The 57,671-nt window shown below is 42.3% G+C and carries 51 protein-coding genes and 3 tRNA genes; 14 read left to right on the forward strand and 40 right to left on the reverse strand.

The window, feature by feature from the left end; translation table 11 throughout:
- Positions 1-452, reverse strand: a 452-nt coding sequence (locus tag ENH88_RS18275; protein WP_304184445.1) for a riboflavin synthase, incomplete at its 3' end; no start/stop codon positions are given.
- Positions 453-614: 162 nt separating this feature from the next.
- Between ENH88_RS18275 and ENH88_RS18280 the strand changes: the two genes are divergently transcribed.
- From ENH88_RS18280 to ENH88_RS18320, 9 genes are all read left to right on the forward strand, one after another.
- Positions 615-1,970 (forward strand): MATE family efflux transporter, encoded by a 1,356-nt coding sequence (locus ENH88_RS18280; RefSeq protein WP_304184447.1) that lies wholly within the window; start codon positions 615-617, stop codon positions 1,968-1,970.
- The gene (locus tag ENH88_RS18285; protein WP_304184449.1) at positions 1,948-3,015 is read left to right on the forward strand and encodes a DUF3080 family protein; all 1,068 of its coding nucleotides are present in this window, start codon (positions 1,948-1,950) and stop codon (positions 3,013-3,015) included. Before ENH88_RS18280 ends, ENH88_RS18285 begins: the two co-directional genes overlap by 23 nt.
- 111 nt (positions 3,016-3,126) lie before the next feature.
- Positions 3,127-3,203, forward strand: a tRNA-Val gene (locus ENH88_RS18290).
- A 248-nt stretch (positions 3,204-3,451) separates the two neighbouring features.
- Positions 3,452-3,528, forward strand: a tRNA-Val gene (locus ENH88_RS18295).
- Positions 3,529-3,651: 123 nt separating this feature from the next.
- Positions 3,652-3,728, forward strand: a tRNA-Val gene (locus ENH88_RS18300).
- Between the two features lie 668 nt (positions 3,729-4,396).
- Positions 4,397-6,967, forward strand: coding sequence for a nitrite reductase large subunit NirB (gene nirB, locus ENH88_RS18305; protein ID WP_304184451.1), 2,571 nt, complete (start codon positions 4,397-4,399; stop codon positions 6,965-6,967).
- Complete coding sequence (nirD, locus tag ENH88_RS18310; protein ID WP_304184453.1) at positions 6,954-7,310, forward strand: nitrite reductase small subunit NirD; 357 nt, start codon at positions 6,954-6,956, stop codon at positions 7,308-7,310. Before nirB ends, nirD begins: the two co-directional genes overlap by 14 nt.
- A gap of 14 nt (positions 7,311-7,324) precedes the next feature.
- A complete protein-coding gene (gene cobA / locus ENH88_RS18315; protein WP_304184455.1) occupies positions 7,325-8,188 on the forward strand; it encodes a uroporphyrinogen-III C-methyltransferase in 864 nt (287 codons plus the stop codon).
- Positions 8,189-8,471: 283 nt separating this feature from the next.
- Positions 8,472-9,743 carry a nitrate- and nitrite sensing domain-containing protein gene (locus ENH88_RS18320; protein ID WP_304184457.1) on the forward strand — a complete coding sequence of 424 codons (1,272 nt, stop codon included), beginning with the start codon at positions 8,472-8,474 and terminating at the stop codon, positions 9,741-9,743.
- A gap of 167 nt (positions 9,744-9,910) precedes the next feature.
- Here ENH88_RS18320 and ENH88_RS18325 read toward each other — a convergent pair whose 3' ends face one another.
- The 15 genes from ENH88_RS18325 to modA all read right to left on the reverse strand — a co-directional run bounded on the left by ENH88_RS18325 (position 9,911) and on the right by modA (position 24,863).
- Positions 9,911-10,252, reverse strand: coding sequence for a PDZ domain-containing protein (locus tag ENH88_RS18325; protein ID WP_084448197.1), 342 nt, complete (start codon positions 10,250-10,252; stop codon positions 9,911-9,913).
- A gap of 116 nt (positions 10,253-10,368) precedes the next feature.
- Entirely contained in the window at positions 10,369-10,917 is a 549-nt protein-coding gene (locus tag ENH88_RS18330) for a hypothetical protein (protein ID WP_304184469.1), read from the reverse strand.
- Positions 10,918-11,189: 272 nt separating this feature from the next.
- On the reverse strand, positions 11,190-11,651 hold the full coding sequence (gene moaE, locus ENH88_RS18335; RefSeq protein ID WP_304184471.1) for a molybdopterin synthase catalytic subunit MoaE: 462 nt from the start codon (positions 11,649-11,651) through the stop codon (positions 11,190-11,192).
- On the reverse strand, positions 11,651-11,923 hold the full coding sequence (moaD, locus tag ENH88_RS18340; protein WP_304184473.1) for a molybdopterin converting factor subunit 1: 273 nt from the start codon (positions 11,921-11,923) through the stop codon (positions 11,651-11,653). The genes moaE and moaD overlap by 1 nt, the downstream gene beginning before the upstream one ends.
- Entirely contained in the window at positions 11,901-12,371 is a 471-nt protein-coding gene (gene moaC, locus ENH88_RS18345; RefSeq protein WP_304184475.1) for a cyclic pyranopterin monophosphate synthase MoaC, read from the reverse strand. Before moaC ends, moaD begins: the two co-directional genes overlap by 23 nt.
- 2 nt (positions 12,372-12,373) lie before the next feature.
- Positions 12,374-12,907 carry a molybdenum cofactor biosynthesis protein B gene (moaB, locus tag ENH88_RS18350; protein ID WP_304184477.1) on the reverse strand — a complete coding sequence of 178 codons (534 nt, stop codon included), beginning with the start codon at positions 12,905-12,907 and terminating at the stop codon, positions 12,374-12,376.
- The gene (gene mobA, locus ENH88_RS18355; protein ID WP_304184479.1) at positions 12,900-13,508 is read right to left on the reverse strand and encodes a molybdenum cofactor guanylyltransferase; all 609 of its coding nucleotides are present in this window, start codon (positions 13,506-13,508) and stop codon (positions 12,900-12,902) included. The genes moaB and mobA overlap by 8 nt, the downstream gene beginning before the upstream one ends.
- A gap of 4 nt (positions 13,509-13,512) precedes the next feature.
- Positions 13,513-14,496, reverse strand: a complete 984-nt coding sequence (gene moaA, locus ENH88_RS18360; protein ID WP_304184481.1) for a GTP 3',8-cyclase MoaA — start codon at positions 14,494-14,496, stop codon at positions 13,513-13,515.
- Between the two features lie 48 nt (positions 14,497-14,544).
- Positions 14,545-17,241 carry a nitrate reductase gene (locus tag ENH88_RS18365; protein WP_304184482.1) on the reverse strand — a complete coding sequence of 899 codons (2,697 nt, stop codon included), beginning with the start codon at positions 17,239-17,241 and terminating at the stop codon, positions 14,545-14,547.
- Positions 17,242-17,250: 9 nt separating this feature from the next.
- Positions 17,251-18,774, reverse strand: coding sequence for an FAD-dependent oxidoreductase (locus ENH88_RS18370; RefSeq protein ID WP_304184484.1), 1,524 nt, complete (start codon positions 18,772-18,774; stop codon positions 17,251-17,253).
- 165 nt (positions 18,775-18,939) lie between these two features.
- Complete coding sequence (locus tag ENH88_RS18375) at positions 18,940-20,712, reverse strand: bifunctional protein-serine/threonine kinase/phosphatase (RefSeq protein WP_304184485.1); 1,773 nt, start codon at positions 20,710-20,712, stop codon at positions 18,940-18,942.
- Between the two features lie 10 nt (positions 20,713-20,722).
- The gene (locus ENH88_RS18380) at positions 20,723-22,192 is read right to left on the reverse strand and encodes a NarK family nitrate/nitrite MFS transporter (RefSeq protein ID WP_304184487.1); all 1,470 of its coding nucleotides are present in this window, start codon (positions 22,190-22,192) and stop codon (positions 20,723-20,725) included.
- 223 nt (positions 22,193-22,415) lie between these two features.
- On the reverse strand, positions 22,416-23,441 hold the full coding sequence (locus tag ENH88_RS18385; protein WP_304184488.1) for an ATP-binding cassette domain-containing protein: 1,026 nt from the start codon (positions 23,439-23,441) through the stop codon (positions 22,416-22,418).
- Positions 23,428-24,120: a molybdate ABC transporter permease subunit gene (gene modB, locus ENH88_RS18390; protein WP_304184489.1), complete on the reverse strand. Its 693-nt coding sequence runs from the start codon at positions 24,118-24,120 to the stop codon at positions 23,428-23,430. Before modB ends, ENH88_RS18385 begins: the two co-directional genes overlap by 14 nt.
- On the reverse strand, positions 24,114-24,863 hold the full coding sequence (modA, locus tag ENH88_RS18395) for a molybdate ABC transporter substrate-binding protein (RefSeq protein ID WP_304184490.1): 750 nt from the start codon (positions 24,861-24,863) through the stop codon (positions 24,114-24,116). Before modA ends, modB begins: the two co-directional genes overlap by 7 nt.
- Before the next feature lie 47 nt (positions 24,864-24,910).
- Between modA and glp the strand changes: the two genes are divergently transcribed.
- A complete protein-coding gene (gene glp, locus ENH88_RS18400) occupies positions 24,911-26,131 on the forward strand; it encodes a gephyrin-like molybdotransferase Glp (RefSeq protein WP_304184491.1) in 1,221 nt (406 codons plus the stop codon).
- Between the two features lie 166 nt (positions 26,132-26,297).
- Entirely contained in the window at positions 26,298-27,140 is an 843-nt protein-coding gene (locus tag ENH88_RS18405; RefSeq protein WP_304184492.1) for a substrate-binding periplasmic protein, read from the forward strand.
- A gap of 40 nt (positions 27,141-27,180) precedes the next feature.
- On the opposite strand, the gene ENH88_RS18410 is transcribed toward ENH88_RS18405, so the two are convergent.
- The 8 genes from ENH88_RS18410 to ENH88_RS18445 all read right to left on the reverse strand — a co-directional run bounded on the left by ENH88_RS18410 (position 27,181) and on the right by ENH88_RS18445 (position 40,417).
- Positions 27,181-29,052 (reverse strand): hypothetical protein, encoded by a 1,872-nt coding sequence (locus tag ENH88_RS18410; protein ID WP_304184494.1) that lies wholly within the window; start codon positions 29,050-29,052, stop codon positions 27,181-27,183.
- Between the two features lie 9 nt (positions 29,053-29,061).
- Positions 29,062-30,153, reverse strand: a complete 1,092-nt coding sequence (locus ENH88_RS18415) for a hypothetical protein (RefSeq protein ID WP_304184497.1) — start codon at positions 30,151-30,153, stop codon at positions 29,062-29,064.
- 57 nt (positions 30,154-30,210) lie between these two features.
- Positions 30,211-33,282 (reverse strand): hypothetical protein, encoded by a 3,072-nt coding sequence (locus ENH88_RS18420; RefSeq protein ID WP_304184498.1) that lies wholly within the window; start codon positions 33,280-33,282, stop codon positions 30,211-30,213.
- Between the two features lie 420 nt (positions 33,283-33,702).
- On the reverse strand, positions 33,703-34,878 hold the full coding sequence (prpF, locus tag ENH88_RS18425; RefSeq protein ID WP_304184500.1) for a 2-methylaconitate cis-trans isomerase PrpF: 1,176 nt from the start codon (positions 34,876-34,878) through the stop codon (positions 33,703-33,705).
- 9 nt (positions 34,879-34,887) lie between these two features.
- Positions 34,888-37,494 carry a Fe/S-dependent 2-methylisocitrate dehydratase AcnD gene (acnD, locus tag ENH88_RS18430; RefSeq protein ID WP_304184503.1) on the reverse strand — a complete coding sequence of 869 codons (2,607 nt, stop codon included), beginning with the start codon at positions 37,492-37,494 and terminating at the stop codon, positions 34,888-34,890.
- Positions 37,495-37,622: 128 nt separating this feature from the next.
- The gene (prpC, locus tag ENH88_RS18435) at positions 37,623-38,747 is read right to left on the reverse strand and encodes a bifunctional 2-methylcitrate synthase/citrate synthase (protein ID WP_304184504.1); all 1,125 of its coding nucleotides are present in this window, start codon (positions 38,745-38,747) and stop codon (positions 37,623-37,625) included.
- A 24-nt stretch (positions 38,748-38,771) separates the two neighbouring features.
- Positions 38,772-39,644: a methylisocitrate lyase gene (gene prpB, locus ENH88_RS18440; protein ID WP_064667053.1), complete on the reverse strand. Its 873-nt coding sequence runs from the start codon at positions 39,642-39,644 to the stop codon at positions 38,772-38,774.
- Positions 39,645-39,712: 68 nt separating this feature from the next.
- On the reverse strand, positions 39,713-40,417 hold the full coding sequence (locus ENH88_RS18445) for a GntR family transcriptional regulator (protein ID WP_304184505.1): 705 nt from the start codon (positions 40,415-40,417) through the stop codon (positions 39,713-39,715).
- Positions 40,418-40,683: 266 nt separating this feature from the next.
- Between ENH88_RS18445 and rsmF the strand changes: the two genes are divergently transcribed.
- Together rsmF and ENH88_RS18455 are read left to right on the forward strand one after the other, a co-directional pair.
- The gene (rsmF, locus tag ENH88_RS18450) at positions 40,684-42,120 is read left to right on the forward strand and encodes a 16S rRNA (cytosine(1407)-C(5))-methyltransferase RsmF (protein ID WP_304184506.1); all 1,437 of its coding nucleotides are present in this window, start codon (positions 40,684-40,686) and stop codon (positions 42,118-42,120) included.
- Positions 42,121-42,476: 356 nt separating this feature from the next.
- Positions 42,477-43,295 carry a polysaccharide deacetylase family protein gene (locus tag ENH88_RS18455; protein WP_304184508.1) on the forward strand — a complete coding sequence of 273 codons (819 nt, stop codon included), beginning with the start codon at positions 42,477-42,479 and terminating at the stop codon, positions 43,293-43,295.
- Between the two features lies 1 nt (position 43,296).
- Here ENH88_RS18455 and ENH88_RS18460 read toward each other — a convergent pair whose 3' ends face one another.
- The 14 genes from ENH88_RS18460 to yceD form a co-directional block, all read right to left on the reverse strand.
- Positions 43,297-45,150: a metallophosphatase gene (locus ENH88_RS18460; protein ID WP_304184510.1), complete on the reverse strand. Its 1,854-nt coding sequence runs from the start codon at positions 45,148-45,150 to the stop codon at positions 43,297-43,299.
- A 7-nt stretch (positions 45,151-45,157) separates the two neighbouring features.
- Positions 45,158-45,937 carry a TatD family hydrolase gene (locus ENH88_RS18465; protein ID WP_304184512.1) on the reverse strand — a complete coding sequence of 260 codons (780 nt, stop codon included), beginning with the start codon at positions 45,935-45,937 and terminating at the stop codon, positions 45,158-45,160.
- 11 nt (positions 45,938-45,948) lie between these two features.
- Positions 45,949-46,275: a PilZ domain-containing protein gene (locus ENH88_RS18470; protein WP_304184513.1), complete on the reverse strand. Its 327-nt coding sequence runs from the start codon at positions 46,273-46,275 to the stop codon at positions 45,949-45,951.
- 8 nt (positions 46,276-46,283) lie between these two features.
- On the reverse strand, positions 46,284-47,180 hold the full coding sequence (gene holB / locus ENH88_RS18475; protein WP_304184515.1) for a DNA polymerase III subunit delta': 897 nt from the start codon (positions 47,178-47,180) through the stop codon (positions 46,284-46,286).
- 1 nt (position 47,181) lies between these two features.
- Positions 47,182-47,811: a dTMP kinase gene (tmk, locus tag ENH88_RS18480; protein ID WP_304184517.1), complete on the reverse strand. Its 630-nt coding sequence runs from the start codon at positions 47,809-47,811 to the stop codon at positions 47,182-47,184.
- A 26-nt stretch (positions 47,812-47,837) separates the two neighbouring features.
- Positions 47,838-48,839: an endolytic transglycosylase MltG gene (mltG, locus tag ENH88_RS18485; RefSeq protein WP_304184520.1), complete on the reverse strand. Its 1,002-nt coding sequence runs from the start codon at positions 48,837-48,839 to the stop codon at positions 47,838-47,840.
- Positions 48,833-49,657: an aminodeoxychorismate lyase gene (pabC, locus tag ENH88_RS18490; protein WP_414704865.1), complete on the reverse strand. Its 825-nt coding sequence runs from the start codon at positions 49,655-49,657 to the stop codon at positions 48,833-48,835. The genes mltG and pabC overlap by 7 nt, the downstream gene beginning before the upstream one ends.
- Before the next feature lie 54 nt (positions 49,658-49,711).
- Positions 49,712-50,950: a beta-ketoacyl-ACP synthase II gene (gene fabF / locus ENH88_RS18495; RefSeq protein ID WP_064667064.1), complete on the reverse strand. Its 1,239-nt coding sequence runs from the start codon at positions 50,948-50,950 to the stop codon at positions 49,712-49,714.
- Between the two features lie 112 nt (positions 50,951-51,062).
- Entirely contained in the window at positions 51,063-51,299 is a 237-nt protein-coding gene (gene acpP / locus ENH88_RS18500; protein WP_016707440.1) for an acyl carrier protein, read from the reverse strand.
- A gap of 239 nt (positions 51,300-51,538) precedes the next feature.
- A complete protein-coding gene (gene fabG, locus ENH88_RS18505) occupies positions 51,539-52,285 on the reverse strand; it encodes a 3-oxoacyl-ACP reductase FabG (protein WP_192542095.1) in 747 nt (248 codons plus the stop codon).
- A 12-nt stretch (positions 52,286-52,297) separates the two neighbouring features.
- Positions 52,298-53,224 (reverse strand): ACP S-malonyltransferase, encoded by a 927-nt coding sequence (gene fabD, locus ENH88_RS18510; protein ID WP_304184539.1) that lies wholly within the window; start codon positions 53,222-53,224, stop codon positions 52,298-52,300.
- A gap of 59 nt (positions 53,225-53,283) precedes the next feature.
- Positions 53,284-54,327: a phosphate acyltransferase PlsX gene (gene plsX / locus ENH88_RS18515; protein WP_304184541.1), complete on the reverse strand. Its 1,044-nt coding sequence runs from the start codon at positions 54,325-54,327 to the stop codon at positions 53,284-53,286.
- Positions 54,328-54,339: 12 nt separating this feature from the next.
- Entirely contained in the window at positions 54,340-54,510 is a 171-nt protein-coding gene (gene rpmF, locus ENH88_RS18520) for a 50S ribosomal protein L32 (protein ID WP_002962381.1), read from the reverse strand.
- Positions 54,511-54,519: 9 nt separating this feature from the next.
- A complete protein-coding gene (gene yceD / locus ENH88_RS18525; protein ID WP_301562317.1) occupies positions 54,520-55,044 on the reverse strand; it encodes a 23S rRNA accumulation protein YceD in 525 nt (174 codons plus the stop codon).
- A 142-nt stretch (positions 55,045-55,186) separates the two neighbouring features.
- On the opposite strand from yceD, the gene ENH88_RS18530 reads away from it, so the two are divergent.
- On the forward strand, positions 55,187-55,789 hold the full coding sequence (locus tag ENH88_RS18530) for a Maf family protein (protein WP_304184557.1): 603 nt from the start codon (positions 55,187-55,189) through the stop codon (positions 55,787-55,789).
- Here ENH88_RS18530 and ENH88_RS18535 read toward each other — a convergent pair.
- Together ENH88_RS18535 and rluC are read right to left on the reverse strand one after the other, a co-directional pair.
- Positions 55,764-56,429 carry an HAD-IA family hydrolase gene (locus tag ENH88_RS18535; RefSeq protein ID WP_304184560.1) on the reverse strand — a complete coding sequence of 222 codons (666 nt, stop codon included), beginning with the start codon at positions 56,427-56,429 and terminating at the stop codon, positions 55,764-55,766. The genes ENH88_RS18530 and ENH88_RS18535 overlap by 26 nt on opposite strands.
- On the reverse strand, positions 56,426-57,385 hold the full coding sequence (gene rluC / locus ENH88_RS18540; RefSeq protein ID WP_304184561.1) for a 23S rRNA pseudouridine(955/2504/2580) synthase RluC: 960 nt from the start codon (positions 57,383-57,385) through the stop codon (positions 56,426-56,428). The genes ENH88_RS18535 and rluC overlap by 4 nt, the downstream gene beginning before the upstream one ends.
- Positions 57,386-57,671 lie beyond the last annotated feature (286 nt).

Genomic DNA, 57,671 nt, shown 5'->3' on the forward strand with positions numbered 1-57,671 from the left:
CTGGCTCCATTAACACTGACAAACCCTTTATACAGCACATACTTTTGCCATTTAGTTGGTAGGCTTAGTTGTATTTTACAATTACCGTCTGTGTGAATAATATTTTTGACCTGTGCGACGCAGTGAATATGACCAGAGACAATATGCCCACCTAGCTCAGTACCAAATGTCATCGAGCGCTCAAAGTTAACGGTGCTGCTAGGGATAAGCTTGCCTAAATTAGTCAATTGTAATGTTTCATCAATGACATCAAAATATACCTCAGCTAAAGCTTGCTCGGTTGTATGCTGAATTTTAACAACCGTTAAACAGCAACCATTTATGGCAATACTGGCACCTAACTCTAATTTAGCAATGTATTGTGGTGCGACTGCAAGCACTAAACGCATCACACTGTGTTGATAATTATTTGAAATCACCGTTGCTTGTGTTTGCACAATTCCTGTAAACATAACTTAAACTGCCTTCTAAAACATGGATGTATTTTTACGCTTTAGTCTAACCGATCTTACTCATTAAAACTGTAATGAATAGCTTTAACTCAGCGCTATAATTTTTTATTCTACGCTTTATCGATTACAATAGCGGCCTCTTCAGTTTACGTAGCAAGTGATATGACTTTTTGTAGTTGGGAAGCCAAACGGCTAGTTTCTCTGGCAATTCCCGTTTTTTTAGCACAAGTAACTCTCGTTTTAATGTCAGTGGTTGACACCATCATGGCCGGGCAAGTCAGTCCGACCGATTTAGCAGCACTGTCAATTGCAACAGGTGTTTGGAATCCAGCAATGCTTGCTCTGCAAGGTATCTTATTGGCCCTGACCGGCATTATCGCGCAATTTTCTGGCGCTAACGATAAAACCGGCATCAGTCATTATTTTCAACAAGGCTTGTATCTTGCGGGCGTATTAAGTGTGTTCGGCTTATCCATCGCCTACTTTGCCGACGTTATTATTTTAAAGCTTGATACCAGTCCTGCTATTGCCAATATGGCCTATGACTACATTCACTTTGTAAAGTGGGGGATCATTGGCTTTTTAGTGTTCAGTGTATATCGCAATATCACTGAAGGCATGGGGATGACCAAGCCGGCTTTTTATATCAGCTTAATTGGCTTAGCGGTCAATATCCCTGCAAATTACATATTTATTTATGGCAAGCTAGGTATGCCAGCACTAGGCGGTGCGGGCTGTGGGATTGCCACGGCTTTGGTTTTCAGCGCAATGGCTATTGCGCAAGTCATTTACTGCCAATTGAGTAAAAAAGTAGATGCCAAAACCCTGTTGGCCAACTTTAAAGCGCCGCAACTCAATACTATGTGGACCATTACTAAAATCGGCATTCCTATTTCTCTAGCGACTTTTTTTGAAGTCACTTTATTTGCCTGTATCCCATTATTTATTGCGCATTTAGGTGCCGTTGCAGTGGCCGGCCATCAGATTGCTGCCAGTGTTACAACCTTACTGTTTATGATGCCATTGAGCTTATCTATTGCGATCAGTATTCGGATTGGTAATTTATACGGCCAGCATCATTTTGAGCAATTAAAAAAAGCAATTTCAACAAGTTATATTCTTGCTATGATCATTGCGGCACTACTTGCGGCTATCACCTTCTTTGGTCGTGATATCATCAGCCAACTTTATACCGATGATGCTCAAGTCATCGCACTGGCAACATCCATTATGATCTTAGCGTGTATTTATCAACTCCCTGACGCTCTACAAGTAGCCGCCAACGGTATTTTAAGGGGTTTAAAACATACCGCTCCCATATCCTATATTACCTTTATATCTTACTGGTTAATTGGTTTTTCATTGGGGTTTGTTTTAGCACGTACCGATTGGATTGTGCCAGCGATGGGGCCGCATGGCTTTTGGGTTGGCATTATTGTTGGCTTAAGTGTCGCCGCTATTTTATTAATGCTTACTGTTGCAAATAGATTCAAACATGAGCCACTTAAAAACGCTTAAAAAACCCAACAGGCAAGGTAACCAAATCAAACGATTTGGTTACCTTTATAGTTTATTAACGTGTTTACTGTTAAGTGCCTGTAGCGATAAAGCAACGGATATTAATAAGCAGTATCAACAGCGACTCGCCACTGCACTAGACAAACCGCTGCCTGATACAGCAATACTCACTAATCTTAAACTATCAACTATTCGCAATACTGATGAGCCAGCAACGGCGCAGCAGTTAAGCATAGTGCAGCTCGCGCAACTATCTCATTGCAAGCTCAATACCCTTATTGCTGAGCATAATAGTCAACTGGGAAAAGTTGCCACTGCAGCCGGTCAACTAACTTATCAAATCCAGTTTATTCAACTGGCCCCCAGCTGCTTAGATAAATTAAGCCCTGAATCAAAAAGCTATCACGCAATAAAGCGGGAACTAGCCAACAAAAAACAGCAGCTATTAAAGCAGTTCAACCACTTACTTTATAATGATCCAGAGTTAAAACGTACTTGGCAACTCACCAGCTATGCACTTGATACAAACTTAGCTGGCCTTGTAGAAACAGAGCTTGCCCTGCAAAACTTGCTGACGTTAAAGCAGCAAATAATACAACAGCAATACGCACAAATAGACAGCCAAGCACTCTACCCGCTGCTATCGGTGCTACGCCAGTTTAACTTTAATCAAGCTTTGGTGAGCGCCGTGCGGCAACAAACATACTTTAATCACAGTACCAGTCGCTATTTAGCAAGCATTGAGCTCAATGAACTATGTAACCCACTAAAAAATAAACGCCAAGCGCAAATCGTCAGTAACGTCTTTAAAAAGTATTACTTAGCACAATTACAACCCTATCAAGCACAGCTATCAGGCGCTTTAGAGCGATTGATGCCATTATATCAACAGCTTTGGCTCGGCTCGACGACAAATCAGCCTGAGCTTGCCGCACTGCTGCAACATCAGCCCAATAACTTACTCACTGTATTCAAAGATTCAGCAAAAACGCACGTTACTTGGTGGCAAACGTTTTATAAAACGTGTGAAATCAGCCCAATATGAATAAAAAAACGGCAAACAAACCAAAAATGCATAAACGAGCTTGATTCACTCAGGCGCACGCTATATATTAGCGTCCGTTGTTAAGTAATTAACACAACTTAAATTTATGATACGACCGTAGCTCAGTTGGTTAGAGCATTACCTTGACATGGTAGGGGTCGGTGGTTCGAATCCACTCGGTCGTACCAAATTTAAGTAAAAAAATTAAATAAAAGTACCATCGAAGGAAAAAGCACTACCTACTCTTGATCACCCGGTCCAAAGGTCAGTAGTTCGAATCCACTCGGTCGTACCAAATTTAAGTAAAAAATTAAATAAAAGTACCATCGAAGGAAAAAGCACTACCTACTCTTGATCACCCGGTCCAAAGGTCAGTAGTTCTAATCCACTCGGTCGTACCAAATTTAAGCAAAAGTACACACTTCAAAAAAATTGTACGACTGTAGCTCAGTTGGTTAGAGCACTACCTTGACATGGTAGGGGTCGGTGGTTCGAATCCACTCAGTCGTACCAATCCTAGATATAAAACCTAAAGAAAGAACACTACCTACTCTTGATCACCCGGTCCAAAGGTCAGTAGTTCGAATCCACTCGGTCGTACCAAATTTAAGTAAAAGTACACTTCAAAAAAATTGTACGACTGTAGCTCAGTTGGTTAGAGCACTACCTTGACATGGTAGGGGTCGGTGGTTCGAATCCACTCAGTCGTACCAACCCTAAAGAAAAAGCACTACCTATTCTTGATCACCCGGTCCAAAGGTCAGTGGTTCGGATCCACTCGGTCGTACCAATCCTAAATATAAAACCTAAAGAAAAAGCACTACCTACTCTTGATCACCCGGTCCAAAGGTCGGTGGTTCGAATCCACTCAGTCGTACCAATCCTAAATATAAAACCTAAAGAAAAAGCACTACCTACTCTTGATCACCCGGTCCAAAGGTTGGTGGTTCGAACCCACTCTGTCGTACCAATCTTCAGCAATGAAACCTTCAATGAGTAAACTACAGCTCAATTGATCAGAGCACTACCTACTCTTGATCACCCGATGCCATTTTTAGTAATGCAAATCTTCACTCGTAGTTAATTATTACCAGTCGCTTTTATGTTGATGCTGAATTAGATCCAATAAAGCTGCACTGTTAATGTGCTTGCACTGCACCATCGTTAAACATTTAATAAAATTACCAGACTTCATAAAACACAATTACAAATAAAAACAATGAGATAAAAATATGGCAATGATATTGCTTAGCTAGGTATATAAAAATAAAACTGCTTTTGCAGTAATGGCAACGAAGCCCGCACACACTAACCGAACGGTTTACTGTGGCGGGCTTTTTTATTGCCAAAATTTAAACCGTCAGCATGAAGGAAAAAACAAATGCCACAGAAAATTCTCGTTATTGGCAATGGCATGGTGGGGCACCATTTTGTTGAACAAATGCGTGGTAGCGATGAGCATGCGCAGATCACGGTATTGTGTGGTGAAGCAAATCTTGCCTACGATCGGGTCTATTTATCAAGTGTGTTTAATGGTAAAACCGCTGCTGATCTAGCGTTAACGACTCATGAAAACTACCAAAAACTCAATATTACTGTGCATACAAGCCAGTGGGTTGAACATATTGACGCTACGCAAAAGCAGCTCACCACTGCTGATGGCACAATCTATGACTATGATAAATTAGTGTTAGCAACCGGCTCATACCCTTTCGTACCACCCATTAAAGGCAATGATCAATCTCACTGCTTAGTGTATCGCACCCTTGAAGACTTAGAAAAAATAAAAAAGTGTGCGGATGATAGTAAGGTAGGCGTTGTAATTGGTGGTGGTTTGCTGGGCTTAGAAGCGGCTAACGCATTAAAACAACTCGGTTTAAATACCCATGTTGTTGAGTTTGCGCCGCAGTTAATGGCGGTCCAACTTGATCAGCAAGGCGGAAAGCTACTCAGAAATAAAATCGAAAACTTAGGTGTTAGCGTGCACACAGGTAAAGCCACCAGTGAGATAGTTGCTGGTGAGCAGTGTCGTTACCGCTTAAATTTTGCTGATGGTAGCCACTTAGAGACCGATTTAGTGTTGTTCTCAGCAGGTATTCGCCCATACGATACCCTAGGGAATAAAGCGGGGCTTACTTTAGGTGAGCGCGGTGGAATCGTGATCAATAACGCATGCCAAACGTCTAATAAAGATATTTTTGCGATTGGTGAATGTGCATTATGGGATAAAAAATTATTTGGTTTAGTCGCCCCTGGCTACAATATGGCACGGGTTGCAGCAAGTCAGTTGTCAGGTGGCGACCTTCAATTTAACGGCGCCGATATGAGCACCAAGCTTAAGTTATTAGGTGTTGAAGTAGGATCTATTGGCGATGCGCATGGCACGACAGCCAATGCGAAGGAACTGATATATCAAGATCCAATTCGTGATTGCTATAAAAAAATCGTCCTCAACGAAAGCGGTGATAAGTTACTGGGCGCAGTGTTAGTGGGTGACACCAGCGACTATGACACGCTGCTCCAGTACATGCTCAATGATATGGCGCTGCCAGAACATCCTGAATGCCTGATTTTACCAGACAGCGCAGGCGCGCCAACGCTGTCAAGCAGTGCCCTACCCGATACAGCCACTATTTGTTCATGTCATAACGTCTGTAAAAATGACATTATCAGCGCTATCGATAATGGCGCAAACGAACTTGGCGCAGTAAAAACTTGCACTAAAGCCAGCACCGGTTGTGGCGGCTGTACCGCATTACTTAAATCAGTGGTAGATGCTGAACTTGCCGAGCGTGGCGTTGAAGTCAATAACCATCTATGTGAACACTTTGCTTATTCTCGTCAAGAACTATTACACCTTGTTAAAGTTGAAAAAATCAAAACATTCGCTGAGCTGCTTAGCAGTCATGGTGAAGGCCATGGTTGTGAGATATGTAAGCCGGCTGTGGGTTCAATTTTAGCTTCAACATGGAATGACTATATCCTGAGTGAGCAACATGTCAGCCTGCAAGATACCAATGACAACTACTTAGCTAATATGCAAAAAGATGGTTCATATTCCGTGGTACCGCGTATTGCCGGTGGCGAGGTGACCGCTGAGAAGCTGATTGTACTGGGTGAAGTAGCCAAAGAATTTAATCTATATTGTAAAGTGACTGGTGGCCAACGTATCGATTTATTTGGCGCACGTCTTGAGCAACTGCCTGTTATTTGGCAAAAGCTGATAGCCGCAGGGTTTGAAACCGGCCACGCTTATGGCAAATCATTACGTACCGTTAAGTCTTGTGTAGGTAGCACATGGTGTCGTTATGGCGTGCAAGACAGTGTTGCTCAAGCAATTGCTATTGAAGATCGATACAAAGGCTTGCGCTCGCCGCATAAAATAAAAATGGCCGTGTCAGGATGTACCCGTGAATGCGCTGAGGCGCAAAGTAAAGATATCGGCATCATTGCAACCGAAAGTGGTTGGAATCTTTATGTCTGTGGTAATGGTGGCATGCGTCCACGTCACGCAGACTTATTTGCAACCGATCTAGACACAACCACTTTAATCACCTATATCGACCGTATTTTAATGTTTTACGTTAATACCGCAGACAAGCTTCAGCGTACCTCGGTATGGCTTGAGAACCTCGAAGGCGGCTTAGAGTATCTACGCCAAGTCGTGATTGATGACAGCTTAGGAATTTGTGCTGAGCTTGAGCAGCAAATGGCGCATATCACTAGCACCTATGCATGTGAATGGCAGCGCACCATTGCAGATCCAAATGCAGTTAAACGCTTCCGTCAATTTGTGAATAGCCCAGATGCAGATGAAAACATTGTGTTTGTACAAGAGCGAAAGCAAATTCGCCCCGCAACTGAAGCTGAGAAAAGTGCACTTAAATACACGCAGCAACGCCCTATCGCAGTAACAGAAATTACACAGGAGCAAGAAGATGTCTTGGTATAAAATTGGTACATTAAATGATCTAGTTTTACATAGTGGTATCTGCGCACAAGTTAATAATCAACAAGTTGCCGTGTTTTATATTCCTAATGATAAGCAGTCTGTATTTGCTATCAGTAACTTTGACCCAATCGGCAAAGCCAATGTGTTAGCCAGAGGCATTGTTGGCTCACTACAAACGCGCTTAGTCGTTGCTTCACCCTTGTATAAACAGCATTTTTGCCTGACAACCGGTCAATGCTTAGAAGCAGAAACAATTCGGGTACCTGTCTATAAAACCAAAATAGAACACGATCAGGTTTTTATTAGTAGCCAGCCTGTGTTAACGGCCAGTGCAATCAGCTAAAAAGTGAGATAACTATGAGCGTATTTTCATACTTTTCAAGCATCGAGAATAACTGGCTTGATAACATTTTTACTCGATACAGTAGCGGCCAGAATAGCAGAAATAACACCGGGCAAGTGTATTTGATCGGCGCAGGCCCAGGCGACCCTGAACTTATTACCGTCAAAGCACAACGTATATTAAATAGCGCAGATGTGGTTTTATATGATTGGCTGGTGGCCGATGAACTCATTACCTCACTACCAGCCAGCTGTAAGCGCGTATTTGTCGGTAAGCGCGCTGGTAAACACTCAATGACGCAGCCGCAAATTTGCCAACAACTCGTTAAGTTTGCTCAACAAGGTTTAACCGTTGTGCGTTTAAAAGGCGGCGATCCGAGCATTTTTGCACGTATTTGTGAAGAAGCTGAGGCACTACAGCAAGCCGCCATAAAGTTCGCCATTATTCCCGGTGTAACAACCGCATGCGCCACGTCTGCGTATACGGGGATCCCGTTAACCAAACGTCACGTAGCGGCAAGCATCACCTTTATGACGGCTCAATTTAGCGACCCTAAAAAACAACCTGACTGGCAAAAATACCGCTATATGCCTAATGGTGATAATTCCACACTGGTGGTTTATATGGGATTAAATAGATTAGAGCAATTGGTGTCGGGGCTGATTTCGGTTGGTTGGCCAAAAAACACGCCTATCGCGCTGATTGAGCAAGCAACCACCTTAGAGCAGCGCGTTAATACATCAACCTTGGATAAAGCATACAAAATCCCCTCATCTGAGGCGATCCATGGTCCTACACTGATTATTATCGGTGAGGTTATCAATCACACGATGCCAATTAGCCCCGAGTTATTAAATGTCACAGCCTATGGCGTTTAACGCCTATTAAAAACGAATCATACGCGCGCTTGCTCTCAATCTACAGGAGTAAAAATACTGAGCAAGCGCACTTTATAAGCATCGTAGCAGTGCATTGCTTGCACCAAAATACATCATGCTAGCCTGTTTACTCGATTTTGCATAATTCAAAGCCTCACAAGTTATTTTTAAGCTTTTGTTATTAATACATTTTAATTTTAATTTTTATAAATCTATAGTTTATTTTTAACTGGAATGAAGGTTGCAACTGTTAGCATAAATAACAACCCAAAAATAACTATCTATGGCTCACAATAATTCGCTCACTAAAAAATTTCTATTAGCTGCTAAATACGAAGAGATCCATGCGTTAGAACAATTACAAAAAAGTTGTTACAACCTGATTAAACTCGGCCAATTTGTGCATCAACTACAAAAAGAACGAGCGATGAGTAATATTTACCTCGCCTCAAACAGAACGCTTTTTGAACAGCAACTGCAACAACAAATAAAGCACTCTAATGTATTACAACAAGCCTTGTTTGAGTCACTTGCGCAAACCTATTTATGTACCAAACCAGGGGTTGGTAATAGCCGTTTATATAATTTAATAACTATCAGCCTACAATCCCTCGATACACTTTATTCATTACGTGAAAAAGTAGCCAAACAAGCACTCAGTGCGAGTCAAGCTACACAGTCTTTTACGCAAATAATTACCAGCTTATTAAATGTGTTTTTAGAAACCGCGGATGGTGCCAGTGATCCTGTGATCACCCGACTATTAGTTGCTTATTTTAACTTTATGCAAGGCAAAGAGTACGCAGGACAAGAGCGTGCATATGGTGCAATGGCTTTTGCCAGTAATAAGTTTGATACTGAACAAAAAGCATTGTTAAGCCATTTTCAACACAACCAACAAACCAGTTTTGAATTTTTTAGCCAATATGCAGATGAGCAACTCACAGCAAGCTACAAGCTACTGTTACAGGATGAGTCAAACCAAGAAATAGACAAGTTACGCACTATGCTGCAGCAATTAGCGCCAAACAATAACCAAGAAGTGTCGCAGCTCAGTGAAGTTTGGTTTGACGTAGCTACCGCCCGCATCGATGTTATGCATCAAATAGAGCAACAAATTTCTAAGCGTTTAATAGCAGCAGCAAAAGAGCAGATAATTGCAGCGAAACAAAGTTTAGACACCCACCAAGGCACGCTCGCTATACTAACTAAAGACAGCCCAGACTTTAGTATAGCAACCACCGCTACGCTTTTATCTGCTGAGCTAAATGGCTATGCAAACACCAATATTGCCGCCGAAAAACTCGCTGCAAATAAAACCATGTATGATTTGATAGCCGAGCAAAGTCAGCATATAAAACAGATCAATAATGCACTGAGTGAAGCCAGAAAAGTCATCAATGAACAAAAAATCATTAATCAGGCTAAGTTTATATTAATTGAACAGTTAAAATTAACTGAAGCCCAAGCGCATAAAAAATTACAAAAACAAGCCATGGATAACCACATCAGTTTACATAAAGTCGCAGAGCAAATTATTACGCTGGTAGATTAAGTAGAATATTAAGCGCTGCAAACTCGCTATGATGATCGAAGTGGCTTTAAGAAAAAGACCTAGCCGGCAACGCAATAAACGACTTTGTTTAGTGATTTAGAGTTGACCATAAACGGTCAAAAAGAACAATAATGCCTATTGGCTAAAGGCTCATATGTGTTAGCTTTTTACTCACCGACATGAATTTTTAACAAAACCTCACTACCATCTAAGTTTTTAACTAGTAATGGTAATATTTCACCTGTTTCTTTAGCCATTAGTTTTTTAGCTTTATCCGCTGGGCAGCCTGGGATTTTGCAACCATCCAGTTCAATAACCAATTGACCAGCTTTAATTCCAGCTTTTTCTGCAGGGGATCCAGACTGAACGTTATCAATTTTAAACTCGGTTATTTCAGGACTAAAGAATCCATCAACAGACACACCTGCGACAATGCCAATTTTACCTTCGGCGAGAGCAGCAAATGGTAAAAACAAACTAATTAATATTATCTTCCTAATTGAATTCAAACGCCTTACTCCTTTAAAAACCGAAACACAGCATTAGCTGTGCCAAACGCTTGCCATAGTTAAGCAAGCGTTTGGGAACTCCCATAAATGCTTTGTATGCTGTGACTAATGTGATCCTATTTCCAACTCATCACACTATCGTAGCCTTCACAACTCTCGACAGCATCAGATGCATTCGTGATAAAAACTTGTTGCTGCTGCGAAACTGGATAACTTAGATATTCTGAGCATTGGGCGCTTTGACCATTACCTACAACAACTTTCGTTCCTGCCTTCAAGGTACATTTCACCAACTTATCGAGCGGTGACCATTGATAACAAATTTCATAGTCTTCTCTATATTTGGCTGTATTTCCTGACGGGAATTGAAATGACCACCACTGACCAAACTCACTCTGCGGGTTTGTACTGTTCCATGCACGATAGATTGTCACCTCATCTGTACTTTCATAAACAGTACCCTGACATAACTTGCCCTTTAAGGGCTCACCGATTGCCTGAGCAAGAAGCGCGGGGTCTTGAACCTGCTTAAATTGGTTACCTAAATCGCCTGCAATCACAGTGCTACCGATACAAGGTGCTGGGGGTAATTGCCCGGTGTCCTTAGGTACATTCGCACATCCTTGTATCACAACGAGCAACGCACCGATTAAAATCCTTTTCATTTCTTCACCTATATTTAATTAATAGCCGCTACGGCATAACGTTTATTCGATCCAATTTTGGGGGATTATAACCGCCAAAACGGCGTATATTACAGCGTAATATACTTCCACTAAATCATGTTTATGTAAATAACTTATTGCAAATGTTATAAAATAAACTTGTTGTTACATCCCAAAACGATTGGTAATCACGTTATTGGACAAAATAACAACCACGGTATATATAAATTTACGCTGATAGATGACTGCGAACTGTTTTGTTGTGTATGGTTTCAATCCGCTGCCCATTTTTGTTGTGCCTGTACATCAGACGCTTTAAATTCAACCCACTGCGATGATTGGCTAAAATGTTCTTTTTTCCAAAACGTGGCTTGGGTTTTTAAATAATCCATAATAAATTGCGCACCATCAAAGGCACTTTGCCGGTGTTTGCTACTCACGCCCACAAATACAATTTGCTCGCCAAGGGGGAGATAACCAATTCGATGATAAATGCTAATTCTGCCCAGTTGCCAACGGTTTTGAGCTTGCTCGGCAATGCTTAAAAGTAGTTGCTCGGTCATTTGTGGGTAATGCTCAAGCTCAAGTGCCACCACGTTGTCGCCACGACTAAATTCTCTTACTAAGCCTGTAAAAGTAACCACTGCGCCTTGCTGGACGTTACCGATTTGCAGTGCATGATGCAGCACTGCAATATCAAAATCATCATGGCTGATGATAATTTCAATACTCATTAGCCCCCCGTCACAGGTGGGAAAAAGGCCACTTCATCCCCCCCTTTTACAATAGCTTGCTGTTGCGCTATTTGCTGATTAACTGCCGCTATCAGTAAGTCATTATTAAGCGCTGCTTGCCAACTTGGCTGTAAGCTGACTAAGTGTGCTTTTAACTGTTCAATTGAAAGCGGTTGCTTAATAGCTATAGTATAGCTTGCACATTGTAAGCGCTCTTTAAGTTGACCAAAAAACAATAGCCTAACTTGCTCAGCGTCGTTGCCAGTCGCCATGTTGACCTCCTGATTTTTTTATCACCCGAATAGAATGAATTTCCATATCAGGATCAGCGGCTTTGCACATATCAAATAATGTCAGTGCGGCTACTGATACTGCGGTGAGTGCTTCCATTTCAACCCCAGTTTTGCCTGCGAGTTTACATAAACTGGTTATTTTTATAGTGCAGTTTTGCTGATCTAGTTCAAAATCAACCGCCACTTTGGTCAGCGCCAGCGGGTGACACAGCGGTATGAGATCCGCGCATTTCTTTGCCGCTTGAATACCAGCAATACGCGCAACCCCGATCACATCGCCTTTTTTATTCTCATTGGCAACAACCTCTGAAAATGCCAGTTTAGACATCGATATCATCCCTTGTGCCATCGCTTCACGGGCAGTGATTTGTTTTAGTGAAACATCAACCATATTCGCTTGGCCGTGTTCATCAATATGACTTAACATGCTTACCCCCGAGCTTTACAGCGACTGCCAATGCTAATATGTGGCACAAAATTACAGGGCTTAAACGTTGCGCTTAATTGCTGCTCAATAATGCCCGTCCACGCTGTTTTGCACGCTCCTGTGGAACCTGGCATACAAAATATAACGGTGTTATTTGCAAGCCCCGCAAGCGCCCGAGATTGAATCGTCGAGCTGCCAATTTCGCTGTATGAAATATGCCTAAATAGCTCGCCAAAGCCGTCTACGGTTTTATCAAATAACGGCAGCATTGCCTCCGGCGTTGAGTCTCGCTCAGTAAAACCTGTGCCACCAGTCACTAAAATGGCTTGAATAGTTTCATCTGCAATCCATTGTGAGGCAATTGCCCGCATTTGATATACATCATCTTTAACGATTTTTTTATCAAGCAATTGATGCCCTGCATCTTGTAGCGCCTGCACTAAATAATGCCCTGAACTATCGGTATTTTCATTGCGCGTATCACTGACGGTTAGAACCGCGATGTTAACCACGCTGTTATCTGTTGTACTAGTCATGATTTATTACTTCTTTTTTAAATTGATTGATACCGTGCGCTTTACATAATTGGCTGTATTGCACTGGGGTATTAATATTACTAAATGCGTCGGTTTGTGAGCTGGCAAGCGACTCACCGTGGCATGTTTTTATAAACTGTTTAATAGAGCAATTACTATCAATTGCGCTGAGCGTGGCGCGTAAATAATGCTGTGTCACTTGGTTATTGTTAATATAAATGGGCAATGGAAACTGGCTAAAATGCGCTAAATTCATGCTTTTATTGTGTATTTTCTGCTGCTCATAAAAATTCAGTAAACGCGTTAATAACGCGCGATTAAGTAATGGCATATCAATCGCCACGACCAACAAGTCGTTAGCTGTGTGTTTAAGGGCGCTATAAATTCCCCCAAGCGGCCCCCTATTTGGATATATATCAGGCAGATAATCGGCATTTGCATGACATCCGTTACGACTAATTAATACATCACTGAGCCCCACACTGTGCAATAAATCAACACTGCGTTGTTGCAAGGTTTTATCGCCAAACAGCAGCTCGGCCTTATTGGTTTTCATACGTGAAGATTTACCACCAGCGAGCACTAACCCAGTCACAGCCATTGTTCTACCCTCCTAACATCGCTAAATGCTTGGTTGCGCCAGTTAAGCGCTTATCAAGCTCGTGACTAATGGTTTTGTTACTCATTGCGCTGCGGATCAGTTTAATCGTTTGCTCAGCGGCGTGTTCAGTGGTGCCACTATTTAATGCACTGCGTAAGTCGATACCTTGATCAGCAAATAAACACAAATGTAATTTACCCAGTGCCGAGACACGTAAACGATTACAGCTTTGGCAAAAGTCTTTGCTGTAAGGCATGATCAAGCCAATACGACCTTGATAATCGGGATGCCAAAACTCTTGCGCAGGGCCATTTAACTTGCCCTTTACGACTTGTAACCAGCCCGCTGCTAGCAAACTATCTTTAACGCCTTGACCGCTTAAATGGTTTTGTTCAAAAAATTGCGTGCCATTACCGGTTTCCATCAATTCAATAAAGCGCACTGTTACTCTCTGGTGCTTTATCCAAGCAAGGTAATCTTTTAGCTGATTATGATTAAATGCTTTCGCCAATACGGCGTTGACTTTAATGCGCTTAATGCCAATCTGCTGAGCTCGTGCAATGCCGTTTAAAATATGTTGTAGCTTGTCGTGGCCAGTTATTAGTTTAAACATTTTCGGATCTAAGCTATCGATACTGACATTAATGGCATCAAGCCCTGCCGCTTTATATTCATCAACATTGTTTAATAAGTTAAACCCATTGGTTGTCAGCGCCACTTCGCTAATTCCGCTGGTGGCTTTACAACGTTTGATGATCTCAGGCAAATCTTTACGTAGGCATGGCTCGCCGCCCGTTAAGCGAATTTTTTTAGTGCCTAGCTTGGCAAAAGCACTCACTACAGTGGTAATTTCTGCTTGTGTTAAGAACTCACGCGGCGTATCACATTGGTAGCCATTCGGTAGGCAATAGCTACAACTAAAATTACAGACATCGGTGATCGAGAGTCTTAAATAATTAAAGCGACGTCCAAATTTATCTTCAAGCATAAACTGTCCTACTTATTATTTTTATATACATTAGCTGTGGCATAGCAATTACACCGTGATCAGCACATCAATTTGCTGCCCTTTATTAGTCACTGCATGGCGTTTAATAAGCTGACTTAACTCAGTTTTACATGAGCCACAATTAGTCCCGCACTGCAACTGCAAGCCCAGTTCATCAACCCGATGAGCTCCGGCTTTAATCGCCTCGACAATTGGTTTTTCTCTAACTTTAAAGCAGCTACAAATTTGTCGCCCTTGGCTAAACTCTTCGTCAGGTGTGGCCGTTAATAATGACTGCAGTTGTGCATAGTTCAGTGCCGATTGGCTAAACAAGTGATTGATCCACTCAATTGACGTGGTTACTTGCACATCAGTTATCATCGCCACAAACACTAATCGACCATTGGCAATACATTGAATACGTTGCGTAGCGCCTTGATAAAAACCTGACCACTGCCCTTTGATGCCACTGCTTTGTTGGCACCAGTAAAGTGCATCTGGCACAACGTCGTTAAAAGCGAGCTGATATTGGCTGCAATTGCTGGCATTGATTTTTAGCCAATAGTCACTTTGCACCGTTATGTCAGTCTGGCAGTTGCTTTGCTTATTAACGAATACATCCATATATTGGCTAAACTCTACCGGTTGCAGCTTTATGGCCGTAAACTTCGTTTCTGGTTGACCTGAAATAGGATCAGCAATGGACGAATATAATTTGCCAACATTAGCTGATGATGCAAATTGCTGATTCCAATGGATCGGCATAAAGCACTCACCCGCTCTTTGCGAATCGGTAATTTTGGCATTCGCTATCACTTCGCCCACCTTCGACTGCGCTCGCACTAGGTCATCATTGTTGATGCCAAGCCGACTCGCATCTTGTGAATGAAGCTCAATATAAGGGCGGGTAATATGCGTTGAAAGCGTGGCTGATTTGCCCGTGCGCGTCATAGTGTGCCATTGATCGCGGATCCGCCCAGAGTTCATCACTAACGGATATTCAGTTGAGGTAACTTGCTTGGGTAGTTGTGGCGTAATGGCAATAAAACGCGCTTTTTTATTCATTGTGCTGAATTGATTTTGGCTGAACACTTGCCCATGCTGGTAGTTATCGCCTTTAATACACGGCCATTGGATAGGCCTCAAGGCATTATATTCGCGACTGCTCATGCCCGCTAAAGCAGATAAATTAAGCTGCCGTGACCCGTTATTTTCAAAGCTCGTTAAACGTGCCCACTCATCAAAAATTTCACTTGGCTGGGTAAAATCAAAACCACTAAAGCCCATGTTTTTAGCTACTTCACAGAGTATTTGCCAATCGTTTTTTGCGCCAGCGAACGGCGCGACAATTGCTCTTTGGCGAGAAATACGGCGCTCTGAATTGGTCACTGTGCCTTCTTTTTCTCCCCAACCAGTGCTGGGTAGTTTGACATGGGCATAATCAAGGGTGTCGTTACTTGCCACGCAATCCGATACCACCACCAGTTCACAGGCTTTCAGTGCTTCTGCTATCGCATTGGTATTTGGTAGGCTAACCATCGGGTTGGTCGCCATGATCCACACCGCTTTGATTTTGCCAGCGCGGATCGCAGCAAACATATCCAGCGCTTTCGCGCCTGCTTGCGTGGCGATCGTTGGTGATTGCCAAAAGCGCTTTACTAACGATTGATGCTGCTCGTTCTCAATGTCCAAGTGCGCAGCGAGTTGATTTGCCAGCCCGCCTACTTCACGTCCGCCCATGGCATTGGGTTGACCAGTAATAGAAAACGGCCCAGAGCCTATTTTTAATAACTTCCCTGACGCTAAATGGGCATTAATAATCGCATTACATTTATCAACCCCTGACGATGATTGATTAATGCCCATTGAGTAAAAGCTAATTGCTGAGGCGCTATTGGCAAACTCGCTATAAAATTGGCTAACTTCGTGGCAACTTAGTTCACAATAGCTGGCTACCTCATCTATCGTCCACGATTGCGTTGCTGCTAATGCGGCTGCAAAATCATCGGTGTGCTTTGCAATAAAATCATCATCAAGCTGTTGGTTATCCGCTAAGTAACGTAATAAACCGTTATACAGTGCGGCATCTGTGCCTGGCTTTATTTGTAAAAACGTATCGGCCAGCTCTGCGCTATCGGTGCGTCTTGGATCGATAACCACCACTTTCATGGTCGGGTTTATACGCTTAGCTCGGGCGATACGCTGGTATAGCACTGGGTGCGTCCACGCCGCATTAGAGCCGATTAAAATAAGCAGTTCGGTGTGCTCTAAGTCTTCATAATCACAAGGCACTACATCTTCACCAAAAGCGCGTTTATAACCCGCCACCGCAGAAGACATACACAAGCGTGAATTAGTATCAATATTGGCCGAACCAATATAACCTTTCATGAATTTATTGGCGATGTAATAATCTTCGGTTAACAACTGCCCAGAGACATAAAAAGCCACCGCATCCGGGCCGTGCTCGGCAATTATTTTGCTGAATTCACTCGCCACATAATTACTCGCCACAGACCAGCTTACTTGTTTATTGTTAATTTCTGGTGCGCTAAGGCGATTATCATTGCTGATAGTATCTAATAAATGGCTGCCTTTTACGCATAACCGTCCGTAGTTTGCAGGATGTTCAGGCATCCCTTCTAGCTGTGTCGGTTGCTTGCCCGCTAAGGCAACGTCCACGCCGCAGCCCACACCACAATACGCACATGTTGTTTGAATTAAACTCTCTTTTAAAGGGGTCATGGCGCTCTCTTATGCAAGTTCGGTTACGGGGATCAATGCGTCATCACTGAGTCGCTTAGGCTCTGCTTGAGTGATGGCTAAGCTGTGTTCGGTTAAACTGTGTTCGGTTAAGCTGTGTTCGATAATGCAATTTACTCGGCTTTCGCAACTGCCACAGCCGGTGCAGGCTTTGGTGACTGTTTGTACGCCAACTAAATCAGTAGCGCCGGCTAACACGGCTTGTTCAATCGTGTGTTTAGTTACTTGGTGACAACTGCAGATCAGTGCATCAGCGGCTAACTCTGCGATTGAAATCGTATCTGGTGTTGGCGCAAGCGGTAAAATAAGTGATTCAGGGGCAATATTAAGGGCTAAGTCGTGCAAGTGATATTGTAGTAAGTTGTCATAATCGCTGGTATCGCCCACCAGTACTGCACCAATCACCTGAGTGCCTGCTTGATTGGTGACTATTTTTTTGTAAACACCGCTGAGTTGATCGTCAAAAACATAACTACGAGCGCCTTGCGTCCGTGCATGAGCATCACCAATGGAGCCCACTTCAACCCCCATTAGTTTTAATTTAGTGCTCATATCAGCACCATTAAATGCATCATCAGTGTTGTTAAATAAAATATGTTTCGCTGCGATTTTAGCCATCGCGTAACCCGGTGCCACTAAACCAAAGATAAAATTACCCCACAGCGCACATTCGCCAATAGCGTAAATATTTTGATCTGACGTTTGGCAATAGTTGTTAATAACAATGCCGCCACGCTCACCAACAGCTAAATCAAATTCTCGGGCTAAATTGTCATAGGGGCGGATCCCTGCGGAAAATAAAATCAGATCCGTTTCAAGTGTCTTACCGCCTTTAAAACACATTTTGTAACGACAGTGTTCGCCATCGACTATTGCTTCTGTGGCCATTGAGGTATGCACCTGCACACCTAATGCGGTAATTTTATCTTTCAGTAATCGTCCGCCGCCGCCATCGACTTGCACGCCCATTAGTTGCGGGGCAAACTCTACAACATGGGTTTCAAGGCCCAGCTGTTTAAGTGCATTCGCGGCTTCTAAACCGAGTAAACCACCACCAATCACCACCCCCACTTTACTGCTGCTGGCAGAGTGTTTGATCGCGTTTAAATCAGCAATGGTGCGATACACTAAGCAATGTTCACGGTCTTTACCTGGAATGGGTGGTACGAAAGGAAATGAGCCGGTTGCCAATACCAGCTTGTCATAATCAAAGGTTGCACCTTCACTGGTCGTTACTTGCTGCTTTAGCCGGTTTATATCGGTGACTTTTGCATTGGTGTAAAAACGCACTTGCCAATCCGCATATATTTGCTCGTTAGTTAACGCAAGGTCGTTGGCTGTTTTGCCAGCAAAAAACGCTGACAAGTGCACTCTATCGTAAGCTAACCGCTCTTCGCCACTGAGTACAGTCACTTCGACACCCGTATTAGGGTTGATAAGACTGGTAATTTGCTCTACGAAATGATGCCCAACCATTCCATTGCCGACGACAACGACTCGTTGTTTGCGGTTCATCAGTTCACCTTACTTGCTATGTATTTATTGTTATTAACAATTAAAGCAAGGGCTATACCAAACATTTAAATATAATATATACAACAACTTAACTTTTAAAAAAATATTGAAAGTTAGGTACAGCACCACTAGGATCCATTACTTGCACCACAGTGATACTGCTAGTTATTTAATGATCAGCACCGTGAGTAAGCAAAGGAACAAACAAATCGCGATCACTTGCCATACCATCACTGGGTTACGCTGATAAAAAGAGGGTTTGTCTATTACCGTCATACTCAGCTGTGAGTTAGGGGTATTGAGGTCGTTAATAAACTCTGAAAATGAACTATAGCGATGCTCAGGCTTTACCGCCGTGGCTTTCATTAACGTTTGATCGAACCAAAAGGGGATATCACTACGGTAGTCACGAATGCTGCGATAATGCCAAAAAGTGCTACCTGAAGGTGTTTGTGAAGTAGAAGATAACGATTTATACGGTAACTGCCCAGATAATAGTTCGTAGATAATCACAGCAAGTGAAAATAAGTCACTTTTAAAATCGGCGTTTAAAGTGAGTAGTGTTTCAGGGGCTGTGTAACCGAGTGTGCCTTGCGGGCATTCATCCACTATTTGATTAATATCATCATGCATGGCGGCAATTTTTACGGTGCCATAATCAATCAAAGTTACGTTACCGTGCGCATCAATCATCACGTTATCTGGCTTTAAATCACGATGAACCATATCGAGGCGCTGAAAAGCGCGCAAAGCTTGCACGATTTGCAAGGCAATATTTCGCACTTGGCTCAGTTGTGGCTCGGGTGTGTCTGCTTGCCATTGTCTTAGAGTTTGGCCATCCATGTATTCACAAATATGATATAAAAAAACACTGTCGTCGGCAGTGCTAAGCACTTTCATAACATTGGGATGGTTAATACGCTGGCCAACCCACCCTTCACGCATAAACCCTTGCAAGTAATGGAGGTCTTCTGCAAAGTTTATAGAGGGCGTTTTTAATACTACCGGTGCGGCATACTCGTTACTTTGCACTAAGTAAATATGTGAACGAGTGCTGGCGTATATTTGCCGCAGTACTTTGTACTGATCAAGCTGCTGACCAACCTGTAATACCGCTGGAATTTTACGTTTCGTAAGATCGCGGTATCGTTCATCTAAACATTTTTTGGGGATCTGCTGCACTTTCACCAGTAAACAACTCACGTTGTCGTCACTGCCTTGTGCAATCGCACGCTGTGTGATTGCTTTAGCCGCAGCTTCTAGATCATGGTTATTATTAATACACTCTATAAATTGTGTTTGAGTAACAAAGTCGTGCACGCCATCACAGCTCAATACATAAATATCATGCTGTTTTAGCTCAAACTGATAAACATCAACCTCTTGATGTAACTCTGCCCCTAATGCTTTGGTTAAATGCTGATTAACTTTATGATCCCGGGTTAATTGAGTCAGTTCACCATCGCGTAATTGCGCAACACGCGTGTCACCTAAATGAAAAATATAGCCACTGGTTGATTTTAATATCAGTGCACTAAAAGTAGTCATCCAATGGGCTTGACGGTGCATTTGTTGGCTATTGGTCGGCGTTTGCGAATAAAGCCACAAGTTTAAACTGGCCAGCACTTTAGAGACTGATTTTTTTACCGACCAACTAGGCTCGGTAGCTAAATATTCATTAATAAAGTGACTGACCGCTAAATTAGCCGCTTCTTTGGCAAATTTAGCGCTTGAACAACCATCCGCAATACACGCAACAATCCCTTTGTAATCACGCTCATGTCCTTTGGTATGCAGGGCTGCAAAAGCGTCTTGATTATCGGCTTTATTGCCTGGCGCTGAATGCCCGCCAAATGACACCTGTAGCTCATTTATAGCATGCTCATTAACAATGCGTTTATTAACTTGGCTGCTCGCTTTGGCGGTTTCAGCTATCATCTTATTTGCCTTAAGTAACAGAAATTAATTCAACCGAACCGTCTTCATTCACTTCTGTGATATGGCCTTTTGGTTCTTGCATAAACATTAACGCTATCAGCCCCACTAATGCACTGCCCGCAATGACAAAAAAGAACATTTGATAGTCAACCATTGATAATACCGTTAAATACACCACCGCCCCAACATTACCATAAGCACCTGTCATACCGGCAATTTGCCCAGTTAAGCGACGCTTAATAAGTGGCACCGCCGCAAAAACAGCGCCCTCACCGGCTTGCACAAAGAACGAGCACGCCATTGCAGCCACAACAGCTAGCCACAGCGGCCAACTCGCATCAACCAGCCCCATCACTAAATAGCCTACCGCTAAACCTATGGTTAGCACAATTAAGGTTATTCTGCGTCCGAGTTTATCGGAGATCCAACCACCACCTGGGCGCGATGCAAGGTTCATAAAAGCATAAGCAGAAGCGAGTAATCCGGCATAAACCATATCAAGGGCAAAAACCTCACTAAAAAATAGTGGCAACATAGAAATAACCGCCAGCTCTGAGCCAAACGTTGTAAAATATAAAATATTCAGCACAGCAACTTGCTTAAACTCATAGCGCTGTGACTCTGGTACTGGGTGTTTAAAAATGGCTTTATTGATATCGTAGGTTTTATATACTTCATACACATAAAGTGCAATTAGTAGTACATAAACGCCTGTTACAAAGTTAGCAGAAATAAGATTGGCACCACTGGGCGAAAGTTTCCAACTAAGTAATGCCATAGCCGCATACATAGGAATTTTCATGATCAGCAGTAATACAAAATCGCCTTTACTGGTTACTTCCATTGCGCCTATTTTTTTCGGTTTAAAATAGGTTGCTCCCTTTGGGGTATCGGTCACATTAAAAAACCAAATAAGGCCAAATAGGATGCTAATTACCCCCGTAACAGCAATCGCATAACGCCAGCCATCTTCACCGCCAAATAGCAGCGCAATCGCAGGCAGTGACATCGCGGCTGCGGCTGAACCAAAGTTACCCCAACCACCGTAAATACCTTCGGCGATACCAAGCTCATTAGCAGGAAACCACTCACTGACCATACGAATGCCGACCACAAAGCCTGCACCAATAAACCCCAGCGCAAAACGTGCAATTGCAGCTTGTTCAAAGGTTGTGGCTGCGGCAAACATAAAACACGGAATACTACAGGTAATAAGTAAAGCAGAATAAACAATACGCGGGCCATATTTATCGGTGAGCATACCCACCACCACCCGTGCCGGTATCGTTAATGCGACATTCAAAATCAGTAAGGTTTTAACTTCAGCCATACTGATCCCCAGTGATACGGCTATTGCACCTAGCATAGGTGCATGATTAAACCAGACAAAAAATGACACGAAAAAAACCATCCAACTAAGATGAAGCACTTTCATCTTGCCCCGAAATGATAATAAATTGAATCCTGTAGTTTGCTGCATGCGGCACGCTCCTGACGCTATTTTTATTAGAATAAAATCTTAAAATACTTTTAATACTGTTTTTTAGTTCTAAGTAAGTTAAAAGCAGGTAAGAGCGAGCAAATTATAAGCCATAAAATTATTTACAATAATTTCAATAAGGTAGGGTTTTAAAATTATAAAAAGTAAGCCTGTTGCACTATTAAAGGAATATTAATGTGCTGTATCGGTGCAAAATCGCGGGCTAAATTGCGTGCAGTTGTGCATACAAGGTTTGCCCTGTTGTTATTGCCAGTTGCTGCCATGCCAGCGGGTTGAGACTGCACAATAAAGTTTGCCCATCAACATCAAGATACAGTAGCGCTTCATGCTGCTGCAGCTGACAACCCACAAACGTACATTGCAGGCTATTTATACAGCTGCTATTTTTTTCCGGCACTGTACTAACACTGATATCATTCGCGTTGACACAAATTTTATAGCTGTTTCGATCATCAAACTGATTGATATAAAGTACTTGTTGGCTTTGGCTAAGCGTGACTTTTGTTAAATTATACTCAGCTAATTGACTAGCTTGCTGAAAATTAATAAAGCTAAAATGTGTAGTGCCCTGTTCATTATTTATATGTTGGCTAATAACCTCGGTATCGCCAAATCGAATTATTTTTCCTCGGCTTAATTGCAGTAGTTTATCAGCGCAATAACTAAGCTCTTTCAGGGAATGACTGACAATAATAAAAGTAATATTTTTATTCTTTGCTAAGTATTTAATTGCCGAAAGAAAGCGCTGTTTTTTTTGCCAATCGAGCGCAGAAAAAGGCTCATCTAGCAAAATAATACTCTGGCCAAGTAATAAAGTTCTAGCAAACACAATTCGTTGCTGCTCTCCCCCAGATAAGCTGCCAACCTCACGGTCTAGCAAGTCTTCAATTCCTAGTAACGAGACAATCTCGTCGATTGCTAATTGGTTATTATTTTTAGGTCGATGTTTATAGGCAAAATTTAAATTTCCCTGCACATTTAAATGGGGGAACAACGGACACGCTTGCAATTGTAAGCAAATACCGCGTTTATCTGGTGCAAGCGTTGCTAAATTTAGCTGGTTATTAGTAACAGACTGCCCAGCGCTGACACCACTAATTGCAGCTAATAAACTCGACTTACCTGCACCTGACGGACCATAAACGCCAACAATCACGCCCTGTTCAATAGCAAACTCGACATCCAAAACAAAGTTTTTAAGTGGCCGATTAACATTAACGTGCAGCATTCGACCCTCGAAAGCCAAGGCTTGCTCTATTAAACTTAAACAGTAAAACTAAACAAGCAAATGAAATTGCAAATAAAATCAGTGATAACTCATGGGCTGCTTGATAATTAAGCGCTTCAACGTGATCATATAAAGCAATTGAAACGACTTGGGTTTCACCAGGTATATTGCCGCCAATCATTAACACTAAGCCAAACTCGCCAAGTGTATGGGCAAAACCGAGCGAAAAGGCACTTAAAATCGTACTTTTAAGTAACGGGATCAATAAATAGAAAAACCGCTTTGCAGCACTAAAGCCAAGCGCAATCGCCGCGTTATTATATTGACTATTTACTTGGTTAAAGCCGACCAATAAAGGTTGCATAACAAAAGGCAGTGAGTAAATCAGTGAGCCTAATACAATCCCCGAAAAACTAAAGGCGAGCTGATGACCCGTCAGACTTTGCCAAAACTCGCCAAGCAGTGTGTTAGGTGAAAAAGCCACCAGCAAATAAAAGCCAAGTAATGTTGGGGGTAACACGAGCGGTAGGGCAATAACTGCTTCAAAATACGGTTTCAAACGACCTGTATAGTTTGATAATAGCCACGCGATTGGGAAGCAAATAATGAGCAACAACACGGAGGTAATAATCGCTAATTTCACAGTCAAAAATAATGCAGTAAAGTCTGTCTCTAGCATTGGCTACAGGCCTTTTGATAGCCGAGTTCTGTGATCTCACTTTGCACTGCGGGGGAGAGTAAATAGCTCAGTACCTTATTAGCGGCGGCTAAATTGTCAGTTGATTTTAACACCACAACTTGTTGCGTTATGGCTGGGTACTGCTGATAAGGGAGCACCGTATATGCTAAATATTTATCATTAGCGTGTTGCTGATACGCTGCTTTTAAACTAGCCAAAGCAACAATGCCCTGCCCCGCATTGCCGCTGTCTACAAACTGAAATGCCTGCGTAATATTATGCGCCAATACAAATGATAAGTTGGTTTTAAGATGATGGTCGTTATAATATTTTGCAGCTTCGCCATAAGGCGAAGAACGCGGGTTAGCTATGGCTATATAAGAGTTTGTCGAATTTAGTGCAGGTTGCCAAAGTGCCAGTACGCCAGTTGCGTAAGTACGAGTACTGCCGTTAATAATTAACTCTTGTTGCTTTAGTAATGCCGGCCTTTTAGCATCGGCTGAAAAAAACATATCAAAAGGCGCACCATGAATTATTTGCGAATACAATACACCACTTGCGCCAGCTGACAGGGTTATTTCAATTTCATCAGCAAAAGGGGCTTTATTTAAAAGTTGCTCTAAAGGGGCTTTAAAGTTACTGGCAACAGCAATATGCAGGTTTTCTGTTGCCGATACGCTATTAATATTGAGTAATAACACAAACCAAAAATAGTAACAGACTCTATTGTAAAGCATTGACATTATGAGTATTGTTTTAATTATCTAATGAATATGAAGAATCAATATATATGAATGACTGCTTTAATGCATCCGCTTTATTATCGGTTGAAGACGCAATTGAAAATATCTTATCGACAATAAAACCCATTGCACAACATGAACAGCTCAGCCTTTGCAATTCTTTAGATAGGGTTTTAGCCAAAGCGCTGATCTCTGACATAAATGTGCCTATTCATGATAATTCTGCAATGGATGGCTACGCTATTTGCTATCAATCGTCATCTAACAGCTATCAACTTGTGGGAACCGTGCTTGCTGGCGAATACTTTGCGCCGCAGTTACGCCCAGGCGAGTGCGTTAGAATTATGACTGGCGCCCCCATCCCGAAAGGCTGTGATGCAGTCATCATGCAAGAAAACGCCACTAAAGTAGGTAACTGTGTCACGATAAATCAAAAAATAACAATGGCCGATAATATCCGCCGCGCCGGTGAAGACATCACTAAAGGTGAAACCGTTTTAACCATTGGCCATAAGTTAACTCCTGTTGATCTTGGTTTACTTGCCTCGCTGGGCATTGAGCAATTAACTGTCTACAAAAAATTAAAAGTCGCTGTATTTTCAACCGGTGATGAACTAACACTGCCAGGACAGCCATTAAAAGCCGGTGCAATTTATGAAAGCAATCGCCCGGTACTTATTTCATCACTGCAAAAGCTTGCGTTTGACGTTATTGACTTAGGGATCATTAAAGATACTAAAACAGCGATAAAAGACGCATTTTTAACGGCTGATGTAACTGCAGATGTCATTATAAGTTCTGGTGGGGTCTCTGTAGGTGATGCTGATTATACTAAGGAAGTGCTGAACGAGATTGGTGAGATCGGATTTTGGAAAATAGCCATGAAACCAGGTAAGCCTTTTGCGTTTGGTAAACTTCCTAACAGCTATTTTTTTGGTTTACCTGGCAACCCAGTCTCTGCAATGGTGACTTTTATGCAACTGGTGTGCCCTGCACTTAATTACCTCTCGGCCCAACCTCGCGCAAAACAAACAAATAGACTCACTGCTATTACCACTACAGCAATTAAAAAACGCCCAGGGCGCACTGATTTTCAAAGAGCGATTGCAACGATTGATAACGAAGGCTTTTACACGGTAAGCGCGCTGCCTTATCAAGGTTCTGGCGTGCTGACATCGATGAGTAAGGCAAACTGCTTTATCGTCCTCCCAGCGGATTCAGCAGATGTAGCTGAAGGCACGCGGGTGGAAATTGAAATGTTTAAATAGATGGGCATTAGCAACTTATTCTTTTTATTAGCTTTAGTTATCGCCTTTTTAAGTTGTTAAATGTACATATGCGACTAAGCTGTAAGAATAATTACAAAAACTTATCAAATAAATGAGAAAGTACTTACTCTTTTTATTTTTGTTCAGTGGGTGCACCCACGCGACTATGACCACTGTTGCTTATCAAGTCGGTGAGCAAACGATCATTGCACCAGCTGTACGCTATGAATATGGCTATGCTTATAATATTGAGGCCAAAAAACGTTTAAAGCTAGTCACTTTAAATTGGCCCCCCTATATTGATGAATCACTTTGCAACAATGGCTGGCTTTTTCAACTAACCGTTAAACTACTGCTGCAAAAAGGCTATGGTGTGCATATAGAGTTTTTCCCATGGGCGCGAGCGCTTAGAGCTGCGGAATTAGGCAATGCGGATATTTTGTTTCCTGAGTATTTTATTGATGCTGAAGTTATGTCAGAAAATAGGCAAGGTAAAACACGTAACGACTTAATGGCTTTATCCACGGCTATACCCGGTGGCAACTTGTCACTGATCGGACTAAGCGGCAGAAAGTCAAACTATGACGGCAGTTTAGAGTCAATAAAAGATCAAACTATTGGTGTCGTTCGCTCGTATAAAAACACCCCAGAACTCGACAAACTGATTAACTCAAAACAAATTAGTACCATTGTTGCTAACAATGAGTTCCAGCAAATTCATTTACTCATGAACCTGCGGGTTGACTTGATTGTAGCTGATTTTGACGTGTTAATTGCAAGTATTGAAAAGTCTCAGCTCTTCGAAACAGAAAAACAGCAAATGAAAAATGCGCTGGTGGCATTGTCCCCTGCACTTGCTTACAAGCCTTTATATTACTCGGTAAGTAAAGCCAACCCACAGTGGCAGGAAATTTTAGCCGATCTCAATAACGAGATAAATAAAATGAAAGAGCAAGATGAACTTTTAAGCTATATTGAAGAAAAGAAACACCAGTGTAGCCGCAAATAACTGGGCGCTTAAATGTTCGCAAATAAGCGCCTTTATATTATTAAAACAACGACTCAAATGTGCCATCAGGGAATAAAATACCCGGTACACCTCTTACCGCTGTTACATCTGCGATTTGCGTGTCGCCAAAATATAATCCGCCACTGTAATTACGGCCTTTCTGTTTAACGTCTAACCAACGCCCTTGCGCACCTTTGATCACTGCGTTGATATTATTTCCTACCGTACGTAGATTGATTTCAAGCGCCCTATTTTTTAATCGTAAGGCAATTTTTGCATTGTTAATCTCAGCTAAACGATTCAAATTGCCCACATACGCAAGTTGAAAATCTTTAGCGCCATTTAATGGCATCATCAATTGCACAGCAAACACCAGGTTTTGTGTTGCTTCATTAATAAATGGCGTTGCTTCTATAGCTTGTAAATTAAACAGGGTTGTTTGACTAGCACTGTCCAACTGCCCTTTAAAATCAAAGCCCGCTAACACAGTCACAAGTTCTTCAAAAGGGGTGACAAAGCGATTAGCCGTTAGATTTATATCACCTGTCAGCCTGCTGATCTCATTTTCTAATGTAACGTTTGTTGCAATTGTTAGTTGCCCGGTAGTGTCACTTTGTTCATCAGAGAATGGATCGTCAGTTCCATCAAATGACACTACTAAGTCACTCACATCTACATTTAATTGCGTATCTTGGCCGGTTACTTTCGCACTCATAACACCGGAGACTTTATTACCCAACAGTCCACTTATTTGCCACTGTGGAATAGTTAAATCTATTTCTACAGCATGGTTATCATACTGACCACTAATAGCCCAAGAGTAAGGCGATTGTTGATAATCTATAGTTAGCCCTTGTAAAGTATAAATACCTGCATCCGTATCATTTAGTGGCGAAAAATTATAGATAACATCATAAAGTACGTTAGCCAGAACGATCAGCGTCTGTTGCGATTCTTCATCTAAAATGTCTTTAAATTCAGTTAAATTTTGGAGTAGTTCATCACTGTATTTTTGCTCTTGCAGCCGCGCAACACCTAATATATTACGCACATCTTCTAGTAGTTCTTTGGAATGTAATTGCTGCTGACTGAGTTCTCGTTGCGCGATGTTTTCAGCATCACCAATACTTGCCAGTTTTTGTTTAACTTCACCAACCACTGATTGTAGTAACGGGTTACCTTCCACGTTCAGTAAGTTTTCTGACACATAACGCTCTGCATAGGTGCGATAAAATGGCAAACTTGCTAGCTGGGCGGGTTGTTCGATAACACTATTACCAGTTGTATTTAAACTCTCCTCAATGTCAGCGGCTGTTTTTAAAATAACACCAAAGGTCAATGCGTTAGTTAATAATTCGGCTTCAAGGTTATCATTTAACTGACTATGCGTAAGATGATAAAAAGGCGTCGCACTTAAACTCTCTAAGGTAATATCTAAATTATCATCGCTAATTAGTGAACTGACTGGCGATAAATACAGCTTATTTTCCCCTGGGGCTGCAACAAAGTCAGCCCGATAACTCAATGTCATATCCATCACTTCTTGATAATCAATACGCCGGTTGCTGTTTTCATCATACGGGTTATCTCTAAAGGTACGACCACAACCAGCAAAGCTTGGGCAAGGTAGCGTTGTGCCATCTGAGACGAATTCAACGCGATGAAAATTTAATGTTGCGGCTGGTAACGTGACATTATTAATATCTACAACGTCACTATTTTCTACGCTCCCAGTACTATCATTAATAAGCGTTAACGTACCCGATTTAGCCTGCCAAGGTGCAATATAAAAGCTTACCGTTGAAGACGTTTCCAGCATGACAGGTAAAGTATCTGTGGTTTTATCGTCTGACGAGCCACCACAACCAACTAATGACATAAGTAAACTAACTGATATAAGTTTTTTAAACATCACAAGTCCTTAAAATGCTAACTTCACATACCAATTAACATTGGCATAATAGGCTTTATCAATATCAATATTGTCGGTTTGTATAGTTAAACCAAAATAATCATTTTCGATACCAAGCAAAACAGCTTCACTTTTTGTTTCATAACCAGCAATCACGGCCCAATGATCCCAAAAATGCATACGTGCTTTTAATTGCGAAAAGGTATCTTGATCAAACCGTTTAACCATCAACTCTGTCGAGAACACATCGTTAATACGATAATCCGCATAGACTTTTATGCGCACTGGCATATCAAACTTATGCGTCACTTCGTTACCATATTCAGACGTTGCTAAACGTACTGTTGGCTCAGTGACAATATCGCCATCGTCGTTTTCGGTAAACGGCACCTCTGTTGTATAACCATTTGCAAAACCACTGTTTTCATACTCGGTTTCATACAGTAAGTCTTGTGCAAGTATCCCGATGGTTAAATCTTGATTTATTTTCCAATTAACTGCTAAATCAACACTATATCCTAAGCCGGATGGGTTCTCATCAGGAGTAAATCGCTTAAATAAAATATCTTTTGAAAAGTAAGAGTCGACTGTTAATGCGCCTTGGATCTCATCACTGTAAACCGTGCCATCGACTTTCAGATCTTGAAAGTGTGTACTGGCAAAAACGGTTAATTTAGGCGTGATGGTTAATGCCTCAGAATCTAAAAATTGAAAGTCATAAGAAATAAACAATCCATTAGTAGTTGCTTGCTTACCATCAAGGTAATAAACGTAATTTCTATCTTCAAAAGGCAGGTCATTTTTTTCGGTATGCAAATAACGCGCTGTATCAGCATCAAAGTTTAAAACATAGTCAAAACGATTTTGATAACCGACTTTAAAATTTCCATAGCCAACACCAAACTCAAACACATTATAAGTAAATGCGCTGTCGCCTGATGTGAGAGGAGCATCAAAGTCATCAATAAACGCAGTAACGGGTTGTGTTTCAGTATACACTTCTGAATCAAGGGTGGTGAAAATTTGCAATTGCTCTACTGCGTGACTAACTGGGGTGATTAAAAATGCGGAAAATCCTAACGTGAGAATTTTTTTTTTCATACTTATTTCACTTGTTATTATGTAAGAGGGAGAACAACTCTCCCTCTTATTTGTACGTTACTTCGATGAATCTAAGAAACTAATATCTGTGTAATCGATAATTTCACCATCGATATACTCAACAGAAATACCATTGGTAATTTCTGTTACAGTACCGAATTCCGTGATCATACCATTGAAATTGGCATTAACAGACCCAGAGAAATATTCACCATCTGGAGCGCCAATGAACAACTGGTAACCAAACCCAGTATGCAATTGAATTTCTAATCCGTAAAAGTCTTCTTGATAGTTACCATCAATAGAAATAGTTGCGGTAAAGTTAAGGCCTGAAGTTAATCCTGAAGCCGTAATTGCAGCTAAATTAGAGGAGTCGGTTCCTGCTAATGAAAGTGTACCCACAAAACCAGAGTCACCATCAATTATTTCGACTCTGCTCCAACCATTTACAGCTAATACAGTTCCATCAATCGCCGTATCTGAGTTAACTTCTTCCTCAAAGTCAATTGCTAAACATGAGTCAGATTGCTCTTTTGAGATTGCGCCATAGTAAGCATCAACACAATCTTCTAAAGCATCACTCATGTTAGGTAGTGTTTCGATTTTAATAACCGCACCATCTTCGCTTTTTATCATACCACCAAAAGCAAAAATAAGTGCTTTGTTGTTGATGGAGCCATTCACAGTAACCTTTTCGCCTGTTACTGTATTCATAAGATCCAGCTCTAAATCATCTTTATCAAAACTGTAAGTCCAAGCTGGATAGCGAGTTGAAACTACATCGATTCCTTCATCGCCATAATCCCATGCTTCAGTCAATACGTCGTAGATTACTTCTGAAATATCAAATAAAGCTTGGCCACCAGTTTTAGTTATAAGCGTAGCACTACGCGCTTGTTCTGTTCCTGCTTTTACCTTAACTAACAGCTCAAACTTAGCAATTGTGGATTTAGCATTTGTTTCAAGAGTTGTAGCAGTTGTAATAGCAGCAGCGGCTTGATCTGCAAGTTCATTTGCAAACGCAGTACTTAATTTTGCAGCTGCTGATAATTCAGCGGCCATTGTTTCATCACTTTCTTCGGAAGCAATCGCAGCTAACGATGCTGCAGCAGTTTCAGCTTGGGTAGCAGTACTGGTAAGTTCATTTGCTTTCGTACTAAGAGCCATAGCCTGGGTAATTGCAGATTGTGCTGATGCAAAAGCAGCTACAGCATTTTCTTTTGTATCGAGCATTGCTGCATCAACAGCCATCATAGCCATCAATAAATCGGCTTGAGCAACCATTGCAGCTGAATCAGCTGAACCTAGTGCGGTATTAGCAACAATAGCATTACTTTTGGCAGCATCTAGTGCTAATTCAAATGCTGCTACAGCCTCATTGGAACGTGCTTCTTCTTCTGCAATACCTTCAATTAACGTAGCAACGGCTGAAAGTTGTGCTGTTACGGCACTAACTAACGCCTCTGATTTATCTGTTAGTTGCTGATATTCATCCCCTAAACCTGCGGCAGTGCTGACAATTGAAGTGGCTGAATTAAGCGCTGCAGAGAGCTCGACTTGCAACTGGCTATACGCTACTTTATTACCCGATAAAGTGAATACGGCGGAACTGTAAGCAAGTACTTTATCCGTTGTATCTAAACCAGCATTCCCCAATTCTTTAACTGTTTTAAGTTCAGCTGTTCCCGCTGAAACGGAAGTAGCTGCAGTTGCTAATTCAGCTGTCATAGCTGTTACTTGTAACTCTAATTCCGCCGCAACTTTCGCAATAAAATCATCGCCTGCGTCACAGTTGTCATCACAGCCAATTTTCTTAAGTACTTCTTTAAGTTGTTTAGCCGTTTCTTTTAAGTCTTTATCAAGACCTTTTTCTTTTGCTTTTTCCTGAACTTTCTGTACCGCTTTAGTCGCTTTATCTCTTAACTTTGCAATCGCATCAACATCAGTAATACCTAAGTTTTCAGCTACTTTCGCAAAAGCTTCATCTACACCTTCACCTGTTACTACTGCGGCAAAAATAAGGCTAGTATTCTCAACTGCTTTTTGTAGTTCAGCTGCAATCTTTTGCACAATATCATTGTCACTATTGCTTACTTTGCCTTCTTTAACCGCTGCAGATAGGCTTGCAATCAGCTCTTTTAATGAACCATTAGCACCAGCGCCAGCAACAGACTGTAAAGAAACAGCTGTTTGCACTAATGCCAAAGTACCTGCATCAAGCGAATCGCCATCACCAATATCACTGAAATCAACAGCACCACCTAGTGACACATCACCTAACAAAGCTGCGGCTTTAATTGCAGCTTCAGGACCTAATATTTGGATCAAGGTTTTTAAGCTTGCTGCGGCAACGGCTTCATCTGACACTGCAGAGCCATCTTTAGCGCCATCAAGAAGCATTTTTGCAGCAATACTTGTGTAAAGAGTCACATTAGCAAAATATTGCTCAACACCAGTGCCATCACCTTCCGCAAAATTAATACCACGAACACTCGCAGCAACTGGCGATGGCGCCTGAATAAATTTAACAACTTGTAATTCAAGATCGTCTTTATACCATTCGCCAAAATCAATCGCGCTATCACCATTGTTAACCATACCAGCTACATCTGACACTTCAGGTGCGCTGCCATAAGCACCACAGCCAGTGAATGCATCACACTTCACCATGCTGTCGTCACCTTCTTTAGATGTGCTAACCGTAATATAAAGTGGACCAGTAAAACCGTCTTCGAGATAAATGCTATAACCACCAGTCGCTGATGTTATTACATCAGCGGGATTAGCAGCCGTTAGCATAGCAAGTGCTTTTGCATCTGCATCCGCTTGTGAGGTGGTCGACTCAGCAGCATAACTGGCATCTGCTGCCGCTTCTAAACGAAATGCAACCGGCACAGATTCACCCGCATCATTTAAAGTAGATACGGTCACTACCGCATTCATCAACGACCCTTTTACCGCTTTACCTGATACTTGAGTATTGAAATTAGTACTGACCTCACTTGTATAAACAGTAACTGGATCAGGTGTGTATTTGTTATTATCATTATCTGAACCACAACCGGTTAAACCGAGAGTCAATGCAACCGAGGCCGCAATTGGGGTAAACTTTATTATTCTTTTCGCCATGAAAATCTCCTTGAGTGCTTGTTAGCAAATATCATTACTAAAACGTAGCCTAGATTATTATCAACAGTCTTTTAAGTTAAAATTATGTATCAATCTGTATCAAAGCAACCTAATAAACTACATTTGTTATTACATGTTATCAACTTACCACCAATATATGACAATTAATGGAAAAATGTAATTTTAATTATTGGTAGGGAAAATTAACTAACTAAATGCATCGCAGCTAACAAATTAAAAATAAAACCCTTAATAAACAGTTTTTTATGTTGTGAATTTGAATTATTCTACTTTAGAATGAGCAGATACAATGGAGGATTGTTAACTGGATGATATAATTATATGCAATGCTGTTTACATTTTTTCACATAAACACAGGGGAAAAGTGGCTTGGCAGCCACTTGCAAGTTTATTTGTACCTTAATTGACTTCAGGCACCCGCACTACACCTTCCATAAGTACTCGAGCGCTTCGACTCATACTGGCTTTTGTTACTTGCCAATCACCATCAATCAGCTGTGCTTTTGCGCCGACTTTTAAAGTGCCAGAAGGATGACCAAAGTTCACTTCGCTTAGTTGACCGCCGCCCGCAGCAATATTAACGAGCGATCCTGCTATCGCAGCTGCTGTGCCGATTGCAACAGCAGCTGTGCCCATCATGGCATGATGCAGCTTACCCATCGACATAGCGCGAACCAGTAGATCAATACTGTCTTGGCTGATCGCTTTGCCACTTGATGCTACATAGCTGTTTGCCTTACTGACAAAGGCCACTTTTGGTGTATGTTGACGCGCTGCCGCTTCACTAATATGACCGATCAAGCCCATTTTTACGGCACCATGAGCACGAATAGACTCAAGCTTAGCTAACGCTTGTTCGTCATTATTTATATCATCTTGCAGCTCAGTGCCGGTGTAACCAATATCCTGCGCATTAACAAATATGGTGGGAATGCCGGCGTTGATCATGGTCGCTTTTAGTACGCCAAACTCTGCTACTTCGAGGTCGTCAACAATATTGCCTGTAGGAAATAACGCGCCATCACCATCGGCAGGATCGATAAACTCAAGTTTTACCTCAGCGGCGGGAAATGTCACGCCGTCGAGTTCAAAGTCACCGGTTTCTTGTACTTCACCATTGCTTATAGGCACGTGTACTAAAATGCTTTTTTTGATATTCGCTTGCCAAACCCGCACTACAGCCACACCGTTCTCGGGAATGCGGCTAGCGTCAACAAGACCATTGCTAATCGCAAATGCGCCTACCGCCGAGGTTAAATTACCGCAGTTCCCGCTCCAATCAACAAACGCTTTATCAATAGCAACTTGGCCAAATAAGTAATCAACATCGTGATCAACTTGCTCACTTTTACTTAAAATAACGGTTTTACTGGTACTAGAAGTCGCCCCGCCCATACCATCGGTTTGCTTGCCATATGGATCTGGGCTACCAATCACACGCAATAACAAGTTATCGCGCGCAGAGCCCGCCACTTGGGCAGCCTCTGGCAAATCAGTTAAATTAAAAAACACCCCTTTACTGGTGCCACCGCGCATATAGGTGGCAGGCACTTTAATTTGTGGTTTAAATGTCATCACAATTCCTTATACGCTTTGCGTGGCTTCTAAAAAGTCTTGCGCAAAGCGTTGTAATACACCGCCTGCGGCATAGATAGATAATTCTTCTTGGGTATCGATTCGGCATTTGGTTGGCACCGTGAGTACTTCGCCATCGACTCGCGTAATGATTAAATTAACGCTTCCACCTGGAGTTAGCTCACCTGCTACGTCGTAACTTTCACTGCCATCTAGCTTAAGCGTTTTACGGGTAGTGCCCGCTGTAAATTCCAGCGGTAATACACCCATGCCGATTAAGTTAGTACGGTGAATGCGCTCAAAGCCTTCAGCCGCGATAACTTCAACACCGGCTAAACGCACGCCTTTGGCTGCCCAATCACGTGAAGAACCTTGGCCATAATCAGCCCCAGCAACAATAATTAATGGTTGTTTACGCTGCATATAGGTTTCGATTGCTTCCCACATCCGAGTAACTGTGCCCTCTGGCTCAATACGCGCATAAGAGCCTTGTTTCACTTCGCCATTTTCAATCACCATTTCATTAAGTAATTTAGGATTAGCAAAGGTTGCCCGTTGTGCCGTTAAATGATCGCCACGGTGCGTGGCATAGGAGTTAAAGTCTTCTTCTGGCACACCCATATGTGTTAAGTACTCACCTGCTGCGCTGTTGGCCATAATTGCATTCGAGGGCGATAAATGGTCCGTTGTTATGTTATCGCCAAGCACCGCTAATGCACGCATGCCTTTCATGGTGCGCTCACCAGCAAGCGCCCCTTCCCAATATGGCGGGCGACGAATATACGTACTTTGTGGGCGCCAATCGTAAAGTGGGTCGTTATCTTCACCGTAATCAACGGTTAAATTAAACATTGGCTCGTAAACCTTCTTATACTGCTCAGGTTTTACGCTTTGTTTAATAACCGCATCGATTTCTTCATCCGACGGCCAAATATCTTTTAGCGTAACATCGTTACCTTGCTGATCTTTACCCAGTACGTCTTTTTCAATATCAAAACGAATAGTTCCTGCAATGGCATAGGCAACTACTAATGGCGGAGACGCTAAAAATGCTTGCTTAGCGTACGGGTGAATACGGCCATCAAAATTACGATTACCCGAAAGCACTGCCGTGGCGTATAAATCACGATCTATCACCTCTTGTTGAATAACGGGATCAAGCGCGCCACTCATACCATTACAAGTGGTGCAGGCAAAGCCAACAATACCAAAACCAAGTTGCTCTAGTTCTGACAGTAATTTGGCATCTTCAAGATACGATTGCACTGTTTTTGAACCCGGTGCTAATGAGGTTTTAACCCATGGCTTGCGAGTTAAGCCCTTGGCGTTAGCATTACGCGCAATAAGACCAGCTGCAATGACGTTACGTGGATTACTAGTATTTGTACAACTAGTGATAGCAGCAATAATACAGGCGCCGTCCGGCATTAAACCTGCTTCATTTTCAACCACTCCAGAGATCCCCTGCGCTGCCAAGTCACTGGTTGCAACACGACGATGCGGATTTGACGGTCCAGCAATGTTGCGGCCAACGCTTGATAGATCAAATTTTAATACCCGATCATACTGCGCTGTTTTTAGGCTGTCGCTCCACAGACCGGTGGTTTTTGCGTAATTTTCAACGAGCGCAATTTGCTGTTCTTCACGCCCTGTAAGGCGTAAGTAATCAATGGTCATCTGATCGATATAAAACATCGCGGCGGTGGCACCAAATTCTGGGGTCATGTTTGAAATTGTGGCACGATCCCCTAAAGTCAGTGCATCGGCACCTTCACCATAAAACTCTAAATAGCTTGATACTACACGCTGGCCACGTAAAAACTCGGTGATCGCAAGCACAATATCTGTTGCCGTAATACCAGGCTGGCGCTTACCACTGAGTTCAACACCAATAATATCAGGCAAACGCATATAAGAGGCGCGGCCAAGCATCACGCTTTCGGCTTCAAGACCGCCCACACCAACTGCAATCACACCTAACGCATCAACATGCGGTGTGTGGCTATCAGTACCGACTAAGGTATCAGGAAAAGCAATCCCATCGCGGTTTTGGATCACCGGCGACATTTTCTCAAGGTTGATTTGATGCATAATGCCGTTACCCGGTGGGATCACATCAATATTTTTAAACGCAGTTTTGGTCCAATTAATAAAGTGGAAACGGTCATCGTTGCGTCTATCTTCAATAGCGCGGTTTTTTTCAAAAGCATCAGGATCAAACCCTGCGTATTCAACGGCTAATGAGTGATCAACAATCAGCTGTGTTGGTACCACAGGGTTAACTTTCGCCGGATCGCCGCCTTTGGCTGCAATGGCATCACGCAGGCCTGCTAAATCAACTAAAGCGGTTTGCCCTAAAATATCGTGGCAGACTACCCGCGCTGGGTACCATGGGAAATCTAAGTCTTGCTTGCCCTCTATAATTTGTTTGAGCGCATCGTTGAGCATATCGGGGTCACAGCGACGCACTAAGTTCTCTGCTAATACACGGGATGTATAAGGCAATGTTGCATATGCGCCCGGTTTGATAGCATCAACCGCGGCTTGCGTGTCAAAATAATCGACGTTGCTATTTGGTAACGGTTTTCGGTATTGGCTGTTATTAATAATAGTCATGGTAAGACTCGCTAAATTGGGTGACGGTGGCTGCACACAGGTAGCGTGTTTAAGGAAAGTTTGAGAAAAACTGTCAGCTCAAGGCTATGTGCAAAAAACGGTGGGCTCATATGCGCCCACCCTATGTCTTAACGTAATTCAATCGGCGTATAGCTGCGTGCTTCCGGCCCGGTGTAATCAGCACTTGGACGAATAATACGGTTATTAGCGCGTTGCTCTTTTACATGCGCAGTCCAGCCTGTAACCCGGCTCATCACAAAAATAGGGGTAAATAATTTCGTTGGGATACCCATAAAGTGATACGCCGAAGCATGGAAAAAATCGGCATTACAGAATAATTTTTTCTCACGCCACATAATTTCTTCACAGCGCACTGACACGGGATAAAGTACCTCGTCACCTACTTCTGCAGCGAGTTTTTCAGACCATTGTTTAATGATCACATTACGTGGATCTGATTCGCGGTAAATAGCATGACCAAAGCCCATAATTTTATCTTTACGCGCTAACATGCCCATGATTTCTTGCTCTGCATGATCGGCATCTGTAAAGCCTTCAATCATATCCATCGCAGCTTCATTCGCGCCGCCATGTAGTGGCCCACGTAACGTACCAATGGCACCCGTTACACACGAATGAATATCAGATAAGGTGGATGCACAGACACGACCGGTAAAGGTCGAAGCATTAAACTCATGCTCTGCATAGAGAATAAGCGACACGTTCATCACTTGTGCAAATAATTCAGACGGTGCTTTATCATGTAATAACGTTAGAAAGTGCGCGCCGACTGAATCATCATCAGTTTGCGTTTCAATACGCACGCCATCATGAGTAAAGCGATACCAGTAACAAATAATACTTGGGAATACCGCAACCATACGGTCAATAGCATCATTCGCTTGACTAAAATCATGCTCCATTTCAAGGTTACCCAACATAGAGCAACCGGTACGCATCACATCCATTGGATGCGCGTCTTTTGGAATATTCTCAAGCACTGTTTTCAGTGCTGTTGGCAAGCCGCGTAGGCTTTTGAGTTTTGCTTTATATTCTGCAAGTTCGGCTGCAGTGGGTAGTTCACCACGTGAGAGTAAAAATGATACTTCTTCAAACTGTGCTTTTTTAGCAAGCTCTGCAATATCATAACCACAGTAAGTTAAACCTGAGCCAGTTTGCCCTACTGTACATAATGCTGTTTGACCCGCTACTTGACCACGTAAACCTGCGCCACCTAATGCTTTATCGACCATGAGTGTTCTCCTTAAATGTTGTTATTATTTATTTGCTGAAAAAAGGCTATCAAGGGTGTTTTCATAGCTGTGATAGTCTAAAAAGTCATACAGTTCAGCACGTGTTTGCATGTTTTCAATTTGGCTTTGTTGTGAGCCTTCATTTAAAATAGCTGAATACACATTTAATGCCGCTTTATTCATCGCTCTAAACGCACTTAACGGGTAAAGCACCAGTTGCACACCCACATCACTTAACTGCTCTTTAGTATAAATTGGCGTTTGCCCAAACTCTGTAATGTTGGCCAAAACAGGCACGCTAAGCGCTTTGGTAAATGCTTGATAATCAGCAAGGTCGTGTACGGCTTCTGCAAATATCGCATCGGCACCGGCTTCAACGCAGGCAGCTGCACGGTCAATCGCGGCATTTAAACCTTCTTTTTGAAACGCATCAGTACGCGCCATAATGTAAAAATCGCTATCCGTTTTTGCATCAACCGCCGCTTTAATACGGTCAACCATTTCCGCTTGCGAGACTATTTCTTTATTAGGACGATGGCCACAACGCTTTTGTGCTACTTGGTCTTCAATATGAAACCCTGCAGCCCCCGCTTTAGTCATTTCTTTTACTGTACGGGCAATATTAAACGCCCCGCCCCAACCGGTATCGGCATCCACTAACAGTGGCAAGTCACTGGCACCAGTAATACGGCGAATATCTTCCAGCACATTATCAAGGCTGGTCATACCGAGATCAGGCATACCGAAAGAGGCATTCGCCACTCCCGCACCTGATAAGTAAATAGCTTGATGGCCCATTTTTTCAGCCATCATCGCAGTGTATGCGTTGATTGTGCCCACCACTTGCAGTGGATGATTATTGGCAATCGCCTGTTTGAACTTTGATCCTGCTGACATTGCTGTCTCCTTTGAACGGGGTTGCTCTATAACAACTTGTATTTTTTAATGGTTTAATATGACGTTTTTTACTGCTCTGCGCGCTCATTTTGCGCGACATGTAAGTTAAATTTTGTTTGTATGTTGGCTTGCGATGCACTGATATGGCGCTTCATTAATAACTCAGCCAACTCACCATCGTGATTTTCAATCGCATTGATAATAGCTAAATGTTCATCAAACGCTTTTGATACGCGCGGCCCAACCATGCCCATTTGCACTCGATACATACGAATTAACTGATAAAGCCCGTTACTCAATAAATGAATAAGGTGGTCATTTTTACTGCCTTTAATAATCCGGTAATGAAAATCTAAATCGCCCGCTTCTTGGTAGTAAGACTCACCTTCTTTGACTCGCTGAGTTTGTAAATGCTGATTAAGTAATTGTTTTAAACTTTGCACTTCATCGGGTGCCATATTGTCGGCAGCTAAACGACAGGCTAAGCCTTCGAGGGCGCTGCGTACTTGGTATACTTCGATTAACCGCTCAGCGGTCAAGGCAACAACCCGACATCCTACATTGGCTTTTCGCTCAACCAAGTAACAACTTTCAAGGCGGTTTAATGCTTCGCGTAATGTGGCACGGCTTACGCCATAACGCTTTGCCAGCTCCGGCTCAGAAATTTTACTGCCTTGCTCAATGCTGCCTTCAACTATCTCACGGCGCATATCTACAAACACTTGATCTGAGGCTGTGGTAATGAGTGTTTCGCTAAAAGCATCTTGGGTCATTAATCACTTCTTTAAGATTGTCGACAATTCGTATTGACACTATGGTAGTTCGTGCTAACAGAGTCAAGCCTAATTCAGCAGAAAAATTACAAAAACACAATTATTGTCGACATAACTTAAATTTATAATGGTTAATTTGGCCGTTAAATACCGTAAACCAAGAAAACTGTCGACATGGCAAGTACTGTTAAAATCTCAACTCAGGCGCTGCTCTTGTGCGTTAAAAGTGCTAAAATGCGCTTTTATTTTTATCTGTGAGCTTAGTCTTGGACGCCAACACGTATATTCCCCAGCATTTTATCGATGACGTAAACACCTATATACCTGAGCACTTGGATCTCGCTGATTTTATTAGTGCCTGTCGCAGGCCACTGCGTAAATCAATTCGCGTCAATACCTTAAAAATGTCGGTTGTTGAATTTAAACGTATTGCTGAACAAAAAGGCTGGCAGTTAACACCTGTGCCTTGGTGCGAAGAAGGTTTTTGGTTAGAGCGCCCTGCAGAGGAAGAACAAGCACTGGCACTGGGTAATACCGATTTACATTTAAGTGGTGCTATGTATGTGCAAGAAGCAAGCTCCATGTTGCCACCTATGGCACTAAAAGAGTCATTAGCCCAGGCACAGCATGTCCTTGATATGGCCTCGGCGCCAGGCTCTAAAACCTCACAGCTCGCCGCACTAATGGATAACCAAGGCGTACTGGTTGCCAATGAATTATCGTCATCACGGTTAAAAGTACTCAGTGCCACCTTAAAACGCATGGGGGTGGGTAATTGTGCCTTATCCCATTTTGATGGAGTGATTTTTGGCGACTACATGTTTGAATGCTTTGACAGTATTTTACTCGACGCCCCCTGCTCAGGCGAAGGTACCGTGCGCAAAGACGCAGATGCGTTAAAAAACTGGTCAATCGAATCAAATATTGATATCGCAAAAGTACAAAAGGATCTGATCAAAAGTGCCTTTTATGCATTAAAACCAGGTGGCACGTTAGTCTATTCAACCTGCACATTGACACCGCTTGAAAACCAACAAGTGTGTGAGTACCTTTTAAATGAGTTTCCTGAGCAATTGGCCGTGCAACCCTTAGATAACTTATTTGCAGGTGCTGAGCGCGCTACAACAGCAGAGGGTTATTTACATGTTTGGCCGCAAACATTCGACAGTGAAGGGTTTTTTATTGCTAAATTTAAAAAGCTTGCCAGTTGCGACAACCCCAATCAAAAAGTTAAAAAAGGTGCATTTCCGTTTCAGCCGTTTGACAAAAAGCCCAGCCAGGCTTTTTACGCTGAATTAAAAAAACAATTTGGCATCACGGCGCTGAGCGGTTCGTTAATGCAACGGGATAAAGAGCTGTGGTTGTTTCCAGAAGAGTTTGCTGCCATTGAAAATAAAATAAAGTACGCGCGTTTAGGGATCCAGCTAGGCATGATCCATAAAAATGGCGTACGGCTAAATCACGAATTTGCCACTGTGTTTGGCAATCGTTGTAAAAGTAATCGCTTCGCATTGACTGATCAGCAAGCTAATGATTATTTTCAAGGCAAAGATATCCGTTTAGACAAACCAACCAATACCCTAGGTGAAGTAGTTCTCACCTTATGTGGCTGTCCGATCGGGCTGGGTAAATGGCAAAAAAATAAAATTAAAAATTCCCTGCCTCGGGATCTGGTACAAAATAATCAGTTAATAACCTGGTGAGAATAAGCTGTGCATAAGCTGACCACAAGCAATGGATAAATTTTGTACTGATACGGTGATTTTTATGCAAATAGCTGTTTTACAAGCAGTATAAAATTTAATCATTTATTGGGCATTTTTACATCTGTTAACTACACTTAATATTACTTTCTACTTCTCCCTTAATGAATTTAGAAGGTGTTTTTAAAGTTAGCGCAGGCTCACTAGAGCCATCCCCTAAGCCCAGAACAATGCGGATCCGTTCTGGGCATTTTTTTACCTCGCGTTATTATCCAATAGTCGTAATTTTTGATAATCGATTGCTTTTACAGTAATTTGTTGCTTCTATAATGAATAAAAAATAACGATGTTCGACCATGTTAAAACGACTATCAATAATAACAATGGCTGCACTATTAACCAGCCACACAAGCTTTGCTGCAGAGTCTGATCTCTACCGCGGTTTCCAGTATCCCGATAAAGCGCGTAATGCAGTGAGTATCACTTTTGATGATGCCCGCCACAGTCAGGTCGATGTCGGCACCGCTATTTTGGACAAACACCAAGTCAAAGCGACTTTTTATGTTTCCCCTTTTAACGTTAAAGAACGTCTAACTAAATGGCAAGACGCTGTAAAATCGGGCCATGAAATTGCAAACCATACCAGCAATCATGTCTGTACTGGTAACTTTGAATGGTTACGTAAGCAAAACCTGTCACTGGAAGAAACCACCCTAGCTTGGCTTGAAAATGATATTCTCAGTGCGCAAACTTATTTAACGCAGCAATTAGGCGTAACACCGCGGGCATTTGCATACCCATGTGGTAACACCTTTGTTGGCCGTGGTGTCAATACCAAAAGCTATGTGCCAATTATTGCTAAACATTTTGACAGTGGCCGTACGTGGTTAGATGAATCAGCAAATAACCCAAATTTTACCGACTTCGCACAGCTAACGGGGCTAAGAATTGACGGTCTGAGTTTTGCCGAAATCATCACTATGCTAGAGCAACTACGAGAAAATAACGCATGGTTGATTTTAGCAGGTCATAATATTGGAAAAGGAGATCAATACACCACAGATGCAAAAGTACTCGAGCAGTTGCTTGTATATTTGCAAGACCCTAACAATGGATACTGGATTGATACAGTCAGTAACGTAGGTGATTACGTTAAAGCTAACCGTAAAAAATAAGTTAATTATCGTTTAAATCAAACTCTGTGGTGCGGCTATCGGCATGAATAAGTTGATAGCGGGCAAGCTTTCCTGCTTTTAGATCAATCAAACTGATCGCGGCATCACTCACTAAATACTTTTGGCCATCGCCCTTGGTTTGATGTTTATCGACTTCCATCTGCCAACGTTTGGTAAAAAAGTTCAGTGGGCTTTTCGGGGCATATAAAATCGAGTCGAGCTTATCAAGAATATTAATTAACTTACGGGGAAACTCATTCTTTATGCCACTGGCGGTTAGTTGCCAAATACGGTTTGGGTGCTTACCAAAGCGTTTTTGCACTGAAAAACAAAATGAATAATGCACATCTCCCGATAAAATCAGTGTTTCTTTCGGGGTATCGTCGCGGCGAAAGGTATCGAGTAATTTTTTGGCTGAGCCTTCGTGAGCCATCCAGTTTTCTACATCGACCAGCAAAGGTTGCCCACACATGTTAAATAACGCTTGAATAGCTTCAATTGATTTCACCCCAAACACTGGCGCAGGCGATACTATAATAACCTGCTCATGGGTTAGTAGGCTGTTTTCAAGTTCAGTGAGGCGCTCCCAATCAAGCAAGCCTGAAGGTTCATTAAAGTTTTGCTCATTACGCCAGCGATGAGTACGCGTATCAAGCACCACTACTTTAGGCACAGTATTGAGCTCATAATGCCAATGATTAAACTCCAATACCGTTTTATCAAACGCTTTAAATTGCCATTGCTTTTGATTGCTTAAACTGGCTTTAAAATCATCGATTAACGCCCCGGTTTTAACTCCCGCATCATTACCAAAGCCTTGCATCAACCAATAACTGATCAAGCCATTATTAACAATACGCCGACTAACTGGGTGTTGATAAATCACTTGCTCCCAGCCTGCGGTTAAATTCCAATCATCGGTGACATCATGATCATCAAACATCATTAATGTTGATACATTGGCAAATAATCGCTGTACCTCGTGTAGTCCTTCACTAAATTGCGTTAACGCCTGTTTTTCACTCTCAAACAGTTGTTGGCATTTTGCCGTTTTAGCCTGATAACTGATCGACTCTATCTTGATCAACGACCAAACAACGGGGCTAAAATTAAGTAAATACAGCGCGATAAATTCTTCAAATGAGACTAAATGATTGGCTGCTTTTAAACTAGAGAAGTGTGGTTCATCTTTTTTTAACCAATAGCCGACACCTATTTTATTACGCTGTTGCCACGGCACTTTAGGCAAGAAGAGATGACGTTGATAAAGTTGCTCTGCTAAATCGCTAGGCAGTGCAATATCCAGTGGCTGCTCTTTATAAATGCCCAGCAATTCAATCAGCCGATATATGGCGATTAACATTGCTGCGGCTACATCATCGGCATAGACCTGATCGCCCGACAACAATAAAATATCAGCCCCCGCCTTACCTTGGCTGCGCTGCGCTGCTTGCCATCGCTGTGCAGCAACTAAACTATCTTGAGCTGGGTGATGCGGATTACGGCACGAGCCATGAAATATTTGCTCTAGTGTTTGTGGGATCACAAACTCTGGGGTTGCTTTGCCATCGTAACAAAAATCACTGAGATCAACTTGCTGCTTATCGTTATACAGGCGATAACCCAGTAGTACATCCGTAGGTAACTTTTCATGAATCGATTTTAACACTATGAAATGCAAAAATAGCTGGTTACCTAGCGCAATGCTGTGATGTTCACTATAAGTTTCAAGGTTATCCAGCTCAATCCGGTATTGCGAAGGGGTGCTGGTGGCAAATTGAAAACACACCCCTTTGGCATCAGCACGGCGCACCATAGGCCCCATTAATAATTCAGGGAGTGCTGCTGTGCTCATACGCTACTTAACCTTTAGCTACTAAATTAAATAACGAATAAAAATTCGCCGTAGTCGCCTCGGCCAGTTTTTTGTAACTAACGCCTTTTAGTTCTGCGATATAATACGCGACATCTTGTACATAGGCTGGCTGATTGGTTTTACCGCGATATGGCACCGGCGCTAAATACGGTGAATCAGTTTCAATTAATAGTCTATCAAGGGGAATTTGCTTAACCACGTCTTTAAGCTCAACGGCATTTTTAAAGGTAACAATGCCTGAAATAGAAATATAAAAACCTAAGTCGATGGCCTTTTTCGCCATTGCCCAATCTTCAGTAAAACAATGAAGTACCCCTCCACAGTTTTCGGCGTTATGTTCACGCATTAAATTGATGGTATCTTCACGGGCATCGCGGGTATGAATGATCAGCGGTTTTTGTAGCTCGTTGGCGACTTCAATATGACCGACAAAACTGGCTTGCTGCACTGCATTGGTGTCTTTTGCATAATAATAATCAAGCCCTGTTTCACCGATTGCCACCACTTTATCATGGCTGGCAAGCTCAATAAGACGTTGTTTATCTAAGGCATCTTTTTGATCTAACGGATGTACACCGCATGATGCAGAGACATCACTGTAACCGTTAATTTTTTCCAGCATACTCGGGAATTGATCAAGTGTAACGCTCACACATAAAAAGTGTTCTACTTGTTTTGCTCTCGCATTATCAAGCACTTGGTCTAAGTTTAAATCAAGTTTATCAAAGTCGAGGCGGTCTAAATGGCAATGAGAATCTACAATCACGGTACTGCTTACTACATGGTATAAGTTGGATTACCAGAGTTTAACATAGTCCCTAGTAGTTTTTCGATCTTCACATTCAGGTTTGTTTTATCATCAATAAAACTAATACCAATACCCGGTGGATTTGAGCTTTGTGCACCTTGCGGGGTGATCCATGCGACCTTACCTGTTACCACATCATCTTCAAGTGCATCTGGTAAAGTGACTTTAAGTGCTAGAGAATGGCCCATTTCATACCGCATATTAGTACGCACAAATAAGCCGCCGGTTTTTAAATACGGCATATAACAGCGGTATAACTCGTCTAAATCATCTATATCGACTAATAATTCTTGCACAATCTGTCCTACTTATGGCTGTTACGTAAACGATACGCTAAACGCGAAACTGCTAATGGCAGATTCAATCCGAGTATCTGGGTACTGTTTTGCACAAACTCGGCCAAGGCGTTTTGTGCATTTTGATACGAGTCAAAGTCCATTCCAGTGAGCAGTTGTTGTTTTAATTGCTCGCTTAAAAATAAGCTAAATACACGAACACGTTCGTTATCTTTACTAATGATATCAACTAACGCACTGAAATTATGGCCTTGTTTTAACTCAGTTGCAAATTTATAAAGTTGCTCAATCACCTCAAGCTGCTGATCTTGTTGCCAGCGTGCAACTAACAAGGGCTGCTGAGTAAACATCTTTAACCATGGATAAGCAGGCACGTTTAATTGTGCAATCCACTGCATTGCAGCAGCACTATCATGTACTTTCACTTCACTGAGCGCGCAGCGGCTTAAAATAGTTGCTGGTAATTGTGCTGTAGCATTGGTCGTAAGTAGTAAAAATCGCTGTGGGCTTGGCTCTTCTAAGGTTTTTAGCAGTGCATTTGCAGCAGCCGTGGTCATTTTATGGCAATCATTGATCACCACCACTTTATTGGCATTTTGCGCCGCCGATTGATGCATAAAATCACTGACACTACGGATATCGTCAACACCAATACTTTGTCCGTCGGCTTGTACAGTATATTTATCAGGATGAGTAGCGGCTTGATTTAAGTGGCAGCTTTTACACTGCCCACACGCGACTAAATTTTGCGCTGTGCTACACAATAAAGCATTAGCCAGTTGTTCAACTAAGGCGCGTTTACCGACACCTTGTTGGCCATTAAATAATTGCCCATGATGAAAGCGCCCTGCTTGAAAACTGGCGGTGAGTTGCTGGTGAATATCGTTGAGCCAAGGGTAAATCATATTACGGGTTACTTTTTACAAATTGCTCAAGCACCGCGATGATGTCTTGATGAACGAGTTCCATACTCTGCCCTGCATTGACTGTTTTAATGCGCTCATCGTTATTGGCAAGTGCTAAATAGCGCGCTCGAGTGCGTTCAAAAAAGCTTAATGCTTGCTTTTCGATTCTATCAAGCTCACCACGGCCTTTGGCGCGGGCAAGGCCCACTGCGGGGTCAATGTCTAAATAAATAGTAAGATCCGGCTTTAAACCTTTTAATACAATATCAGCAAGGGCTGTTAAGCTGCTTGTCGCAATTTCTCTACCGCCGCCTTGGTAAGCTTGTGATGATAAATCGTGGCGATCCCCTAATACCCACTGCCCTTTTGCAAGCGCTGGGCGAATTACATTATGTAACAGTTGCGAGCGAGCAGCGTACATCAACAATAACTCAGTTTCGCTGGCAAGATCTTCATCGTGGCTATCTTTAACTATATTACGTAGCGCTTCAGCAATCGGGGTGCCGCCTGGCTCTCGCACATTAACAAAGTCAATATTGTGTTGTGCTAAAAATTGTTGGCAAATAGCAATTGCCGTTGATTTTCCAGCACCTTCAAGGCCTTCAATCACAATAAATTTTGCTGCTGTCATGATCTCTCTTTTTAGTTTTAAATTCTTTAGTCTAATTTGTTTAACTGTTTTAGATAACGTAAATAAGCTTGCACTGCTTTGTTATGTTCTTTTAAGGTTTTCGAAAACTGATGGCTGCCATCACCTTTTGCAACAAAATACACATACTCAGATTCAGGCGGATTGACTGCCGCTAAAATTGCCGCTTTTGATGGCATGGCGATCGGGGTTGGCGGTAAACCATTTATTCTATAAGTGTTATACGGTGTATAAGCAGTTAAATCTTTACGCTTAATATCACCATCAAAATCAGCGCCCAAACCATAGATAACGGTAGGATCGGTTTGCAAACGCATATTGGAGTTTAAACGATTACTAAATACTGATGCAATCAATGGTCGTTCACTAGCAAGGCCGGTTTCTTTTTCAATAATTGACGCTAAGATCAACGCCTGATATTGGTTTTCATACGGTAATACGTCTGCTCTTTGCGACCACGCATCATCAAGTACGCTCTGCATTTTTTGATAGGCACGCTTTAATACACTACTGGCAGAATCATTGGCATGATAATGATAGGTGTCAGGGAACAACCAGCCCTCTAAATGCTGTTCAACACCGGTAATTTGCACGCCAAGCTCCGTTGCCTGTAAATTTTGCTGCAGATGTGGGGCTACTTTTATATTGCTCAGCACATCACGCAACATTTGCCCTTCAATAATAGTGAAACTAAAGCTCACTTGTTGGCCTTGATTAATACGACGAATATTAGCAAGTACAGTGCCCTCATCAAGCTGATATAAACCTGCTTTTAAATCGGTAAGGGTTGGATCAAGTTTGGCGAGTATTTGATAACGAAAACACCCTTCTAGCCACTTTTTAGCCTGCCACTGTTGGCATAGTTGATTAAACCCCGTGCCTTTTTTAACTTCAAAGAACGTACTCGCTGGGGCAGTGAGTGTACTGTTGATAGTGCTTTGTAATTGCTGATAACCAATGCCAGTGACCAGCAACGCTAACAACACAATAGAGATAATCACTCTTAACACGCAGACTCCTTGGCTAATAAACCATGCAATAGTTTTAAACTCGTTGTTAAATCAAACTCAGTATCAGCAATGGCAATGACAGGCACGATTGCCATTAAACTGTTACACAGATACACCGCATCCATTTGCAGTAATTCGGGCAAGGTAATATCAATAAATTCAATCTCCAACTTATCACACAGTGATTGCAGATAAACCCCTTTGATACCACAGTTTTGTAAATTTGGGCTGACAACACGGCTATTGTGAATAGCAAAAATATTCGCAGCAGAGGCTTCAATCACATTATTCTGGTAATCGCAGACCAAAACATCATCACATGTTTGCGCGTCCATCGCGCGTTTGATCATCACTTGCTCTAACCGGTTTAAGGTTTTTAAACCCGCAAGTAACGGCTGTGAAGCGAGCTTTATAGGACTGACCGCAAGTTTAAACCCCTGCAGTGCTTGCTGATTATAATGCGCCGGAAAAGCTAACTGCGATAACAAAATAGTGGTCTGCGGCTGCTCAGGCAATGCATACCCTCGTCCGCCTTCACCCCGAGTGACAACTATTTTTAACACACCAAGAGAGACTGATTGGATATAATCGTTAACGGCTTGCGTTAATGCGCTGATATCTAGTTCGTCAAACCCCAATCGTGCGGCACACTCTATTAGCCGCGCACAATGTAACGGCCAGTGTTCAACCTCTGTATTTTGTACTTTTGCGGTAGTAAAAAAACCATCGCCATAATTTAGGCCGCGGTCTTTATTACTAACGGTGCTCGTTGCATCTGTAAATATAATTGTTTGCATCGGTTTTTGTTTTTTTTGCATATAAAAAAGCCCAGTCACAACTGGGCTATTATTTTGTCTCGTTGTTAAAAAAGATTATACCTTTTTAAATAGCAACGAGCCATTAGTACCACCAAAACCAAACGAGTTACATAATGCGTAATCAAGTTTCGCATCACGAGCGGTGTGTGGCACATAGTCCAGATCACAGCCTTCGTCAGGATTATCAAGGTTAATTGTTGGCGTTACTTTTTGCTCTTGTAATGACAAAATCGTGATAATTGATTCAACAGAACCTGCTGCCCCCAATAAGTGACCCATCATTGATTTAGATGAACTCACCATCACATCTTTTGCTGCATTACCAAAGATTGCTTTAACCGCTGAGGTTTCAGCTTTATCACCGGCGTTGGTTGATGTACCGTGGGCGTTGATATAACCCACTTGCTCAGCATTTACACCCGCATCATTGAGCGCATTTTCCATCGCAAGTGCTGCACCGGCACCATCTTCAGGCGGTGACGTCATGTGATACGCATCACCACTCATACCAAAACCAACTAACTCAGCGTAGATTTTAGCGCCACGGGCTTTAGCATGTTCATACTCTTCAAGTACGATTACACCTGCGCCATCAGCCAATACAAAACCATCACGGTCTTTGTCCCATGGACGAGACGCTGCTTGTGGGTCATCGTTACGGGTTGATAATGCGCGTGCTGCGTTAAAGCCACCCATACCAATCGGTGTCGACGCTTTTTCAGCACCACCGGCAACCATGGCATCTGCATCACCGTAGGCAATCATACGCGCCGCATGGCCGATATTGTGCAAACCTGTGGTACAGGCTGTAACAATTGAAATATTTGGACCACGCAGACCGTGCATAATCGATAAATGACCTGAGATCATATTGATAATGGTCGACGGCACGTAAAAAGGAGAAAGCTTACGTGGGCCACTGTTTAATAGTTTTATGTGGTTCTCTTCAATCAAAGTTAAACCACCAATGCCTGAACCCACAGCAACACCAACGCGCGGTGCGTTTTGCTCTGTGATCTCAAGGCCAGAATCTTGTAATGCCTGCACACCCGCTGCTATGCCATATTGGATAAACAAATCCATTTTTTTAGCATCTTTAGGTGACATATAGTTAGATGCATCAAAATCATTCAGCAAGCCTGCGAATTTGGTGCCAAAACTTGAAGTATCGAAATGCGTGATAGTCTGAATACCACTTTTGCCATTTAACAAGCCTTGCCAGGTTGATTCAACATCGTTACCTAGCGGTGTCAACATTCCTAAGCCAGTTACGACGACTCGACGTTTAGCCACGGGTTGCCTCCAATAAGGGAATTATTATTTTAGGTGGGTGTGTACTAACTTAATTAGTATCATATTATGGATAGATTAAGGGCAGCGAATGCTGCCCTTAATTTGCGATTGATTACTCAGCGTGAGCTGTTACGTAATCGATTGCAGCTTGTACTGTAGTGATCTTTTCAGCTTCTTCATCTGGGATCTCAGTGTCAAACTCTTCTTCAAGAGCCATTACTAATTCAACAGTATCAAGTGAATCGGCGCCTAAGTCATCAACGAAAGAAGCTTCATGCTTTACTTCTTCTTCTTTAACACCTAGTTGCTCAATGATGATTTTCTTTACGCGTTCTTGGATGTCGCTCATTCTTCTTTCCTTTATTAAAAACGCCAATGCGTTATTTTCAGATTGCGGCGTAGTTTACGGCGCATAATTCTGTGATTCAAGGATTTGCTGATAAATATTTATCTGGTCAAACCTCTTGAGGGTTATTTGTCTCTTTTATCGCTTATTTTCAACGCGAATTCAAGTATGTTTAAAGCAAGATCACAAAAAATTCAACATTTTTCGACAAACTTATTAAAAACAAAAAAGGAACAAAGTTCCTATACCATGTACATAGCACCGTTTACATGCAGGGTTTCACCCGACACATACGCGGCTGCATCAGATGCTAAATAGCATACGGCTGCGGCAATTTCATCCGGTTGACCTAAACGTCCAACGGGCACATTAGCAAGCGTAGCTGCTTTTTGCTCATCTGTAAGCTCATCGGTCATATCTGTTTGGATAAAACCAGGCGCTACCACGTTCACAGTAATGCCACGAGAGGCAACTTCACGTGCCAGTGACTTAGAAAAACCAATTACGCCCGCTTTAGCTGCTGCATAGTTAGCTTGGCCTGCATTGCCCATTGTACCAACAACTGAACCGATATTAATAATACGGCCATTTTTCTTTTTCATCATCGGGCGTAACACTGCCTTCGATAAACGGAAAATAGAGCTTAGATTCGTATCAATAATATCATCCCATTCAGCGTCTTTCATGCGCATAAGTAAATTATCACGGGTAATACCGGCATTATTTACTAATACATCGATATCACCTAAATCTGCTTTTATCGCCGCAAGTGTCGCCTCAATCGATGCAGGATCAGTTACGTTAAGCGCATAACCTTTACCATTCTCGGCTAAATATTCACTGATATTTGCAGCACCTGACTCGCTGGTTGCAGTACCGGCTACTTTAGCACCTTGTGCCACCAGCATAGTTGCGATTGCTTTACCAATACCGCGGCTTGCACCAGTAATAAGGACAACCTTGCCCTCTAATGAAAATAAATTTGCCATTGTTTCCTACTCTTATTTTGCTGCATCAATGCTGGCTTGATCATTTACCGAGCCACACACCATTGCTTTATCAATACGTTTAGCAAGGCCAGTTAGCACTTTACCTGGGCCAAACTCGTAGCTTTGCGTAATACCTTGTGCCACTAATGCTTGGACTGTTTCAGTCCAACGTACCGGGCTGTATAATTGACGAACCAAAGCATCTTTAATTGCATCCGCTGAATTTGCAGCAGTTACATCAACATTATTAATTACATCACACTTAGGTGTACTAAATGTTAAAGCGGCTAAATCAGCAGCTAATTTTTCTGCCGCTGGTTTCATTAACTCACAATGTGAAGGCACGCTTACCGATAAAGGCAAAGCACGCTTTGCACCGGCTTCTTTACATGCTTCTGAGGCTCTGTCTACTGCGGCTTTATGTCCTGCGATCACAACTTGACCTGGAGAATTATAGTTTACTGGTGCAACAACTTCGCCCTGTGCTGAAGCGTCGCATGCAGCTTTGATCTCGTCATCACCTAGACCAATGATCGCAGCCATAGAGCCAACGCCTGCAGGCACGGCCTCTTGCATGTATAAACCACGGTTTTCTACCAGCTTTACAGCCTGGGATAAGCTTAGTACATCTGCACAAACCAGCGCTGAATATTCGCCTAAACTGTGACCTGCCATAGTGACTTCTGCATCTGGATTTGCAGCAAGCCATTGGCGGTAAATCGCCACTGATGCTGTTAATAATGCAGGTTGGGTACGATGGGTTTGATTGAGTTGTTGTTCTGGACCATTAAGTACTAACGCTGCCAAATCATAACCAAGTGCCGCTGATGCTTCTGCAAACGTTGCTTTAACAACGTCAGATTGCTCTAAAAGCTCACTTAACATACCCACTGACTGGGAACCTTGACCTGGAAAAACAAGTGCAATTTTTTGTGCCATACTTTGCTCTTTTAATTAAACAAATAAATAAATGTTTAAGTACACATCTGACAAAGTTATTAATCGTCAGTTGCGACTTTTTTAGTTGAATGTGTTTGCTCGAAGATAGCTGCTATTTTTTCAGGAAGTTGACGTTCTACTTCCCTGACAGCTTCATCGATAGCAGCATGAAATGCTTTAGCTGAGGCATTTCCATGGCTTTTTACGACAATACCGCGCAATCCTACCAGAGAAGCGCCGTTATACTGGTCGGGGTTCACCCGTTTATAGAGTTTTTTTATGACTGGCTGTAGCATAAAGGCCAAACATTTATAAAAAAAGTGTTTCTGTAAGGCTTTGGTAAGCTTAAACATAATAAGTTTGGCAATGCCTTCGCAGGTTTTTAACGCCACATTACCGACAAACCCTTCGCAGACGATCACATCTGACTTACCAGTGAAAATATCGCTGCCTTCACTGTAACCAATATAATTGAGATGATCACATTGCTGCATTAGTTGCGCAGCTTGTTTGATATCTTCATGGCCTTTAATGTCTTCTGAGCCAATATTTAATAAGCTTACTTTCGGGTTATCGCAACCCAGCGCTTGTCCTGCCACCACGGAACCCATAATGCCAAATTGATATAAGGTTTGCGCATCACAATGCACGTTAGCACCTAAATCAAGTAAGTAAACCGGGTTTTTTCGCTCGGTTGGCACCGCCGATATTAATGCAGGGCGTTTTACGCCTGGCAGCATTTTCAATACGTAATGGGCCATGAATAACAATGCACCGGTATTTCCGGCACTCACGCACGCTTGTGCTTCGCCTGATTTAACTAAATCAAGGGCAACGCGCATGGAAGAATCTTTTTTTGATCGCACAGCAGTAGACGGCTCACAGCCATTTGTTACAACTTCACTGCAATGACGAATAATTAGACGAGGATGAGAAAGAGAATCGAGGGACTCGAGTTCTTTAGATATTACTTTTTCGTTACCACATAAGATTAATCTTAAGTTGGCATTGGCATTTACCGCGTTAACGGCTGCGGGGATAGATGAACGGGGGCCATAATCGCCCCCCATCATATCTAACGCAATGGTTAGATTGGTCAGCATAAAAGCAATCTCTTATTTAGAAATTACTTGAACGCCTTTGTAGTAACCATCTGCAGTCACGTGATGACGACGATGAGTCTCACCAGATGTTTGGTCTACAGTTAAAGTTGGACCACTGATAGCATCGTGTGAACGGCGCATGCCGCGTCTTGCACGAGACTTTTTGCTCTTTTGTACAGCCATAGTCTTCTCCTAAGAATCTTTCTTAAGTTGTTTCAAAATATCAAATGGATTTGGTTTATCCTCTTCCGCTTTTAATACACCAAAGCTGGCAGGCTTTGCTGAATAACTGCATGAAGCTTCGTTGTGGGTAGCTACTAATGGCACTGCTAAAATTAGTTCGTCTTCGATTAAATCGAACACGTTAATCTCACCATTTTCATCAACTGCTACTTCATCGTAGTCTTCTGGAAAATTATCTAACTCTGTATCCTCAGCTACTGGGGAATAAACAAAGTCTTGAACCAAATCCAACCCTAAATCACCATTACAACGTTGACAAGTGACAGTTACGTGTGTGGACAAATTGCCTCTAATCACAGCGAAACCTTGCTCATCGTTTTTGCAATGAATTGTTACCGCTATTTCACCTACTTCTTCCTGCACAACTTCCCGTAAACGGACAAGTTTTTCAAGCGGGACAATGCCGTCGTACTTTAAACGGTGTTGCGCTGCTTTGCCTGGATGAAGAGTGATGGGAATTTTCACCTTTTGCATAGGGGCTGCATCATATAGATAGTTGCTTGGTTAGTCAAAGTAAAAAACCATTTTTAGCTGGTTTTTCGCGATTCATTCCTTTGTTTTGCCGACGGATCTGATTTATCCTAACTCAATCTGATTTTCATTAGGAAAGCCATCCATGCAGCATCCACTTATTTTAGCCTCAAGTTCACCCTTTCGTCAGTCTTTATTGCAAAAATTTAATCTACCTTTTAGCACTTTTTCACCTGATGTTGACGAAACAGCAGATCCAGAAGAAACACCACCAGCGCTTGTAGCGCGTCTCAGTGAGGTTAAAGCCCGTGCCGCTGTGCAACATTTTAGCCAAGGCTTAGTGATCGGCTCTGATCAAGTCGCGGTGTTCAACCAGCAAATTCTGGGGAAACCACACAATAAAGCAAATGCCATCAAACAACTGAGTTTGTTTAGCGGCAATACAGTGACATTTTTAACCGGTTTATGTGTTTATGACATTCAAAGCAATAAAACTAAAACCCTTGTTGAGCCATTTAATGTCACTTTTAGAGCACTCACTCAGGCGCAAATAACTGCCTACTGCGATGCAGAGCAACCGTACAACTGTGCAGGCAGTTTTAAAAGTGAAGGCCTCGGTATTTGTTTGTTTGAAAAGCTCAGCGGCGATGATCCAAACAGCTTAATTGGTTTGCCGCTGATCAAACTCAGTCAGTTATTGGCTGAATTTGGTTTAGATGTACTTAATCAACAAGCGCAACTGCGTTAATTAAAAGTGCAGACAACTGTTGATACGAGTCAACCGTTGCAATAGGAGCAAGTTCGCTAAGCTGTAACGCATTATGCACTCCCATGGTCACACCAAGGCGGTCAATATTGGCCGCTTTTGCCATCGCCATATCTATTTTTGTATCACCAATCATCAGCGCATCTTCATGGCTAATATCAAGTTCTTCAAGCAATTGCAATAACATATCAGGGGCTGGTTTTGACAACGCATCATCACTAGTACGGGTTGCAACAAAATACTTGCTAAGCTTGGTTTCGTCTAACAAACGCTCCAGCCCTGCTCGGCTTTTACCCGTTGCCACCGCTAATAGTGTGCCCTGTGATTGCAACGCTGCTAAAGTGCTTGCAACCGCTGCAAACAAAGGCGTGGGTGTTACATCAAGGTATTTATACTGGTGTTTATAACCCGCAATTAACTGCGCATGCAGCGCTTGCTGCTCAGTAAATAGCGTCGCGACGGCACACTGCAATGATAAACCAATAATGTTTTTTATTGCTTCATCACTTGGCGGCGTTACGCCGCATGCTAATGCAGATTGGTGCATACAGTTAACGATTTTAGGCACTGAATCCATCACAGTGCCATCCCAATCAAATATAACTAGCTTATATTGTTTCACGATTTTGCAGCACGTAAGGTTTTAATACAGTTAACTAAAGCTTTATCTAGCGGCGCTTCTACGCGCATGGTGGTTTCATTTTTTGGATGATAGAAACTCAAATCATGGGCGTGTAAAAACAAACGACTTAAACCAATGTTACGCATTGCAGCATCAAACGCTTGATTGCCGTATTTATCATCACAGGCAATGGCATGACCACGACACTGAGTATGAACACGAATTTGATGTGTACGACCAGTAACAGGCGATGCTTGTACGAGTGAACATTCAGCAAAACGTTCCAGCACTTTAAAGCGCGTATGAGACGGCTTACCTTCGCTGTTATTAACACGAACTATGCGCTCACCAGATTGCAAAGTGTTCTTCAACAACCCTTCGGTAACATTTTTATCTTTTGAATCCCATTGTCCATCAACCAATGCCCAGTAATTTTTTTCCATGGTTTTTTCACGCAATTGTTCATGCAAGCTGGTCAACACTGAACGGCGTTTCGAGATTAACAAGCAGCCTGATGTATCACGGTCTAAACGATGTACAAGCTCTAAACTGCGTTCATCTGGGCGCAGTACCCGTAATGCTTCAATTAAGCCATAACTGAGGCCACTGCCACCATGCACAGCCATGCCTGATGGTTTGTTAATGACGATAAGGTATTTATCTTCAAATAAAATAGCATCTTCAAGTTTAGTGACTACATCGAGGTTTTTAGGCACAAACTCTTCACGTTCAGCTATTTGTATTGGCGGAATACGAACGATGTCATCGAGTTGTAATTTATACACAGGTTTGATGCGTTTTTTATTAACCCGCACCTCACCTTTGCGAAGAATTCGGTATACAGCGCTTTTAGGCACCCCTTTTAAATGGGTAATAAGAAAGTTATCAATCCGTTGACCTAAATGGTCTTCGGTAATCGTGACGAAAGATACTTGTAAGCCGGTTTTTTCTGACATTGCCTAACCACTGATTTAAGTAAAATAATTTTAGTTGCTAACACAGTTATAATAATGGGATAATCATCGTCGCAAATATGTATTTGCAAATAACAACGGTGCTTTTTAACACATTAAAACATTCGTGATGCACATTCTGGGTAATTGATCATACAGATCCGAGATAAGTTTTCCAAAGCTTTTATACATACCCAGTTTACACGTGCGTTCAATTAACTCCGATGCGCGTAATATATCGCCAGTTAAGTTTGAGCATGAAGTGTTATTTAATGTTGATGAAAAAAGC

The organism is Pseudoalteromonas prydzensis, assembly GCF_011050055.1.
Lineage (GTDB): Bacteria > Pseudomonadota > Gammaproteobacteria > Enterobacterales > Alteromonadaceae > Pseudoalteromonas > Pseudoalteromonas prydzensis_A.

Coding starts and splice junctions, on each gene's coding strand:
- ENH88_RS18280 (WP_304184447.1), top strand. CDS start 615: ATGACTTTTTGTAGTTGGGAAGCCAAACGGCTAGTTTCTCTGGCAATT.
- ENH88_RS18285 (WP_304184449.1), top strand. CDS start 1,948: ATGAGCCACTTAAAAACGCTTAAAAAACCCAACAGGCAAGGTAACCAA.
- nirB (WP_304184451.1), top strand. CDS start 4,397: ATGCCACAGAAAATTCTCGTTATTGGCAATGGCATGGTGGGGCACCAT.
- nirD (WP_304184453.1), top strand. CDS start 6,954: ATGTCTTGGTATAAAATTGGTACATTAAATGATCTAGTTTTACATAGT.
- cobA (WP_304184455.1), top strand. CDS start 7,325: ATGAGCGTATTTTCATACTTTTCAAGCATCGAGAATAACTGGCTTGAT.
- ENH88_RS18320 (WP_304184457.1), top strand. CDS start 8,472: ATGGCTCACAATAATTCGCTCACTAAAAAATTTCTATTAGCTGCTAAA.
- ENH88_RS18330 (WP_304184469.1), bottom strand. CDS start 10,917: ATGAAAAGGATTTTAATCGGTGCGTTGCTCGTTGTGATACAAGGATGT.
- moaE (WP_304184471.1), bottom strand. CDS start 11,651: ATGAGTATTGAAATTATCATCAGCCATGATGATTTTGATATTGCAGTG.
- moaD (WP_304184473.1), bottom strand. CDS start 11,923: ATGGCGACTGGCAACGACGCTGAGCAAGTTAGGCTATTGTTTTTTGGT.
- moaC (WP_304184475.1), bottom strand. CDS start 12,371: ATGTTAAGTCATATTGATGAACACGGCCAAGCGAATATGGTTGATGTT.
- moaB (WP_304184477.1), bottom strand. CDS start 12,907: ATGACTAGTACAACAGATAACAGCGTGGTTAACATCGCGGTTCTAACC.
- mobA (WP_304184479.1), bottom strand. CDS start 13,508: ATGGCTGTGACTGGGTTAGTGCTCGCTGGTGGTAAATCTTCACGTATG.
- moaA (WP_304184481.1), bottom strand. CDS start 14,496: ATGCTTGAAGATAAATTTGGACGTCGCTTTAATTATTTAAGACTCTCG.
- ENH88_RS18365 (WP_304184482.1), bottom strand. CDS start 17,241: ATGACCCCTTTAAAAGAGAGTTTAATTCAAACAACATGTGCGTATTGT.
- ENH88_RS18370 (WP_304184484.1), bottom strand. CDS start 18,774: ATGAACCGCAAACAACGAGTCGTTGTCGTCGGCAATGGAATGGTTGGG.
- ENH88_RS18375 (WP_304184485.1), bottom strand. CDS start 20,712: ATGATAGCTGAAACCGCCAAAGCGAGCAGCCAAGTTAATAAACGCATT.
- ENH88_RS18380 (WP_304184487.1), bottom strand. CDS start 22,192: ATGCAGCAAACTACAGGATTCAATTTATTATCATTTCGGGGCAAGATG.
- ENH88_RS18385 (WP_304184488.1), bottom strand. CDS start 23,441: ATGCTGCACGTTAATGTTAATCGGCCACTTAAAAACTTTGTTTTGGAT.
- modB (WP_304184489.1), bottom strand. CDS start 24,120: ATGCTAGAGACAGACTTTACTGCATTATTTTTGACTGTGAAATTAGCG.
- modA (WP_304184490.1), bottom strand. CDS start 24,863: ATGTCAATGCTTTACAATAGAGTCTGTTACTATTTTTGGTTTGTGTTA.
- glp (WP_304184491.1), top strand. CDS start 24,911: ATGAATGACTGCTTTAATGCATCCGCTTTATTATCGGTTGAAGACGCA.
- ENH88_RS18405 (WP_304184492.1), top strand. CDS start 26,298: ATGACCACTGTTGCTTATCAAGTCGGTGAGCAAACGATCATTGCACCA.
- ENH88_RS18410 (WP_304184494.1), bottom strand. CDS start 29,052: ATGTTTAAAAAACTTATATCAGTTAGTTTACTTATGTCATTAGTTGGT.
- ENH88_RS18415 (WP_304184497.1), bottom strand. CDS start 30,153: ATGAAAAAAAAAATTCTCACGTTAGGATTTTCCGCATTTTTAATCACC.
- ENH88_RS18420 (WP_304184498.1), bottom strand. CDS start 33,282: ATGGCGAAAAGAATAATAAAGTTTACCCCAATTGCGGCCTCGGTTGCA.
- prpF (WP_304184500.1), bottom strand. CDS start 34,878: ATGACATTTAAACCACAAATTAAAGTGCCTGCCACCTATATGCGCGGT.
- acnD (WP_304184503.1), bottom strand. CDS start 37,494: ATGACTATTATTAATAACAGCCAATACCGAAAACCGTTACCAAATAGC.
- prpC (WP_304184504.1), bottom strand. CDS start 38,747: ATGGTCGATAAAGCATTAGGTGGCGCAGGTTTACGTGGTCAAGTAGCG.
- prpB (WP_064667053.1), bottom strand. CDS start 39,644: ATGTCAGCAGGATCAAAGTTCAAACAGGCGATTGCCAATAATCATCCA.
- ENH88_RS18445 (WP_304184505.1), bottom strand. CDS start 40,417: ATGACCCAAGATGCTTTTAGCGAAACACTCATTACCACAGCCTCAGAT.
- ENH88_RS18455 (WP_304184508.1), top strand. CDS start 42,477: ATGTTAAAACGACTATCAATAATAACAATGGCTGCACTATTAACCAGC.
- ENH88_RS18460 (WP_304184510.1), bottom strand. CDS start 45,150: ATGAGCACAGCAGCACTCCCTGAATTATTAATGGGGCCTATGGTGCGC.
- holB (WP_304184515.1), bottom strand. CDS start 47,180: ATGATTTACCCTTGGCTCAACGATATTCACCAGCAACTCACCGCCAGT.
- tmk (WP_304184517.1), bottom strand. CDS start 47,811: ATGACAGCAGCAAAATTTATTGTGATTGAAGGCCTTGAAGGTGCTGGA.
- pabC (WP_414704865.1), bottom strand. CDS start 49,657: ATGCAAAAAAAACAAAAACCGATGCAAACAATTATATTTACAGATGCA.
- acpP (WP_016707440.1), bottom strand. CDS start 51,299: ATGAGCGACATCCAAGAACGCGTAAAGAAAATCATCATTGAGCAACTA.
- fabG (WP_192542095.1), bottom strand. CDS start 52,285: ATGGCAAATTTATTTTCATTAGAGGGCAAGGTTGTCCTTATTACTGGT.
- fabD (WP_304184539.1), bottom strand. CDS start 53,224: ATGGCACAAAAAATTGCACTTGTTTTTCCAGGTCAAGGTTCCCAGTCA.
- plsX (WP_304184541.1), bottom strand. CDS start 54,327: ATGCTGACCAATCTAACCATTGCGTTAGATATGATGGGGGGCGATTAT.
- rpmF (WP_002962381.1), bottom strand. CDS start 54,510: ATGGCTGTACAAAAGAGCAAAAAGTCTCGTGCAAGACGCGGCATGCGC.
- yceD (WP_301562317.1), bottom strand. CDS start 55,044: ATGCAAAAGGTGAAAATTCCCATCACTCTTCATCCAGGCAAAGCAGCG.
- ENH88_RS18530 (WP_304184557.1), top strand. CDS start 55,187: ATGCAGCATCCACTTATTTTAGCCTCAAGTTCACCCTTTCGTCAGTCT.
- rluC (WP_304184561.1), bottom strand. CDS start 57,385: ATGTCAGAAAAAACCGGCTTACAAGTATCTTTCGTCACGATTACCGAA.